57 protein-coding genes (2 of these 57 cut by a window edge) are annotated in these 57,671 nt (G+C 46.3%); 25 read left to right on the forward strand and 32 right to left on the reverse strand.

All coding sequences use genetic code 11. From position 1 onward, the window contains the following. Window positions 1-462: the start of a MalM family protein gene (locus ABT56_RS07335; RefSeq protein WP_047878229.1), read on the reverse strand. Its footprint begins 462 nt before the window's first position; only the first 462 of its 924 coding nucleotides appear in the window; its start codon is at window positions 460-462; its stop codon lies off the left edge, out of view. A 128-nt stretch (window positions 463-590) separates the two neighbouring features. Beyond that, window positions 591-1,916, reverse strand: coding sequence for a carbohydrate porin (locus ABT56_RS07340; RefSeq protein ID WP_047878230.1), 1,326 nt, complete (start codon window positions 1,914-1,916; stop codon window positions 591-593). A gap of 371 nt (window positions 1,917-2,287) precedes the next feature. On the opposite strand from ABT56_RS07340, the gene glgX reads away from it, so the two are divergent. Continuing rightward, the gene (gene glgX, locus ABT56_RS07345; RefSeq protein ID WP_047878231.1) at window positions 2,288-4,258 is read left to right on the forward strand and encodes a glycogen debranching protein GlgX; all 1,971 of its coding nucleotides are present in this window, start codon (window positions 2,288-2,290) and stop codon (window positions 4,256-4,258) included. Between the two features lie 36 nt (window positions 4,259-4,294). Here the strand turns inward: glgX and ABT56_RS07350 are convergent, their stop codons facing one another. The 3 genes from ABT56_RS07350 to ABT56_RS07360 all read right to left on the reverse strand — a co-directional run bounded on the left by ABT56_RS07350 (window position 4,295) and on the right by ABT56_RS07360 (window position 6,292). After that, the gene (locus ABT56_RS07350; protein WP_047878232.1) at window positions 4,295-5,071 is read right to left on the reverse strand and encodes a helix-turn-helix transcriptional regulator; all 777 of its coding nucleotides are present in this window, start codon (window positions 5,069-5,071) and stop codon (window positions 4,295-4,297) included. Window positions 5,072-5,087: 16 nt separating this feature from the next. Further along, complete coding sequence (locus tag ABT56_RS07355; RefSeq protein ID WP_047878233.1) at window positions 5,088-5,618, reverse strand: YbhB/YbcL family Raf kinase inhibitor-like protein; 531 nt, start codon at window positions 5,616-5,618, stop codon at window positions 5,088-5,090. A gap of 140 nt (window positions 5,619-5,758) precedes the next feature. Continuing rightward, on the reverse strand, window positions 5,759-6,292 hold the full coding sequence (locus ABT56_RS07360; protein WP_047878234.1) for a dihydrofolate reductase family protein: 534 nt from the start codon (window positions 6,290-6,292) through the stop codon (window positions 5,759-5,761). 121 nt (window positions 6,293-6,413) lie between these two features. Between ABT56_RS07360 and ABT56_RS07365 the strand changes: the two genes are divergently transcribed. Then, a complete protein-coding gene (locus tag ABT56_RS07365; protein ID WP_053062408.1) occupies window positions 6,414-7,037 on the forward strand; it encodes a TetR/AcrR family transcriptional regulator in 624 nt (207 codons plus the stop codon). Between the two features lie 66 nt (window positions 7,038-7,103). Here the strand turns inward: ABT56_RS07365 and ABT56_RS07370 are convergent, their stop codons facing one another. Continuing rightward, on the reverse strand, window positions 7,104-8,741 hold the full coding sequence (locus ABT56_RS07370) for a glycoside hydrolase family 13 protein (protein WP_047878291.1): 1,638 nt from the start codon (window positions 8,739-8,741) through the stop codon (window positions 7,104-7,106). A 206-nt stretch (window positions 8,742-8,947) separates the two neighbouring features. Here ABT56_RS07370 and ABT56_RS07375 point away from each other — a divergent pair, with 206 nt between their 5' ends. After that, window positions 8,948-9,853, forward strand: coding sequence for a LysR family transcriptional regulator (locus ABT56_RS07375; protein ID WP_047878235.1), 906 nt, complete (start codon window positions 8,948-8,950; stop codon window positions 9,851-9,853). Here the strand turns inward: ABT56_RS07375 and hppD are convergent. After that, entirely contained in the window at window positions 9,850-10,917 is a 1,068-nt protein-coding gene (hppD, locus tag ABT56_RS07380) for a 4-hydroxyphenylpyruvate dioxygenase (protein ID WP_047878236.1), read from the reverse strand. The genes ABT56_RS07375 and hppD overlap by 4 nt on opposite strands. Window positions 10,918-11,234: 317 nt before the next feature. Here hppD and ABT56_RS07385 point away from each other — a divergent pair, with 317 nt between their 5' ends. After that, window positions 11,235-12,218, forward strand: coding sequence for a CHAD domain-containing protein (locus tag ABT56_RS07385; protein WP_047878237.1), 984 nt, complete (start codon window positions 11,235-11,237; stop codon window positions 12,216-12,218). A 19-nt stretch (window positions 12,219-12,237) separates the two neighbouring features. Here ABT56_RS07385 and ABT56_RS07390 read toward each other — a convergent pair whose 3' ends face one another. Both ABT56_RS07390 and ABT56_RS07395 read right to left on the reverse strand, forming a co-directional pair. Continuing rightward, window positions 12,238-12,717, reverse strand: coding sequence for a glutathione peroxidase (locus ABT56_RS07390; protein ID WP_047878238.1), 480 nt, complete (start codon window positions 12,715-12,717; stop codon window positions 12,238-12,240). A 280-nt stretch (window positions 12,718-12,997) separates the two neighbouring features. Further along, window positions 12,998-13,495: a hypothetical protein gene (locus ABT56_RS07395; RefSeq protein ID WP_047878239.1), complete on the reverse strand. Its 498-nt coding sequence runs from the start codon at window positions 13,493-13,495 to the stop codon at window positions 12,998-13,000. Window positions 13,496-13,885: 390 nt separating this feature from the next. Between ABT56_RS07395 and ABT56_RS07400 the strand changes: the two genes are divergently transcribed. Then, window positions 13,886-14,440, forward strand: a complete 555-nt coding sequence (locus ABT56_RS07400) for a hypothetical protein (RefSeq protein ID WP_157037796.1) — start codon at window positions 13,886-13,888, stop codon at window positions 14,438-14,440. Window positions 14,441-14,727: 287 nt separating this feature from the next. Here the strand turns inward: ABT56_RS07400 and ABT56_RS07405 are convergent, their stop codons facing one another. The 4 genes from ABT56_RS07405 to ABT56_RS07420 form a co-directional block, all read right to left on the reverse strand. Beyond that, the gene (locus ABT56_RS07405; protein WP_047878241.1) at window positions 14,728-15,000 is read right to left on the reverse strand and encodes a hypothetical protein; all 273 of its coding nucleotides are present in this window, start codon (window positions 14,998-15,000) and stop codon (window positions 14,728-14,730) included. A gap of 281 nt (window positions 15,001-15,281) precedes the next feature. Further along, a complete protein-coding gene (befA, locus tag ABT56_RS07410) occupies window positions 15,282-16,046 on the reverse strand; it encodes a beta cell expansion factor BefA (RefSeq protein ID WP_047878242.1) in 765 nt (254 codons plus the stop codon). Window positions 16,047-16,230: 184 nt separating this feature from the next. Further along, window positions 16,231-16,761, reverse strand: coding sequence for a molybdopterin adenylyltransferase (gene mog, locus ABT56_RS07415; protein WP_047878243.1), 531 nt, complete (start codon window positions 16,759-16,761; stop codon window positions 16,231-16,233). Between the two features lie 94 nt (window positions 16,762-16,855). After that, complete coding sequence (locus ABT56_RS07420) at window positions 16,856-18,307, reverse strand: NAD-dependent succinate-semialdehyde dehydrogenase (protein WP_047878244.1); 1,452 nt, start codon at window positions 18,305-18,307, stop codon at window positions 16,856-16,858. Between the two features lie 293 nt (window positions 18,308-18,600). On the opposite strand from ABT56_RS07420, the gene ABT56_RS07425 reads away from it, so the two are divergent. The 6 genes from ABT56_RS07425 to ABT56_RS07445 all read left to right on the forward strand — a co-directional run bounded on the left by ABT56_RS07425 (window position 18,601) and on the right by ABT56_RS07445 (window position 26,168). Continuing rightward, window positions 18,601-19,521 (forward strand): M14 family metallopeptidase, encoded by a 921-nt coding sequence (locus ABT56_RS07425; RefSeq protein WP_047878245.1) that lies wholly within the window; start codon window positions 18,601-18,603, stop codon window positions 19,519-19,521. A 201-nt stretch (window positions 19,522-19,722) separates the two neighbouring features. After that, window positions 19,723-21,225 carry a hypothetical protein gene (locus ABT56_RS07430; RefSeq protein ID WP_053062409.1) on the forward strand — a complete coding sequence of 501 codons (1,503 nt, stop codon included), beginning with the start codon at window positions 19,723-19,725 and terminating at the stop codon, window positions 21,223-21,225. A gap of 78 nt (window positions 21,226-21,303) precedes the next feature. After that, on the forward strand, window positions 21,304-22,596 hold the full coding sequence (locus ABT56_RS07435) for an alpha/beta fold hydrolase (protein ID WP_047878246.1): 1,293 nt from the start codon (window positions 21,304-21,306) through the stop codon (window positions 22,594-22,596). A gap of 259 nt (window positions 22,597-22,855) precedes the next feature. Continuing rightward, window positions 22,856-24,724, forward strand: a complete 1,869-nt coding sequence (locus tag ABT56_RS07440) for an ATP-dependent zinc protease family protein (RefSeq protein WP_047878247.1) — start codon at window positions 22,856-22,858, stop codon at window positions 24,722-24,724. 223 nt (window positions 24,725-24,947) lie between these two features. Then, window positions 24,948-25,121 carry a hypothetical protein gene (locus ABT56_RS24175; RefSeq protein WP_169753891.1) on the forward strand — a complete coding sequence of 58 codons (174 nt, stop codon included), beginning with the start codon at window positions 24,948-24,950 and terminating at the stop codon, window positions 25,119-25,121. Window positions 25,122-25,409: 288 nt separating this feature from the next. Next, window positions 25,410-26,168 carry a TerC family protein gene (locus ABT56_RS07445; protein ID WP_047878248.1) on the forward strand — a complete coding sequence of 253 codons (759 nt, stop codon included), beginning with the start codon at window positions 25,410-25,412 and terminating at the stop codon, window positions 26,166-26,168. Between the two features lie 81 nt (window positions 26,169-26,249). Here the strand turns inward: ABT56_RS07445 and ABT56_RS07450 are convergent, their stop codons facing one another. From ABT56_RS07450 to ABT56_RS07460, 3 genes are all read right to left on the reverse strand, one after another. After that, entirely contained in the window at window positions 26,250-26,768 is a 519-nt protein-coding gene (locus ABT56_RS07450; protein WP_047878249.1) for an Hcp family type VI secretion system effector, read from the reverse strand. A gap of 203 nt (window positions 26,769-26,971) precedes the next feature. Then, entirely contained in the window at window positions 26,972-27,235 is a 264-nt protein-coding gene (locus ABT56_RS07455) for a hypothetical protein (protein WP_053062410.1), read from the reverse strand. Between the two features lie 172 nt (window positions 27,236-27,407). Next, complete coding sequence (locus ABT56_RS07460; RefSeq protein WP_053062411.1) at window positions 27,408-29,030, reverse strand: DUF4145 domain-containing protein; 1,623 nt, start codon at window positions 29,028-29,030, stop codon at window positions 27,408-27,410. A 206-nt stretch (window positions 29,031-29,236) separates the two neighbouring features. On the opposite strand from ABT56_RS07460, the gene ABT56_RS07465 reads away from it, so the two are divergent. Continuing rightward, the gene (locus tag ABT56_RS07465) at window positions 29,237-29,869 is read left to right on the forward strand and encodes a winged helix-turn-helix domain-containing protein (RefSeq protein WP_047878250.1); all 633 of its coding nucleotides are present in this window, start codon (window positions 29,237-29,239) and stop codon (window positions 29,867-29,869) included. 421 nt (window positions 29,870-30,290) lie between these two features. Here the strand turns inward: ABT56_RS07465 and ABT56_RS23880 are convergent, their stop codons facing one another. Together ABT56_RS23880 and csm6 are read right to left on the reverse strand one after the other, a co-directional pair. Next, on the reverse strand, window positions 30,291-30,461 hold the full coding sequence (locus ABT56_RS23880) for a hypothetical protein (protein ID WP_157037798.1): 171 nt from the start codon (window positions 30,459-30,461) through the stop codon (window positions 30,291-30,293). Window positions 30,462-30,532: 71 nt separating this feature from the next. After that, on the reverse strand, window positions 30,533-31,648 hold the full coding sequence (gene csm6, locus ABT56_RS07470) for a CRISPR-associated ring nuclease Csm6 (RefSeq protein WP_047878251.1): 1,116 nt from the start codon (window positions 31,646-31,648) through the stop codon (window positions 30,533-30,535). 626 nt (window positions 31,649-32,274) lie between these two features. Between csm6 and ABT56_RS07475 the strand changes: the two genes are divergently transcribed. Genes ABT56_RS07475 through ABT56_RS07490 form a run of 4 tightly spaced genes read left to right on the forward strand, consistent with a single transcriptional unit; the run spans window position 32,275 to window position 36,791 of the window. Then, on the forward strand, window positions 32,275-32,601 hold the full coding sequence (locus ABT56_RS07475; RefSeq protein ID WP_047878295.1) for a c-type cytochrome: 327 nt from the start codon (window positions 32,275-32,277) through the stop codon (window positions 32,599-32,601). Between the two features lie 11 nt (window positions 32,602-32,612). Further along, window positions 32,613-34,022 (forward strand): cytochrome-c oxidase, cbb3-type subunit I, encoded by a 1,410-nt coding sequence (ccoN, locus tag ABT56_RS07480; protein WP_047878252.1) that lies wholly within the window; start codon window positions 32,613-32,615, stop codon window positions 34,020-34,022. Window positions 34,023-34,026: 4 nt separating this feature from the next. Next, entirely contained in the window at window positions 34,027-34,635 is a 609-nt protein-coding gene (ccoO, locus tag ABT56_RS07485) for a cytochrome-c oxidase, cbb3-type subunit II (RefSeq protein ID WP_047878253.1), read from the forward strand. Then, on the forward strand, window positions 34,635-36,791 hold the full coding sequence (locus tag ABT56_RS07490) for a cytochrome c (protein WP_047878254.1): 2,157 nt from the start codon (window positions 34,635-34,637) through the stop codon (window positions 36,789-36,791). The genes ccoO and ABT56_RS07490 overlap by 1 nt, the downstream gene beginning before the upstream one ends. Window positions 36,792-36,872: 81 nt before the next feature. Here the strand turns inward: ABT56_RS07490 and ABT56_RS07495 are convergent, their stop codons facing one another. The 3 genes from ABT56_RS07495 to ABT56_RS07505 are packed head-to-tail and all read right to left on the reverse strand — an operon-like array spanning window position 36,873 to window position 38,915. Continuing rightward, window positions 36,873-37,373 carry an opioid growth factor receptor-related protein gene (locus ABT56_RS07495; RefSeq protein WP_047878255.1) on the reverse strand — a complete coding sequence of 167 codons (501 nt, stop codon included), beginning with the start codon at window positions 37,371-37,373 and terminating at the stop codon, window positions 36,873-36,875. A 28-nt stretch (window positions 37,374-37,401) separates the two neighbouring features. Further along, window positions 37,402-37,617, reverse strand: coding sequence for a hypothetical protein (locus tag ABT56_RS07500; RefSeq protein WP_047878256.1), 216 nt, complete (start codon window positions 37,615-37,617; stop codon window positions 37,402-37,404). A 35-nt stretch (window positions 37,618-37,652) separates the two neighbouring features. Continuing rightward, window positions 37,653-38,915, reverse strand: coding sequence for an ADP-ribosylglycohydrolase family protein (locus ABT56_RS07505; RefSeq protein ID WP_157037799.1), 1,263 nt, complete (start codon window positions 38,913-38,915; stop codon window positions 37,653-37,655). A gap of 370 nt (window positions 38,916-39,285) precedes the next feature. Between ABT56_RS07505 and ylqF the strand changes: the two genes are divergently transcribed. The 4 genes from ylqF to ABT56_RS07525 all read left to right on the forward strand — a co-directional run bounded on the left by ylqF (window position 39,286) and on the right by ABT56_RS07525 (window position 43,621). Continuing rightward, complete coding sequence (gene ylqF / locus ABT56_RS07510) at window positions 39,286-40,233, forward strand: ribosome biogenesis GTPase YlqF (protein ID WP_047878257.1); 948 nt, start codon at window positions 39,286-39,288, stop codon at window positions 40,231-40,233. A 263-nt stretch (window positions 40,234-40,496) separates the two neighbouring features. After that, window positions 40,497-40,919 (forward strand): hypothetical protein, encoded by a 423-nt coding sequence (locus ABT56_RS07515; protein WP_047878258.1) that lies wholly within the window; start codon window positions 40,497-40,499, stop codon window positions 40,917-40,919. A gap of 117 nt (window positions 40,920-41,036) precedes the next feature. Then, on the forward strand, window positions 41,037-43,100 hold the full coding sequence (locus tag ABT56_RS07520) for a protein-disulfide reductase DsbD family protein (protein ID WP_047878259.1): 2,064 nt from the start codon (window positions 41,037-41,039) through the stop codon (window positions 43,098-43,100). Next, window positions 43,100-43,621 carry a protein disulfide oxidoreductase gene (locus ABT56_RS07525; protein WP_047878260.1) on the forward strand — a complete coding sequence of 174 codons (522 nt, stop codon included), beginning with the start codon at window positions 43,100-43,102 and terminating at the stop codon, window positions 43,619-43,621. Before ABT56_RS07520 ends, ABT56_RS07525 begins: the two co-directional genes overlap by 1 nt. A gap of 84 nt (window positions 43,622-43,705) precedes the next feature. On the opposite strand, the gene ABT56_RS07530 is transcribed toward ABT56_RS07525, so the two are convergent. The 3 genes from ABT56_RS07530 to ABT56_RS07535 all read right to left on the reverse strand — a co-directional run bounded on the left by ABT56_RS07530 (window position 43,706) and on the right by ABT56_RS07535 (window position 46,906). Then, window positions 43,706-44,218, reverse strand: a complete 513-nt coding sequence (locus tag ABT56_RS07530) for an aminoacyl-tRNA deacylase (protein WP_240478275.1) — start codon at window positions 44,216-44,218, stop codon at window positions 43,706-43,708. 123 nt (window positions 44,219-44,341) lie between these two features. Next, window positions 44,342-44,860, reverse strand: a complete 519-nt coding sequence (locus ABT56_RS23535; RefSeq protein ID WP_084722187.1) for an NlpC/P60 family protein — start codon at window positions 44,858-44,860, stop codon at window positions 44,342-44,344. A 384-nt stretch (window positions 44,861-45,244) separates the two neighbouring features. Continuing rightward, on the reverse strand, window positions 45,245-46,906 hold the full coding sequence (locus ABT56_RS07535) for an amidohydrolase (protein ID WP_084722188.1): 1,662 nt from the start codon (window positions 46,904-46,906) through the stop codon (window positions 45,245-45,247). Between the two features lie 368 nt (window positions 46,907-47,274). On the opposite strand from ABT56_RS07535, the gene ABT56_RS07540 reads away from it, so the two are divergent. Continuing rightward, window positions 47,275-48,033, forward strand: coding sequence for a 1-acylglycerol-3-phosphate O-acyltransferase (locus ABT56_RS07540; RefSeq protein WP_047878263.1), 759 nt, complete (start codon window positions 47,275-47,277; stop codon window positions 48,031-48,033). Between the two features lie 52 nt (window positions 48,034-48,085). Here ABT56_RS07540 and ABT56_RS07545 read toward each other — a convergent pair whose 3' ends face one another. The 4 genes from ABT56_RS07545 to ABT56_RS07560 form a co-directional block, all read right to left on the reverse strand. Next, window positions 48,086-48,958, reverse strand: a complete 873-nt coding sequence (locus ABT56_RS07545) for an alpha/beta hydrolase (RefSeq protein WP_047878264.1) — start codon at window positions 48,956-48,958, stop codon at window positions 48,086-48,088. Between the two features lie 77 nt (window positions 48,959-49,035). After that, window positions 49,036-49,626, reverse strand: a complete 591-nt coding sequence (locus ABT56_RS07550) for a TetR/AcrR family transcriptional regulator (RefSeq protein ID WP_047878265.1) — start codon at window positions 49,624-49,626, stop codon at window positions 49,036-49,038. Window positions 49,627-49,730: 104 nt separating this feature from the next. Then, window positions 49,731-49,952 (reverse strand): hypothetical protein, encoded by a 222-nt coding sequence (locus ABT56_RS07555; RefSeq protein WP_240478276.1) that lies wholly within the window; start codon window positions 49,950-49,952, stop codon window positions 49,731-49,733. Between the two features lie 226 nt (window positions 49,953-50,178). After that, window positions 50,179-50,532 (reverse strand): DUF2750 domain-containing protein, encoded by a 354-nt coding sequence (locus tag ABT56_RS07560; RefSeq protein WP_047878267.1) that lies wholly within the window; start codon window positions 50,530-50,532, stop codon window positions 50,179-50,181. Between the two features lie 157 nt (window positions 50,533-50,689). Between ABT56_RS07560 and ABT56_RS07565 the strand changes: the two genes are divergently transcribed. The 4 genes from ABT56_RS07565 (at window position 50,690) to ABT56_RS07580 (ending at window position 53,742) form a co-directional block, all read left to right on the forward strand. Beyond that, entirely contained in the window at window positions 50,690-51,286 is a 597-nt protein-coding gene (locus tag ABT56_RS07565; RefSeq protein WP_047878268.1) for a class I SAM-dependent methyltransferase, read from the forward strand. Window positions 51,287-51,442: 156 nt separating this feature from the next. Continuing rightward, the gene (rarD, locus tag ABT56_RS07570; RefSeq protein WP_047878269.1) at window positions 51,443-52,339 is read left to right on the forward strand and encodes an EamA family transporter RarD; all 897 of its coding nucleotides are present in this window, start codon (window positions 51,443-51,445) and stop codon (window positions 52,337-52,339) included. A gap of 189 nt (window positions 52,340-52,528) precedes the next feature. Further along, window positions 52,529-52,960 (forward strand): globin, encoded by a 432-nt coding sequence (locus ABT56_RS07575; RefSeq protein ID WP_047878270.1) that lies wholly within the window; start codon window positions 52,529-52,531, stop codon window positions 52,958-52,960. Window positions 52,961-52,983: 23 nt separating this feature from the next. Then, the gene (locus ABT56_RS07580; protein WP_047878271.1) at window positions 52,984-53,742 is read left to right on the forward strand and encodes a ceramidase domain-containing protein; all 759 of its coding nucleotides are present in this window, start codon (window positions 52,984-52,986) and stop codon (window positions 53,740-53,742) included. A 52-nt stretch (window positions 53,743-53,794) separates the two neighbouring features. On the opposite strand, the gene ABT56_RS07585 is transcribed toward ABT56_RS07580, so the two are convergent. From ABT56_RS07585 to nrdD, 4 genes are all read right to left on the reverse strand, one after another. Continuing rightward, window positions 53,795-54,064 carry a DUF2960 domain-containing protein gene (locus ABT56_RS07585; protein WP_047878272.1) on the reverse strand — a complete coding sequence of 90 codons (270 nt, stop codon included), beginning with the start codon at window positions 54,062-54,064 and terminating at the stop codon, window positions 53,795-53,797. Window positions 54,065-54,102: 38 nt separating this feature from the next. Beyond that, window positions 54,103-56,097 (reverse strand): EAL domain-containing protein, encoded by a 1,995-nt coding sequence (locus ABT56_RS07590; protein ID WP_084722189.1) that lies wholly within the window; start codon window positions 56,095-56,097, stop codon window positions 54,103-54,105. A gap of 436 nt (window positions 56,098-56,533) precedes the next feature. Beyond that, a complete protein-coding gene (gene nrdG, locus ABT56_RS07595; RefSeq protein WP_047878274.1) occupies window positions 56,534-57,001 on the reverse strand; it encodes an anaerobic ribonucleoside-triphosphate reductase-activating protein in 468 nt (155 codons plus the stop codon). Window positions 57,002-57,069: 68 nt separating this feature from the next. Then, window positions 57,070-57,671, reverse strand: partial view of an anaerobic ribonucleoside-triphosphate reductase gene (nrdD, locus tag ABT56_RS07600; protein WP_047878275.1) — the 3' end only. 1,525 nt of this gene lie beyond the right edge of the window; only the last 602 of its 2,127 coding nucleotides appear in the window; the start codon falls outside the window, past its right edge; its stop codon occupies window positions 57,070-57,072.

A 57,671-nucleotide genomic window follows, 5' to 3' on the forward strand; every position in this document is an offset into this window, starting at 1 on the left:
CGAGTATACAACTAAATAAGGCGTCGTCGCTTGGTTCATATCAAAACTCTTCCGATAGCTAGACAGACGCAGCATATCCGAAGGCTTCACCTCAAAATCACTCAACTCATAACTATCAACAACTTGGAATGTCGGGCTAAGGAGTAGCACTTTCGGTGCAAATACCCCCGTGCTCCGCATCCAACTTTTAAGTTCAACCCGCATCCGCTCAACGTTTTCAGGCAGAACAAACCCGGTAAAATAGCTCTTACCCTCGGCAAAGTTCCCTACTTGTGAATATTCATCAACAGCAAAATCAATACTGTCACCATTCATCGGAATCCATGCAAATTCACTGAATGTCTCGCAGCACGCTGGCTGGGTGATTGTGACATTTTTAACTGCCTGTTCAGCTGGGGAGGCTGCGCATCCGGCAAGAGATGCGATAAGCAGTGCTGCTAGCGTAGTTTTAATTATTTTCATATTCTCTCCGTTCCCTATTGTGGGCTTATTCGAGCTATCGCTATACCCATATTCCCTCATTATTTATCGCTATGGAAACATGGGTATAGCCAAAAGGCAGCCCGAAGGCTGCCTTGAGATAGAGCGATTTAGAACCAAATTTCAGCATGAACACCGAATACGAACTGGTCTTTCTCCCCCGCTTCCGTGATACCGATGGCACCGGCTGCGGCTTCATCGCTAGTACCAACCCAAGTCACGTAAGGCTTAAGCTGTGGACGGCCGAAGTAATCAGCATTAACAGTAAAAACTGACGCTGCTTCAAGGGTATAGAAGTCAGTTGCGCTATCCTTACGGCCCCATTGGTTGCCGTTTAGATCTTCAACAGCCCAAGAGCCTGTAAATTCCCAGCGGAAGTTATCGTTTACCTTGTATGTTGGGCGAGCTGCGAAAATATAGCGAGTCACTTCATCGGTACCATTGCCAGTTAGACCCCAATCCATATCTTTTGGTGCCCAGTAGGTCAATTCAGTACCCATCTGCCAGTTATCGCTAATATTCAACACACCGTAAGTAGTGAAGAACAAAGACTTAGAATCTTCTAGCCAAGCACCGCTCCAGCCACCGAAGTTCACACCACGGTTAGTACCTAGACCTTCGCCGTAAGCAATCGCTGTTTGTGACCAACCATCAAGGCCGTAGTAGTCGCGGTTGTAAGTAACTGACACACCGAAACCGCTATCTGCATCATTGGGTGCCAGCGCTTCATCGGCACGGGTCATTAGCTTAGCATCGAAATCAAAGCTGCCGCCCAGAGCTTTCACGCCGTAGTAGTAAAGGTCTAGAGAAGAAACTGTGGTACGCTCACCATCTACTGGACGATCTTCAGATGCAAATCCAGCTTCAGGATCCGCAGCGACAATCGCGATACCCGTCTTATGGCCAGAGTCTAGGTTCATCTCGAAACCCGCACCCATACCGGAAGATTGCTTCCAGAATTCACCCGTTAGAATACCCGCCGCACGGTTCAAGAAGCGACGACCAGCCCAGATTTCAGTACCTTCGCCAAGGTAAGGTAGATTGCCAAGAGCAACGTATGCCTCTTTTATTTCAAGCTGTGCTTTCGTGTTTGCCTTCTCTGCACCGGAAGAGGTGTAGTAGAAAGAGTCGCCATTGCCATATTCGGTACGCGTTACGAAATCACTGTACACACCGTTTGCAAACTCCGTGTGCTTCTTCAGTACAAATTCAATCTGGTTGGCGCTCTTACCTGAAGTACCTGCGGTACGGTAGTCAGGCTTGCCCAGCTCAGAGTCAAATGACTGTAAGTCTTCGTTGAAACGGAAGTTCATAGAGCCGTAGCCGTGGACTTCCCAACCATCGGTCAGGATATCAGTGGCAGATTCAGCAGCTACGTTGTATGAAGTTAGCGCGGTAAGTAGAGCCGCTGCTACAGGTACTAACTTGTGTTTCATAGGAATGTCCCTTTTTATATTTTTATGCCGACTGCTCTCTAGCAATCTTTCGGAACTCATATTCAGGGCAGATACAGTTTCACACATCCTCCCGACTGAGGGATGAGACAGGAGGATGATTGGGGCGTAGGAAATAGGGATGAGAAAACTTTCGTGATACGCCTCACGGACTATAGGCGTAATAGTGTAAGAAAATTACAAAATACAGCATAAAAACACGAGTGCTATCACCTATTTCTCCCCATAGTGAAATAATATAATTTTTTGGTGATATTTAATTTTTACCAAAAAAAATCATTCCTTGACTCGCTGAAAAATAGCGTTTTAATAACAGTTCGAAATGAATAAAATTCATCAATGAGACGTACAGAATGTTCGCTAAATTAGCCCGCCCCTTTCCGCTTGGGGCTACATTATGTGATCAGGGTTGTAATTTTTCTATTTACCACCCAGAAAACAAGCCATTAAAACTTGTTTTATTCAAAAAAAATAATAAACCTCATATTATTGAACTACAGAACAACTATCAAAATATCTATTACACTTTTGTCCCAGATATTAAAGCAGGGCAAGTTTACGGCTATTATATTAAAGACAAAGGCGAAGAACGCCTTATTCTTGATCCCTACGCTCAAGCACTGGACACCATCGCCCACTACACACCGCCGTTCACCGCTGAGCAAAGCTGGAAATTTGCCAAATCGGTCGTCGTCGATCACAGCTTTGACTGGCAAGGCATCCCCGCCCCGCGTATTCGCCACGAAGAAACCATTGTATTTGAGACCCATGTAAAAGGTTTCAGCAAGCAGCACCCTGAACAACCACACCATTTATCCGGAAGTTACCTCGGACTGTGTCAGCCATCAATGGTGGCGTTTTTCAAAAAACATGGGATAAACTGCCTGCAATTATTGCCTATCACCTCATGCATGTCGGAGCCACATCTGCTCAAGATGAATAAGGTGAACTTCTGGGGCTATAACAGCCTGTGCTTTATGGCACCGGAACCTCGCTATGCAAGCCAAGATGCCGTAACCGAGTTAAAAACCATGGTACGCGAACTCCACCGCCACGGTATAGAGGTCATCATGGATATCGTCTTCAACCATACCGCCGAGGGCGGAGAAGGCGGCCCCCATTTCCATTTCAAGTCTCTGGATAAAAACTATTACCAACTGGATTCCAACAAGAATTTCAAGAACTATACCGGCTGTGGCAACACGGTTAATCTCGTCCACCAGCCAAGCCTAAATATTGTCTTGGACACCCTGCGCAATTGGGTTACTCATTATCATATCGACGGTTTCCGGTTTGACTTAGCATCAACGCTAGGCAGGTATGGTGACCGCTTTAATACTGAGGCGGCCTTCTTCAAGGCTATTGCCCAAGACCCCGTACTACGCGAGGTGAAACTCATCGCAGAACCATGGGATATTGGCCCTGATGGTTATCAGCTTGGCAGCTTCCCTCGGGGTTGGAATGAGTGCAATGACAAATATCGCGATACCGTAAAGAGTTACTGGCTCTGCAAGGAAAACAACATTAAGGAGTTCGCAACCCGGATTATGGGCTCGCGAGATTTGTTCAGTGCCGGAAAGTGGCCAGACAAACTCCCGGTCAACTTCATTAGCTATCATGATGGTTTTACCCTGCAGGACTTAGTCTCCTATAATCGCAAGCACAACTATGCCAACGGCGAGAACAACCGTGACGGTCATGGTGACAACCGATCCAATAACCACGGAGCAGAAGGCAGGACTGAAAACTATGCTGTACTTTGCCGCCGTGAACGGATGAAACGTAACTTAATGGCAACCCTGCTGTTTAGTTTCGGTATCCCCCATGTACTTGCAGTAGATCTGCTCTCCCATAGCCAAGGGGGCAATAACAATGCTTACTGTCAAGACAACGAAATCAGCTGGGCCAACTGGGCGTTAACCAAAGAGGGGGATGAATTCCTAACTTGGATCAGTATGATGATCCACAAACGCCAAACCATTATGCCCGAATTTATCAAGGCCTTTAGCGGCCACGACAGAGGGCGTCACCGAGTGATCTGGAAACGCTCTGACGGCCATAATATGACCGGTGAGGATTGGCAGGGTATAGAAGCCTTCGCCTTGATGCTAGGGCTCGATAAGGATGGCGATGAATTATTGTTCCTGTTCAACAATTCAACCATTCCCACACGCTACCGCCTGCCGGTAGGAAATAAATGGGATATTGTCTGTGATACATCAGAGTCTCAGCACAATTGCCGCCAAGCACAAACAAGTTACATGCAAAGCGCACTGTCGATGACCATTCTGCATCGCCGCTGTACGGCCTTGAACCAACCTTAGCCATCCAAGGATAGCCGTCGGTGTAAAATCCGACGGTTACAGCGTTTTCCTGTACTGAGTTGGAGTAAGACCAAATTGCTGTTTAAAACGGGCAGAAAAGCGCGCTTCTGATTGGTAACCACAGGCCATCGCAACATCCAACTGGTTTGGGGATTGTTGGAGCAATGTCAGGGCATACCCCATCCTCACTTCCGCCAATACTTTTCGAAAACTGGTTCCTTCGGCCGATAGTTTTCGGATCAACGTTGCACGGCTCATGGACAAGTGCTCGGCGACCAACTCAACTTTATGTTCATCTCCTGGGTTTGCACTTAGATAACGCGACACCCGCTCCCACAATGTCTGCGGCTCACCAGGAAACAGTAAATGAAGTATACCGGCATGCCTTAGCTCGGCATAAAATGCATATAAGAACTGTCGCTGGGTCTCGAGCGAAAAGTGCTTCTCTTGCATCGCAAACAAAATATCAAAACAATATGCCAGTTGCTCGGTAACGGTTGCCCGAGGTTCTTGGGCCTGCGATGCCGCACCTGCCATACTTTCCCGTACCCATTCTTGAGGTGGCGCCTCAAAAAAAGTCAGGGTTTTAGAGTGAAATGCGGCCTGTTCCGGAACGTTAACGAAAGTAAGGTACTGACAGGCAGGGATCATTAGCCACTCAGCGGAGGTATACTTCAATGCACTCTCGCGCCACCAGAGTTGTTTCATCCCATTCTGAACCCAGATAACCGTTGGCGAATGCATCAGTACATTTCGCAAAGATTGCTTACTGAGCCCCCGAAACTGACCTGACTGTACCAATACTTTCGCCATCGTTATCACTGTTACCTTATTCGTTAACGTAGGTCGCTGTCAGCGTTGCTTTATCCAATGCTTTACTGTTCAGCATAAAACCGACGAGCGCATTTGAAGCCCCTTTAGGCAAATCCAATTTAGCCATAGGCAATGCCCACACCGTAAACTGATAACGGTGCATGCCATCGCCCTTCGGTGGGCATACGCCACCAAAACCTTTTACGCCATAGTCATTATGAAGCTCCGTAGCGCCGGGAATCTTCGGTGACTCGCCACGCTTTAGGCTCTGCTGCGAAGCAGGAATATCAATCGCCATCCAGTGCCACCAACCGCTTCCTGTAGGCGCATCAGGATCATAGGCCGTAATTGCGAAGCTCTTAGTGCCTTCGGGAGCACCGCTCCAACTCAGTTGTGGCGATTGGTTATCCCCAGAGCAACCAAAACCATTGTACGTATAGGTATCCGCCATGCGGGAACCTTCTTGAATATCTTTGCTGGTCAAGGTCATCGCCGAGCTGGTAAATGAAACAACGGCAAGTAGAGGTAACAAATATTTTGCTTTCATCAGGATTCTCCTTAGTTAGTCGAACCAAGTTTAATTTGAAATAACGCCATGTTATTACCTCAATAGCTCATATTGACTTAATTTGAACTTAATTTGAGACTTTCTGCAACGCACACAATAAATGCACTGAATAATGTCTCCTAACGCTGACGTATGTAGTGACTCTGTACAATGGCATCAAGGAAAATATCGCTTCCTGCCAATTTGAAATTCTGTGATTTTGCCAACTCCCCGAACAACGGCGCTCCGCCCCCGAGCAGTACGGGGATCGTAGTCAGGATCATCTCATCTATCAAATCATCGTGGAGAAACTGCTGAATAGTTATCCCACCATCAATATACAGTTCAGCAAACCCTCTTTGGTTAAGAGTTGTCACAACCTGTTGCAAAGGCCCTCTTACCAACTCAATTTTATCTTCATAACCCGCAGGCACTTGAGTTAAGGTATTACTGAGGACAAAGACAGGCTTGGTATACGGCCACTCACAATCAAAACCCGCAACGGTCTCAAAAGTATTTCGCCCCATAACCAGAGCATCAACCCGCTCCATCAACGGGCCAAACCCCATATCCACGTGTTCAGGGTTCGGTATGGCATGCAACCAGTCCAAACCACCATTCTTATCGGCAATATAACCGTCCAGACTCGTTGCGATAAATACGATATTCGCCATCTTCCTCTCCAATTAGACCAAATGCAGTACCGCTATACTGGCGCCTTGCATCCCGCCGCTTGTTTGTCATAAAATAAATTCTACACCGTAGAATTTATTTGAAGTCTAATGAGAGATCAGGATGAGTGTCAAGGATAAAAAACGCGGTCGGCCAAGCCGCAAAACATCAGCCCTGAGTGAAGCACGAATCATCGATACAGCCAAATCATTGCTATTGGCCGATGGGAAAATACCCAGCATCCGAAAGCTCGCCACAGCCTTGGATGTCGATGCAATGGCGATCTACCACTATTTCAGCAGCAAAAATGCCCTACTTGTGGCGATAACCAGTTCATTGGTAGATAGCATTTACCAACCAGGCAGCACCTCCCCAATAACCATTGAAAATTGGCAACAGGAACTACATACCCTCTCTGCCAGCTATCTATCCCTGCTAACCCGCTATCCGGGCTTGCTGCATACTTTCCTTTCTATGGATGCCAGCAGTCCAGCGGCCATCTTTGCCGACAGATATGGGTTAACGATTGCCCCCCTAGCGCTTTCCGCAGAACAAACCAAGTATGGTCTGGACTTGCTGGCCGATTATTTACACGGCTTTGCGTTTGCCATGGAATGCGCGGCAACAGTGCCCTCAAATTCTTCCACCCCTACCCAATTAATACCGATGCCAGATATGATCACCGGGCCATTACAGCTCTATTGTGCGGGCTTGCTTCATATCGCAGCCGATAACCAGCAGCCATAAAAAAACCGACCTAGATGGTCGGTTTTATAGAGATAATGGAGAGCTCAGTACTAAACGGGCTCGTATTTATGCTGGCAACAACACCGCAAACGACTCATAGGGCTTCAGCGTTACCTGTGTCGGCAGGTAAGTATGAGCCTCATAGTTATGAATAACAGGCTCAACCTCAACACCGCACAAATGTGCAGGCATATCAATGTCTACAGCCTCGCCACTGAAATTACTCAACACCAGCAGACGTTGGGCATCATCGCAGCGCAGGTAACCAAATACTTTTTCATGCTCTTCAAACACAGGCTGGAAGTCACCGTACACAATCACGGGCATTGATTTGCGCAATGCGATCAGTTTTTGATAATGGTAGAAAACCGAATCCTTATCTTCTAGAGCCTGAGCAACGTTGATCTGCGGGTAATTCGGGTTGGTACTGATCCATGGCTGCACCGCAGAGAAGCCGCCGTTATCTGAGCTATCCCACGGCATTGGCGTACGGCCGTTATCACGGCTGTTTTCATGCACTGCTGCCAACATCGCATCAGGAGAAACACCGTTTGCAGTACGTTCTTTGTAGAAGTTCAGCGTTTCAATATCACGGTAATCTTCAATGCTATCAAAGGCCACATTGGTCATCCCAATCTCTTCCCCTTGATAGACGTAAGGCGTACCTTTCATCATATGCAGGGTCGTTGCCAGCATTTTGGCAGACTCAACCCGGTACTGCCCCTCACAACCATACTTAGAGACAATTCGCGGCAAGTCATGGTTATTCCAGAACAGGGAGTTCCAACCTTCATCTGCCAGTTCAACCTGCCACTTAGTCAACACTCGCTTCAGTGCAGGCAAATCAAGCGGAATAGGCGTCCATTTGTCACCATTCTTCCATGTCAGGCTAATGTGCTCAAACTGGAACACCATCGAGAATTCTTCGCGCTCAGGATTACTGTAGAGCTTGGCTATTTCCGGGGTCGCATCCCATGTCTCACCAACCGTCAGCACATCTTTGTTGCCGAACGTCGCCCTGTTCATCTGCTGAATCAGCGGATGCAAGCGCGGTCCGTTCCCCGTAATCTTGTTATCGATCTCCTTACCGATCAAATCAATAACATCCAAACGGAAACCACCTATCCCCTTGTCAATCCACCAGTTCATCATCTTATGAACTTCTTCCTGAACTTTCGGGTTTTCCCAGTTCAAATCTGGCTGACGCTTCGAGAAAATATGGAAGTAGTACTCGCCGGTTTGCTCATCAAACTCCCATGCGCTTCCACCAAATACCGAGCCCATTTCATCGGGCACGCTGCCGTCCGCGTTGGGTTTTCGCCAAATGTAGTAATCACGGTATGGGTTGTCCTTAGATTTGCGGGCTTCTTTGAACCAAGGATGCTCATCAGACGTATGGTTGACAACCAGATCCATAATGATACGGATATCACGCTGCTTAGCCTTCTCCAGCAGTTCGTCCATATCTGCCATTGTGCCGAATTCAGGCGCAATGTCTTGGTAATCAGAAATATCGTAACCGTTATCATCCATCGGCGATTTGTATACAGGTGATAGCCACACAACGTTTACGCCAAGCGTCTTGAGGTAATCAAGTTTGCTAATGATCCCTCGAAGATCACCCATCCCATCATTATTGCTATCGCAAAAACTACGGGGATAAACCTGATATACAACGGCGTCATGCCACCACTTCGGAGCCATCTTCATGCTATTACCTTCGGCATTTGATATTTAGATTACCGATATCTTATTGCGCCAACCTACCATTTAAAAATACAGAGCCCGTCAACAACCATAGATAAAACCTATATCAAACGAAAATTAGACGATCGAAATCACATCTTTCAACCTATTACTTTTGCTATGATTTTCACAATTTGTGATTCAACGCATATTCCGTGATTACGATGGACAAACACTACCGTCAATTTTTGACCATTGCCGATACCGGCAACATCAGCCTTGCCGCCGAGCAAATGGGGCTCAGCCAGCCGACACTCACCAACAACATGAAAAAACTAGAATCAACACTCGGAGTACCGCTGTTTATTCGCAAATCAAAAGGGGTAACGCTAACCGAATATGGCCTCGTGGTGCAGGAGCAGATGCAGGCCATGATGCGCCGTCATGACACCATGCTAGATACGCTATCTGATCTCAAAGCACGCAAGACCAGAAAAATAAAAATGGGTACCGGTGATGCCTGGTGGGAGATCTTTGTCCGCCACGTTGTGCAGCAGTACAGCTGCGATCATGGTGGGATATCGTTGCAGATTGAATTTGGTAATCACCTGAAATTAATGGATATGCTGCTTCACGGCCATATCGATCTGTTTGTTGGCCATGAAATCGATGGACTATCACGCCGCTGTCAGGTGAGTTTTACTCCCCTGCTTCAGGATGAAGAAGCCCTCTTTGTCCATCGGACTCACCCTTTGCTCCTAAGTACGCAGTCACACCAAGATACATCGCTATACCCTTTGCTGTTGGTTACACCGGATCAAGATACCCACCAACATCTGCTGGAAAACCCCCTGCCCAAACAACAGGAAAAAGAGCGCAAACAGATATCTGAACGGATTGTATTCGAAATTCACTCACTGAGTGCCAGCCTTGATCTTCTAGCAACCAGCAAGGCCATCATGCCGTACAGCAGCACCATGACATCTTACTTCAAACAATTTGATATTGTACCGCTGCCACTTTCTGCCCCGGCACAAAGAGGTAATGTCGGGATCTATCACTTGACCGACCCACTGCCTGCACACGTACAGGCATTTAAAACACTGATGTCGGAATATATGACGGGTTAATCAACCTTGATCACACCTCGGCGAATTTGATCCAGCTCGATCGACTCAAACAGCGCTTGGAAATTACCTTCCCCAAAACCCTGGTTGCCCTTGCGCTGGATAATCTCGAAAAAAACCGGACCAATCACAGTATCGGTAAATATCTGGAGCAAAATGCCGGACTCATCACCATCGATAAGGATCTTATGACTTTGCATTGAAGCGATATCTTCGTTATGCCCGGGAATTCTCTGGTTAATCGCTTCATAGTAAGTATCTGGCGTATCCATAAAGGTGACCCCCGACGACTTCAAGGCCGCGACCGTTGCAAAAATATCATCGGTGCTCAAAGCGATATGCTGAATACCCTCACCGTTATATTGCCTGAGAAACTCAGCAATTTGAGACTGATCATCACAAGACTCATTAATCGGAATTCGGATCTTCCCACACGGCGCCGTCATAGCTCGCGAAACTAAACCTGTCGCCTTACCTTTAATGTCGAAATAGCGAATCTCTCGGAAATTGGCAATACGCTCATAAAACCTCGCCCACAAATCCATATTCCCTTGCTTAACATTATGGGTCAGGTGGTCTATCTCTTTCAGACCGGCGTCGGCTTGTGCCAGTTCATTGATAGCATCGGGATAATAAGCAAAGTCAACCTCGTAAATATCATGATCCCCATAGCGATCAACTAGATAAATCAGGGATTCTCCTATCCCGTATATTGCCGGTATATTAAGTTCCATCGGCCCAGCTTGTGGCGCACAGGCTGTCGCCCCCTGTTCTACGGCATACGCCAGAGCTCGGGTAGAGTCCTGCACCCGAAAAGCCATCGCATTGACACTGGCACCGTGTATTCCGGCAAATCCTTCGGCTTGCGAGTGTGACTCGCCATTTACAATAAAATTGATATCCCCCTGCCGATACAACCACACCGCCTTGTGCTTATGCTTGGCTATTTCGGCAAAACCCATCTGTTTGAAGAGCGTTTTCAGCGCATCGAGCCCCTCATTGGTCGGTGCGGTATACTCGACGAACTCGAAACCATCTGTACCTAGTGGATTTCCAACCATACCCATATCCGCCGTTATGTTTGTACCCAAACTATTTTTAGCCTAAGCAGATTCCAGCCAGCTTGAGAAACGGTCCTCAGCAAAAACGACGCGCTAATGTAAAGCATGATCGTAACATCAACTTGCCAGCCATATAAATTCGCGGCTAATCACAGGATATGTCTACGCATTTTCAATGAATTAAGTCTAAACTTTTTAAAGTGCGATTTGGCAAGATTCAGAGCGAGTTCGGCACGTTTAATACCGGTTTGCAGGCAAAGAAGTCCTTTGCTCGAACATCAGACTCGGCCCATTCCCGTTATTTATGTCACCAGAGGTACCGAATGTCTGTAACAAAACGCGACCAACTTAAACTGCCCCAACGAAAAAAAACAAAAATCGCATTAACACCGTCTTCCGAAATCTACCTTCCCACCTTTGATTACCTAACAAATGAGTTTCAACATGCCCGCAACCATGAACGAGGCATAATCCGCAACGATGACGACGAATTTATCCATCAATATCGAGTCGCGCTAAGAAAATGCAGAGCATTAATCAGCCTGCTCAAACCACTGCTATTCGAACAGCAACAAGAGATGCTGAAAAATGAACTAAAGACGCTAATGCAATACACCAATACCATCCGGGATCTTGATGTTTTTCTGGCGAAAATGGACGAATACTTTTTTATACTCGACCACCAGCACCACAACGGCCTAACCCGATTTTTCGACCAACTTCAAGTGAAGCGAAATGCCGAGCACAAACAACTTAAAGAGTGGCTAAAATCAGATAATTACAAGCAACAATGTCAATTGGTAAGCGGCCTACTCAATGAAATGGAGCTCCGTCAAACGGATTCAGGACGACAGCATTCAGAGATCATCGGATACAATACGCTATGGACGCACTACAAACGGCTCGAACGCCAATGCAATAAAATAAACAACCATGCAGACGATGCTACGCTCCATGAACTGCGCATCCAATGTAAAAAATTTCGCTATCTTCTCGAGTTTTTCAGCCCCATTCTGCCCAATCGAACTAGCAAACACCAAATTGAGCAATTAAAACAACTACAAGATGAACTCGGAAACTTCAATGACAGTGCAGTGCAACTTGCTTTTTTTAAACTGTTTCTCAAACACCATGACTGCAGCCGCCATCAAAAACGGGCTATTGGTGAATTAATAAGGCTTACAGAAATTATCCATTGCAATGCAAAAAAAGCGACCCTGAAGAAACTATTTGATTTTCGACACCCCGACAAACTGGCGTTGTATGGGACACTCAACCAAGATATAAAGTTATCGCCAAGTCAATAACTTGGCGATAGTTGGCTCATTAGCGTAGCGCTCGAACCACATCGTTTTCCAATGCCTCGGGAGATTTAGTCGGTGCAAACCGTTTAAGAGGCTTACCGTCCCGACCAATCATAAACTTGGTAAAATTCCACTTCACTTTGCTACCCAGCATACCGGGCAACGCCTTTGTCAAATACGCGAAAATAGGGTGGCTGTTTGGCCCATTCACATCAATTTTTTCGAACATCGGGAAATCAACCCCATAATTAAGCTGGCAAACCTGCTCAATTTGTTCATTATTCCCGGGCTCCTGCCCACCAAACTGGTTGCAAGGAAAACCAAGTACCACCAAACCTTGATCTTGGTACTTCTCATACAATGCCTGCAACCCTTTATACTGTGGGGTGAACCCACATTCACTGGCTGTATTGACGACCAATACCACCTTTCCTGCGAAGTCTTCCATCGTAATCTCTTCGCCGTTGATTTTCCTTGCACTGAAGTGATAAAAATCTGACATAGCTTTCTCCGTTATTTGCTTTTCATCAGGGATACAGATTCACCATCATCCAGTGTAAAGAATTTTTTTAGAATCAGCTCACCAATTTTCTCGTGCCAGTTATCATTCAATACCCCATAACACTGATATTGCCCCTCAAACCACAAGAATTGATCATCTTGTAAAAGCTACCCTCTACCGTCTCAAGAACATAACACAGCACTAAAAAAGGCTAAGCATGCCTTGTACACGCTTAGCCCAAACAACTTATCTGTTGTATTACATCAAACAGAAAAATGATTTACTTTGATTCTTTAGAGTAATAAATATCGTACATTAGCTCTTTGTTATCAGGGGTACCTAAAACCATTTCACCAGATGAAATATTGAAAATATATTGTTGCTTTACCCCTGGGACCTCACCAGTCCAATCTGGCCAACTCTCCGGCGAAACATTGAGAGTAAGATGGTAAGCCTCTTTGCCATCTGATGTTTTAACTTTATCTCCGATGGTATAATCACCAAACCATTTATCGCTTTTTTCCAGCGCAACAGTACAAGCCTGATCATCATAGGATGACATAACTTGCGTATATTCACGGCCTGAAAAATCAAAGCTATCTTGTACATAACTGATGAAGTTGCCGTTCTCATCAGTTAACGAATGACAATTGCTAACCCATAATCCTTGAAGATCTTTATGAATTACATTGCCACTTCCATTATTACCAGAATCATCGCTATTACATGCAGATAACAACAACACTAAGGCTACACTGCATATTTTCTTAATTTTCATCTTATTCCTTATTACGAAAATCACAACAACTCAACTCATATCATTTCGATTTTAATAAACAATAGATTAACCTCGAATCTAAACTTACAAAATTCCAGATAACGAATTCAAGAAAATCCAAAGTTCTTCCTCTGTCCATCAAAATGAAACTCAAGTAAAATCTGATAAACTTACTTCTTAAATAAAGCATTCATAAAATTAAGTAGTAAAATGAATGCATCATATAAAAATAAATTAAAAAATCCGTTACTTTTAAATCAAATTTCACCTTATATAAAATAACACGCTGTTTTTATTTTTCCGTGATATAAAATCAACATATTCTCGCTGAAACAAAATTTTTGAGTTAACTTGGGTATACTAGCGATTGACAAAAAATCAGAGTTAGAGATGAAAACACTACAGCAGGTACTTGAAGACAGCGGCCTTGCCGAACTGCCATTAACCGAAAAATCCAATGACTACATCGCTCAATTCATTACGCAGCGAGAAGACTTTTTCCAACGAGTCTGCCGCGAAAAAGCCGATAAATACCCATATGGACTCAGCCTCGGATTAATGACGCAAATGATACATGCCGCCCTCGAAAACTATCAGGTAACGCACGCGAAAACCGCAGAGCTTCGCACTCTCATTACCGATCATATCGGAGATGTGCATGCTGCGAAATTTACGACAATGAATGATATAGAGATTCAAACCCTTGCTACAGTATGGCTTATGGTACAAGGGGCCAATGGGATTGACTTTAGCTACGCCAACGAACAGGCTGAGATGCTATGTTCCGTACTGGACAAGCAGTCTCCAACGATCGGAGATAACCCAATACGCAGTCAACTCATGCAAGCATATTATATTGGTGTTGAACATTTACGACCGGAATATCAGCCGACATCATTATTAGCTAGCTTATCCAACAAAGTAAAAGCATTATTCAACACCTGATGCTGCATTCCCAGTGCGATCTAAGAGGCAAGACTATACATAATGAAGACAGGTCTCATCGCGAGTAGTTCAGCATATTCAGAAGCATATACATTGAAATAACGTGGCGATAAGTGCTTACCACTAGACCTATTTCACATTATGACTACATGTTTTACAAAATCGATCATTGATCATATTTTAACCAAGAAGTATGATTCACATACTTCAAATATGTTGTTCCTTATTGATCGATTGCAACGCCTGTCACGGATCTGATAGGCGCTTTTTTTCCGAACCACACCCACCTACTGCCACTTACCCCGCATCATAATCGCGCCTAACGACGTGAAAAAAATTCCGACAATAGTGATATGCTGGTATTTTTTTTTGAAATCATCAAGATGCTGGTCGACATGGAAATTCGGTAGAACTTCATGCCTCGCGGCATCAAAAAAACCACCCACATCCATGGCTATTTGGCTATGGCCAACCAAGCTTCCTAAAGCCACTGCGCCCACCAGCAGTGAAGCACATCCCAAAATTAAAGTGACAAACCCCCACGTCCTTTTGGCATCCATTGCCCCGCCTCACCCTCAGATTAACAAAACATTATTCACCATAGCCGTGAAACAACATCTGTTTACAAGAGTTGCCTTTACCCGCGACGATGAACTGCCTGAATAATATTTTATAAAATAAGGATTTTCCCAGCGGAAACCATTAATGAGAGAAGTATGAACAAGCGCGGTGAATAGAAACGCTATTCTTGATAGGTATCTAATTTTTCAGAGTTTTATTGAGGTACGCCTCAAAACTACCGAAACTGCTGGTAGCAGTCCCGGTAAGCCTATTACCGAATTCAGTGGGTAAGCTCTTCATCTACCCAATATTTCGAACCCGATATATTCATATCTAGCAATAACCCTTTTTCGTCCAACTGGTAAATAGCCATTCCACCGTTGTATTTTGCGCTCAATTCAGCACTTTCTGTTCCAGCAACAACCCCTACCTCCGAGGTGGCCTCCCAGCCCTGGGTAACGAAACCATCGAATGCGGCCTTGTCTTCAAACAAGATCACTTGCTGATAAAACTTGCCGCCGAACCCGGCAGCCAATCCAGCGCCGAACATCTTCATATATGTATGCTTGCTTGTCTGGCGATTGACCGCCACACCCGCACCTTGGTTTGTATGAAGCAACAAAGAAAACTTCCGTGAATCAAACACGGCGTAACCATAAGCCTGATCGAAAAGTAATTTCGCTGAAGGTTGATCATTAAACAAACGGATCAATGCCGTATCCGCCATTGTATCAAGCGCCATCCTGGCTTCTGCCGGGGTTTCAGGCTCCAGCATTTCATTGAGTTTTTTGTCTGCCACGGCAAGCCACTCTTTTCCTTTCTCGGCAGATTTATCCGTCCATTCTCCGGCTGTATTGAGGGCATCATCGCCCCACTTCGCGACACTCTCCCAAGTTTCCTTTGAAAAATCAGAAACCTGATCCCACACTTCCTTGGAACTGTCACTCACCGCCTTTCCAAGATCAGACGCACTCTTCTTGATCTCATCCCAACCTGCTTGAGCTGGGGCAACCGCGAGCATAAGCATTACGGCAATGGTTTTCATTTTCACAACACTATCCTCAAGCTATATATCCATGTTTCCTTAGATATTAGGGTATATTCTTCGCTGATCTCAAGATTAAGGGTTCAAGGATCTTTAAGATAACGTGGGAAACCGGACAAAAAAACCGGTCTTCGACCGGCTTTTTATGTATAACATCATCAAGAATAACGCAGTGACTAGCGCATTACTTCTTAGGGCGGAAAGGCTTGATAACTTCTTCGTTGCATTCCAAGTATGGCCCTTCCATCAGGTCAATACAGTAAGGAATCGCAGGGAATACCGCATCAAGACACTCACGGATCGACTTCGGCTTACCCGGAAGGTTTACAATCAGGCTGTCGCCACGCAAACCTGCTGTTTGGCGAGACAAAATCGCCGTCGGCACAAACTTCAGTGACTCTGCACGCATTAGCTCGCCAAAACCCGGCATCATACGGTCACAAACCGCTTCAGTCGCTTCAGGTGTTACATCACGTTTTGCAGGACCTGTGCCGCCAGTTGTAACAATCAAGCTACAATCTAATTCATCGGCCATCTTGATCAACGTTGCTTCAATTACATCCTGCTCATCAGGGATCACTTCATAAACCGGCTCCCACTCAGAAACAAGGTAATCATTCAGGGTCTCGATAATCGCCTTGCCTGAAATATCTTCGTAAACACCTGCACTGGCGCGGTCGCTTACTGTGACAATACCGATTTTTGCTTTAGTCATTGATGGTTCCTTACTGAGCCATGTTTATTTATCAACGCAAGTTTAAGAAATTATGCTCGTTATTTAAAGTTCTATACCAATAGTTAGCTCCGATTCAGAACAGGCCGCCCATCAAGGTATATTTGGTTTCCAGGTAGTCATCCAAGCCCTGTCGAGCCCCTTCCCGACCCAGCCCCGAACTCTTCACACCACCAAATGGCGCAACTTCGGTAGAAATCAGTCCTTCGTTGATACCGACCATACCGTACTCTAGCGATTCGCTAAAGCGAAATGCCCGAGCCAGATCCCGTGTATAAGCATAAGCAGCCAACCCTGATTCCGTATGATTGGCACGTCCGATAACATCTTCGTCATCATCAAACCGGAACAAAGCTGCAACGGGGCCAAATGTCTCTTCTGTTGCAATCAACATATCGTCATTCGCTTCAAGCAAAACATGCGGCGCAACAAACAGGCTTCCTTCATTCCGAGGCTCACCATGCGCAATGACAGCGCCTTTCGCCACCGCATCATCAACATGATTCTGAACTTTGCTTGCGGCAGCCTCATTGATCAACGGGCCTATCGTCACATCAGGCGCAAACCCATCGCCCACTTTTAGCTGGCTTACCCGCTCTACCAATAACTGGCTGAACGCGTCATAGACACTGTTTTGTACATAGATTCTGTTTGCACAAACGCAGGTCTGGCCGGCATTACGGAACTTGGCAATCATCACGCCATTAACGGCGGCTTCCAAGTCAGCATCGTCACACACGATAAATGGCGCGTTGCCGCCAAGCTCCAGTGCAAGTTTCTTAACGGTATCGGCCGATTGCGCCATCAACAACTTGCCGACGGCCGTTGAACCGGTGAAGGATATTTTACGCACCACCGCACTTTCTGTAAGGGCAGAGCCAATAGCAGCAGCATCGCCCGTCAGAACACTGAATAGCCCTTGGGGAATACCGGCTCTCTCAGCCAATTCGGCTAACGCCAATGCCGTCAGAGGTGTTTCAGGCGCAGGTTTGAGGACAACTGCGCACCCAGCAGCGAAGGCCGGGCCGCATTTGCGGGTGATCATAGCCGCCGGAAAATTCCATGGAGTAATCGCCCCCACAACACCAACTGGCACTTTTGATACCAAGATCCGCGCATCCTCCTTATGACTCGGGATCATCTCGCCGTATGCACGTTTGGCCTCTTCGGCAAACCATTCGATAAAGCTAGCCGCATAAGCAATCTCGCCTTTGGCTTCGGCAAATGGCTTACCCTGCTCGCTGGTCAATAGTGTTGCCAGATCATCACTATGCTCGGTAACCAACTCAAACCAGCGCCGTAAGACCTGCGAACGGTGTTTGGCCGTTTTCTTTTGCCATTGCTTTTGTACCAATTCCGCCGTATGAATCGCAGAGAGCGCCTCATCCCGGCCGAGTACAGGCACACTGGCAATCACTTTACCCGTAGACGGGTTAACCACCGGACTAGTCTGCCCATTCAGGGCCTCGCTCCACTTACTACCAACGTAGCATGCCTGTTTCAATAATTTCGGATCTTTTAATTTCATGATGACACTACTCCTAACCACTCTGACAGGACATACCCTCGAGGCATGCAAAATGAATCAGATCAGAGGATATACCCTCAACTTGATGAATAACAGGTATTGATAAACAAGTGCCTATCTCATAACCAACCTCTTCATCCTGAACGTATTTGTGAGAGTGAATACTTATGGTTATTTCACACTGGCACGGAACGGCAATGCGCTGAGAACACCCTGCATCATAAGGCAACTTGGGTATATAATGCTGCAATCTCAAGCTACCTCAGCTTGACAGTACACAGAGAAGGAATCCCATGAAGAGCTCACACCACTACTCTATCGGCACACCGGGCCAACCTTGGGGGGACGAAGAACGTGCCCAATGGCTAGCACAAACTACCATCAAACGCTCTTACCGTGATGATGTGATCAGCAAGATTGAAAAACTGGCTGTACGCTTCGACGTCAGCCAATATGGCCAGCTCAGCTACGATGAGAAGCGCTATCCGCTATTTGTCATCAAATCTCGCCAATGGGATGCCAGCAAGCCCACGGTACTGATCACCGGTGGCGTACATGGTTATGAAACCAGCGGTGTGCACGGCGCTCTCCAATTTATGGACACCGAAGCAGAAAACTACCAGACACATTTCAATATTGTCACTGCGCCGTGTGTGAGTCCTTGGGGTTATGAAACTATCAATCGCTGGAATCCCAATGCCATTGACCCTAACCGCTCATTCTACGAAGACAGCCCAAGTGAAGAAGCCGCCCAAGTGATAGCAATGGTGGCTGGGCTAGGTACTGACATTCTTGTCCATATCGACCTGCACGAAACAACAGATACCGATGAAGAGGAGTTCCGCCCAGCTCTTGCAGCACGAGACGGCGAACCTTACATTGAGGACAGCGTACCAGATGGTTTCTACACTGTCGGGGACACGGAAAACCCTCAGCCAGCATTCCAAAAGGCAATCATCGATTCGGTACGCCGCGTAACTCATATTGCCCCACCGGATCAGGATGGCAATATCATTGGTAGCCCTGTCACCCAAGAAGGTGTCATCAACTACCCACTGGTAGAGCTGAGTCTGTGCAACGGCCTATCTGCTTGCGTATACGGGACAACCACAGAAGTCTACCCAGACAGTGAGCGAGTCACGCCGCAAGAATGCAATGATGCCCAAGTTGCTGCTATTACCGGTGCATTGAACTATGTGATCGCACAGCGCTGATCGTTGCTTTCCCTCAAAACCGCATGGTGACTCCGTGCGGTTTATTTTCCTCCTCTCACAACCGCTCTACACGCCGCCCTTGCCACATCTTTATTACAAACCCACAAAAAGACTCACAATGAAACAACAAGTTGGTTATAGTGTGCCTATCAAATTCGTATTTCGTTCAGGATAGTTTCCGCTCACAGATAGGATATCTCTATGGCATGGGCTATTTCGCCTACGACTCTCCGCTTAATGATCTGCTTAGCTACCCGCTCAGCCTTCATTTTCGCTTTGTCCCTGCTAATAACAGCATGTGCTTCCCATCCCCCAGCGGCTCTTCATGGCAATACGGTATTAGAACAATGCCACCAGCAGCTATCCCGTTTTAAACAGGAGGTAAAGCGCCAAGGCGTTAACGATGTTCAATATACCGAACACCCCCACTTTCCCTACTTGTCATTCGACCGGTTTAGCCAATCGATTCTCAATCATGTAAGCACGACACGTGACCGCCACCAGTGGCTGGCATATACATCCCGCCTTGCCGCACTCCAACGAAAAAGCGAATTTCAAAACCTGAAGGTCAATCCTGGCTTTCGACTTGCACAGTTAGATCAGTGCGCCGCAAAACTCACTAAGGAAACAAGCGACAACCCACAGTTATGGCTCAAACTCACCGCACATGCCCCACACATTGCATCCAATTACCAACCATGGATGAAAGCCTTTGGCTTCTACCCTGTAGCAAGCCACTTGGCACTGCCAGCAATAAACCAAGAGCGAAACCGAATTCTAGGCCATTTCGACCAGCCACCCGCATTCCCCACCACGCACTATCTGCTCGGCGACAACATGCAACCGCAGCTGCCACAACAAACTATACGCCGCTGGTTTGAAAACGCGCGCCATGAAAGCAGCCTATTCTGGCCGCAACTCTCTGCGGATCAGATACGCAGTCTTCATGCCCATTACGCCCCTTTGGTAAGCATCGCCACCCAGTCCCGCGATGACCGCCCCGGCCGAGTCACAATGGACGTTCGCTCAACACCAACCGTTGATACCGCCAAACCCTCCGTCTATTGGGATCACAGCTACACCGAATTTTACGGACAAACCTATCTCCAGCTACATTACAGCCTTTGGTTTCCACGCCGAACACCTACCCGCCAGCTCGATCCTTACGCGGGCCCATTCGATGCTCTGCTGCTTCGGCTGACCCTTGATCATCAAGGCAACCCCATGATCTTCGATAGCATCCACCACTGTGGCTGCTACCACATGGTGTTTGCCCTCAACAACACTCTTTCCCCCAAGCCCCCCTTGAAAAACATCGAACCGCCTATCCAAAAAATACGTGTCAGGCCCGATAACAAGCAGAGGCTCCATATCAATCTCACCGAAGGGGAGCACATGATAGCCGGCGTCGAGTGGGGCAACACCGAATTGCAACAGGCTCGTCCCCTTTCGCCGCTGTCATACCATGAATTAAGAAGTATACCAACCACCGACAACCGGCATCACAGCCTATTCAATTCTCAAGGTTTGGTTGGCAATAGCGAACGGTTGGAACGACTCTACCTCTGGCCGTTTGGCGTTCTCTCTGCAGGTGCTATGCGTCAGAAGGGACACCATGCCATCACATTTATCGGCGAGCGGCACTTTGATGAACCCAATATGTTCGAGTCCTTTTTCCTGCCTCCGCAGACGGGAAAACCGTGACGTAAAGCCTGAAATTTCAACATGCTAAAAACAGGCCAGCAATATAATATGCATGTTTTGCCAAAATGGAGACGCACTATGGATACCCGCTTTACTGATGGGAATACGGTGTATTGCCAGCACCGTTTCGAACTTCCTCTCGATCACAACCACCCTGACAGTGGCAGCATCACCCTGTTTGCCCGAGAAGTTGTGGATATCAAACGCCAAGACGAAGACCTGCCTTGGTTGGTTTACCTTCAGGGCGGCCCGGGCTTCCCCTCGCCACGACCAGAAGGTCAAAGCGGATGGCTAAAACGCGCACTGCAACAATACCGAGTGCTGTTACTCGACCAACGCGGTACCGGAAACAGCTCCCCAATCACCCACCAGACCCTTGCCCATATGGACGGGAAACTACAGGCTGACTACCTGAAGCACTTCCGTGCCGACAATATCGTGCGCGATGCAGAAGCCATACGCCAACAACTCGGAGTGACGTCATGGGCATTGTTGGGCCAAAGCTTCGGGGGATTCTGTGCCCTGACATACTTGTCTTTCTACCCTCAGAGCCTGAGCCGGGTTTACATGACCGGCGGCGTACCACCTATTCACGGCCACCCCGATAAGGTTTACCAAGCAACTTACCAACGTGTCTGGGACAAAAACCAAGCCTTCTTTGCACATTTCCCGCAAGCACAGATGCACTGCCGAAAAATCGCCGACTATCTGATCGATAATGACGTAAGACTCCCTAACGGCCAGCGCTTTACCGTAGAACAATTCCAACTTATCGGCATCAACCTGGGCCGCAGCCACGCCCACTTACCGATGTACTATTTGCTTGAAAGTGCCTTTGTCACCTGCAACGGCAAAGAGACTCTCAGCTACGGCTTTCTCAACGCCATGCTGGCAGAACAGGCGTATCAAACTAATCCTATCTATGCCATCTTGCACGAATCGATCTACTGCCAGCAGGAAGCATCCCTATGGTCAGCCCAACGGGTACGAGAACAATACCCTGTCTTCAACTACCAAAAAGGAGCACCATTCTACTTCACCGGGGAAATGGTCTACCCGTGGATGTTTGAGCAACTTGATTGCCTAAAACCGCTCAAACACGCCGCCGAACAACTTGCCGAAGAAACAGACTGGCCGGCCCTGTACGATGCAGATACCCTGTCACGCAATCAGGTACCCGTTAGCTGTGCCGTCTATGCCGAAGACATGTATGTAGAAATGAACTACTCATTAGAAACATTGCAAGGGATCCCGAACAGCAAAGCCTGGCTCACCAACGAATATGAGCACAACGGCCTGCGCGAAGACGGCGAGCGGATCCTCGACAAACTCATTGCCCAAGCAGACTATATTGCCAATACCACACGATAGCACTCTATAACATCACGACAAAACGCCGTCAGTTGTACGTCGCCAGTTAATCATATCGCTGGCGACCATTCTGGCGACCATTCCTCCTACAGCGTTATCTCATTTTCAAGCAAACCGCACACATTGCCGCTGCGAGACGGTCTCTGTTGCAATAATTAACTTAATCACTACTGAATAGTGAGCAACTAACCCACCACGCGATACATCAAGCGAGTACACTTGAATAACAGCAAAACACTTAGGATGGTTGGCTATCATTATGTCTTCACGTTTATTTTTCGCCGCCTTGCTGGCCCTTATCAGCACATCACTTCCGGTTCATGCCGCCAATACACAGTTCGAACAAGTCTTTGCCAGTCGTCAAACCGTTGAGAAAAAGATCGTTCTAGGCCGAATCGAGTTCGTTACACTACCCGGAATCACTGAACTTAGCGGCATTGCATTACCCGCTAAAATTGATACAGGGGCAGATTCCACCTCTATTCACGCCACGAATATTAAAATCACGGCAACAGATCCTGAATTCGATGGTTTATCTGGCGAGGCATTACTGAATGCCATTGCTAGCCACTATGATGCCCTCAACACTACCGCTCTTCGAGATCGTGACGACAAAACCAATATTATGGTGACTTTTGATCTGACCAATCCCATTGACGGAGACACAATCACGCTGACCAAACCACTGTTTCGCCTGGCGATGATAAAAAGCCGTGGGGATGGCCACCTTGCCCGCCCCGTAATCAAACTCAAGTTGGATATTGCCGGCACCACTGTCGACACCGAGGTCAACTTGGCCAACCGCAGCCGCTTTTCCTATCCCATCTTGGTAGGAAAAACCTTTCTAAAGCAAACCGCTTGGGTGGATGCCGGATTTAACTATCTTCAGGCGCAGCACAATGCCAAACTGATCGGCAGCAAAGAGCAAGCGAAAATCAACGATATCCCAGTCAATGTCAGCATCTCGTTCAAAAATCGCTACAGCATCCTTCATGCTAAAAAGGTTAAAATCGATAAGCACAAGCAGACGGTGACCTTTCAACTGACTGGTCGCAATAAACAGTCCCAATCCTTAACCTTGCCTATAGACAGGATGCTAACATTCAAAGACGGCCAACGACCGCTTGTATATGTTCCCGTAACAATGGGCAACCACACTTATCCTATTCAGGCTTACCTACGCGATCGAAGCAAATACAGCAGCCAGCTAAGACTGGGGACGGAAGCTCTCAGCCAACATTTCATGGTCCATTTAGGCAAGCAAAATCTCTCCGAGAAACCTTTAGAACTAGCTATTTCAGCAGCCAAGGAAAAATCGACCTTACAGATCAGTGCTCAAGAAAACCTAACTATAGATGGTAGTCAGTATCAAGCCATCCCCTCTACGACTATCAAGACACCGCTATTGAATGTTAACCGCATCGACGAAAAGCGTAATGAATTCGGTGAACAGGTCAGCTACCGAACTACAGATATTCACGGTCGGGTAAAGAACATAGAAAAACCCCTAAAGCACAAGCTACGTATTGGTAAAGAGATCCGTCCAGTCGTCGGTGCTGAAATAAAGCTGCCAGATAATCTGCTTCTGAAAGATATCGCCTTGTCAGCGGAACACGAGCACACGGGCTATAGTGAATTTGAAATTAGTCCCGAATTGATCCCGGGAAAAATTATTATCAACACCCGCACAACATACCTGCTCGAAAAAACAAAGCCGGTCAAAGCAGGTTACATTGAGCAAGTGAAACTAGCAGGAATGAGCTTCCCAGCCAAATTGGATACCGGGGCCGATATCAGCTCCATTCATGCCACCGACATCAAACCTTTCGATAAAGATGGTGAAAAATGGGTGACATTTACCTACCGAAATACCCAAGGTGACACGCACACGTTCACGAAAAAGGTGCTCAAGGAAATGCGGATCAAGGCGCGAGAAGGTGAAGCCTCAAAAGTAAGGTTAGTCGTGCCGTTAACCGTGCAGCTCGGCAAACTAAAGTACGAGGTGGCCGTCAACCTACGGGATCGCAGCCGTTTCAAATACAGTATGATTCTGGGACAGAACTTCCTCCAACACAACATCATCGTCAGCAGCGACAAACAATACATCCTCACCCAGTCAGGCCGTTAATGCTCTCCTAGGAAAGAGGGGCGATTACTCTCCTCTTTCCCCTCGAATCGCTTAATTTCATGCTCGGATAGCTTATTTAGCGATCCAAACGATCAACAACCAAAGATCAAGGAATAACCTCGCAGCATCCTTTCCAGATCAAACTTTTGATGATTAAACCAACACCCTCGCAACATTTGGCTAGGCTTAAAGTGAAGATCAGTAGATAGACCGGAGGCAAGCTATGGACTTCTATGACAAAATGCATCTTCGCGGCAAAGCCGAAGAGGATCTCTTTTTCGCACGCCTCGACAAAATCCTGATTGATGCAATGCACGAAAAACAGGCCAAAGAGCAAGCCCATCAAGATCATGGGCACTTGCCTGAACAACCATTTGAGAGTACTGACAACAACTAACCCACACTTTCCCTTTGTGCTCTGACAATGTGTTGCAAAATACGCCGATTGAATCATCCATCGGCGATGGTTGTTCTTTACAGTTTGTTACACTTCCCCCTATTGCTGAAATACGTGTCTGATGGTCTACTCAAGCCATCTAAGCAATAGAAGGCAATATACATTAATGGACGACCCCTTCAGTCGAACGACTATTTTTACTCCCTTTACTCATGGCTCTGTTTCAGACCATTCTTCTCATGATTTACCCACTGTTATTGCGGCAGCCTCATTCTCAGAGGTGACCCAATGATAGAGTTATTTCTCCAGCCTGAAACATGGTTTATTTTTGCAACACTGTTCACCCTTGAGATTGTCCTTGGGGTAGACAATGTCGTATTTATCTCCGTGCTGTGTGAACGCCTACCCGAGCACCAACGTAAATTTGCCCGCAATTTAGGTATCGCCCTTGCGGTCATTGCCCGAATCGGCTTGGTATTTTCAATTAGCTGGGTTATGTCGCTAACTCAACCACTGTTGAGTCTGGGTGAGTTCGCCTTTACAGGCAGGGAATTGATCATGATTGCCGGGGGTGCATTCCTCTTGGCCAAAAGCCTCAAGGAACTATGGATTTGGCTGACCGCTTCCGACACTGCGCATGCCAGCAAAGTGAGAGCAAGCATTACCTTAATTTTGCTTCAAATTGTTGCTGTCGATGCGGTTTTCTCTATGGACTCTGTCATCACTGCGGTTGGACTGACGGATGATGTTCCGGTAATGGTTGCGGCGATTCTTTCCTCTGCCGTAGTCATGGTATTGTGCGCCGAGAAAATCAACGATGCGGTCATGCGTTATCCCGGGCTCAAAACGCTCGCCCTGCTGTTCTTGGTACTGCTAGGAGTTATGTTGATGGCTGAAGGTTTCGCCATCCACTTCAACAAAGGTTATGTCTATTTCGCCATGGCTTTCGGTTTAGTAATGGAATGTTGTCACATTAAGCTCAACAGCAAAATCAACACACCAGCCATCAAACCGATACAGCCTCGCCCTGCACCTGCGCAATACTAAGCCGAAAAAGCAACCTCCCAGCATTCGCTGGGAGGTAAAGCATCAATCACGATTAGGCAGCACCCGACAAGATAAATAAAATCAAGCCTCAAGCGGCGCTCGCCAGTCATCAGCGCCCGATGTGCCAGACACAGTATGTTCCCAATCAATCTTACGATAAGCCATAGATACCTCTATAAGCTGAGTAAAATCAGATTTCATAGGATCCTGACAATGAGGCATTTGACAGTCGATATCAACGATAGTGGCATCTGTCAGCGTCGTGGTAAAGAAGTGTTCTTGCTTACCTTCTACGGATGTACGGTACCAGCGCAATTGTACGTTCGGTAACATTTCACCCGATGCAAGCGCGTTATACATCAACGGGATAGATTTATTCAGCGCCACCGTAAACTTAAATGGCTTATGAACACGCTGACCTGCAGGCTGCCCTGATTGCGGATCCGTCGGCACGGTAACAATATGATCAAACGCCTGCACCAGCATCTCGTCTTCATGGCCTTCCACATAAATGTTACCGACAGAATCAGCAGTGAATGAACCCGCAGTGATATTGCCCTGAGTGCGGCCCTGAATAGATATATAGCAAGGAGTTGGCATTGTAATATCCTTTTTCAATGGAATAGTTGCGAAATTGCACCATCAATAACGCGAAAACCATGCCAACCACCAATAACGATACAAGCAATTGATTTTATTAAACTTACTTGAAATAGACACTGAGTAACACAACCATAAGAAGCAACTTATTGCCCGCCTCAAGCAATAAGTTGCCCAATAAGCAATATCTTGCCCAGTAACACTTAATCCCCGTAAGGGGCAAAGTTAATGCCATAACCATAGGCATCATTTTGAGCTGCTTGCTTTGGCTCGGTTTTATATACTCTTAAGTCACCACGCACATCGCAACCAGCATCTCGTCCAATTTCAGAAACCATATCGAAAATCTGCTCTTCGGTTTCTACCCAAAGGTTCACCGACATAAACACACGCCCGTTACGGCAATCAAAATGCCGATCCAAATTATGCGCAACACCTTCTGTAATCACGGTGAAATGCGAAAACATCGATACCTCCCTGTCAAAATGTATGCCTAAGTACTCTCATACTTTAATCGACCAAGGTATTCACTTTCCACATCGATATATTAAATTGAGGCAGAACCCTCTGTTTAATGCAAAAAAAACGAGCCAGCTTTAACTGACCCGTTTTTCCTCAATCACATAATCAACTAAGGCTTTACTTTCGACGGCTTTTTTGGGCAAGTTTCCGCTTATTCTTTGCTTTTGCCTTTTCTTCCGCGGACTTCGTTCGCATGCGGCCACCGGTTACAAATCCAGTCTTTTTGAGCAGTGCTTTACCCTCACTGGAATTTATATATGCACGCGCTTCGCTGTGACCTGCATCAGCCGATTGTTGCAACAACAAGTGCAGCGGTTCAGGAATCGCAACATTACGGTTTTGTTTAAACGCCTCAATAGCTTTCATCGCCATTGAAAACTGAACCTGTGCAAGATCATCCCCTGAAGCAACTGTCGAAGCGACATAACGGTAAATTTTGCGTAACTCGTCATAGTGACCTTGGGCGGCACAAACTGCATCGAAAAGCTCACGCTGATAAAAAATGCAATCAGGTAAGTCTGAATAGCTCGCCACCATTTGCTTAACCATCTCATCAGGCGACAACTCCTTGTTACCCCAGCCATTTCCCTGCTGAATAGCAACAATAAACTCAATGCCTGGGGCACGTTTAGCGACAGCAGTAATCACCGCACTGCGCAAGGCCTTGACTGCCCCCTCACACTCTGGCGTTTGCCGTAGGCTCTGCAATTTCTCAAACGCATCAAGAGTAAACGCAGCCACTTGATTGACTTCAAGCCCTTTAGCAAGCCACGTTAAGTAACGAGACTTATCACGCTGGCTATCACGTTTTTGCAAACAGCACAGCGCCTCATGAAGGCCTTTATCCGCAGCCTGCTCAATCAATTGCCAACCACGAGTCTGCTCACTATTCTGCTGAAGGTAGAGACCAAAAGCCAAGGCAGCCTGCCCGTCATCATCATGCTCAAGAGCTTTTTTAAAACACATTTTCGCATCTCGGGCTGATGTTTCAGGCAACTTACCGGAAGCGTAACTCTTGGCCAATAGCAACCAAGACTGAGGTTGACCTTGACTGTGTGCCTTTTCCAACCAGTAGGCAAGATCGCGTTGCCAATCAGCATAAATAGTTTTAGACCACCATTTATCCGCCCCTGTCTCTACCTTGCTAGCTAACTGCTCGTAAAAATACTCAGCCAAGGCATAGCTCGCATCACGCTGGCCAGACAGAGCTTGCTCGACCAGTTCAGACAATGCAGACTCCGCAGGTTTTATCCACTCAGATGTAGAAGCAACCTCAGAGCCCCCTAGTTTGCTGGCAAGGTATTTCGCCACATCATGCAAATCACGCATCAAATTTTCCATGCGCGACGCTGAAACACTCAACTTTGCAACAAAGTGGCCATTAATTTCCGTTAAGTGTACTGACCGGTTGCCCGCATCACGCAGTGTGTGCATAACGTCAATCACCCAAGGCTCAACCTTTCCGGATGTCTCCAGCATATTGATTTTGTTACGTAACTCTCCATGAACAGGCGGACGTAGCCGCAAATATTTCCCCAATTCATGGCAAGCTAACTCAACAAACAATCGCATTTTGGCCAAACTTGCCTGACTATCGCTATACAGGTACTTTTCTGCCTGTACCGCTTGCTGATAGAGCTCTATAAACTCATAGCGCAAAAAGTCAAAGTTGCCCGTTGCCATTTTTTCATGCGAATAATCATTAGCCATCATATTGAAGTTACACACCATACGAACCATCACATACTCTTATCTTTCAATATTGTCGTAATCATAATGATTATAATATTAGCCATGCACTTTATAAGCTTGCGAACATCAACTTATATTGAGTAGATCGTGGCAATCTAAATCCTCACAAGCGATAGTATTTTACCTTGCCTAGAATATCTTCACCGTTTACAATATCAGCCCAATTTTATACCTAGTAAGAATTTAAATGTCTGATGAAAACAGATTCTAAAACACTTATCATTGGTAATTACTGCTGGAGTGTTGGTTCTCGCGCTTTATACCATAAGAAAGATTTAGATAATGGGGTTACAAAAGAATCTTTGACGTTAACTCAAAAGCAATATGATTTACTTCTTTGTTTGTATAATGCTCACCCTGTAACAATGGATAAAGAGTCTATTGTTAATGCTATTTGGGGTTCAAGACCTATCTCGGCTGAAAGTTTACCGCAAATTATTACTCGCACACGCCAACTACTCGAAGATAATGATAAATCTATTATTGTTAACAAACCAGGTGTAGGCTATATGCTTAATTTTTCAACTTATGAAAATGTTGAAAAATGTATTATAGATGAGGCGAGTAAAGCAGAAACACACGAAAACGAGACTAAGACAAAAAATCCCTTGTGGCGCATTGTTTTCACTGTACTTATCATAATGACGATTTTTCAATCATGGCGATTAGGTTCGGCAATTCATTATAAAAACCTCTACATGGATATGATATTTCACACGCCATACCCATACATTGAGAAAAAACCAAACAGCAAAGACATAATAGTAACATTAGATAAACATGAATGTATTTATACCCAAGGAAAGCAATTACTTTCCTGTAAATAAAATATTTTTATTAATAATATTGATCGCTGTTAACATTTGTATTTATATTGCAACCCAATCTCAGTCATCACGATGGATTGGTACTGTTGAAATACCGTCTCATCATTGGTTTGTTAACACAAATCAATTTATGAACACACTAGATTCAAATGCTACTTATTTTTCATTAAAAGATCGGCTCTCTGAAGGTAAGAGTATTCATTTTCATTATGATTTTGAAAGAATAGGTGACAATAAAATTTTAGTCATCAATGAAAAAATGCAAACCAAAATACGTAGAAATCGTAGTTACTATTTAGATGACCAATGCAGCTTAATGTTTAGCGGTCGTGATAAGATGACCGTATATAATGTTGCTCTTAAATGTAAATATTAACATATGGGAATTGGATGGCCGTACTATTCCGGCCTACCATGTTGTTCAACCTAAATAAATATTATTTACATAATTTACAGAAGATGTATTTTCATTTCTTTTATGCTTACGTTCCACTGATAGCATTTCTGTTAAAAATCGTTTTTTAACAGAATACAAATGCAAATCGTGTTGTTTTTTTATCTCAATCCGTAATTTAATTTTATTATCAGCCACAGCTGATTCTCCTAACACTTTGAATGCTGTTTACTATGCTTGATGACAAATTCACATTAACAACGATGTAATTACAAGTCAGTCACAGTGATATCCTGCGAGATCCAGTACTCATTTCCCCCCTTCACCCGCTTTGACTGAATTTGTACTTTTTCATAAACCTCTACGGGCAGTGCTTTTCTTAATTTACCATTAATTACACTACGAATAGGTTGAATGAACTCTTTTTCCATCGGCTTCAGTCCAGACAAGTTCTTATCTCGCCAATCCATCTCATCACATAGACCAAAGGTTTTATAAACTCGCTGGTCACCTTTCATTAAGCTATATGCAGATAAAAATGCCATACTTGGTTCAATACTGTCGATAAAACATCGGTCTACGAGAACCTTTTTCTGATTCTCTCGAGAAATATACTGGTACAACGCTAACTCTTTCGCAGTCAGTTTGATATCAATCCCCAACACTGAAAGGGTTAGTGCATTGTTAGATAACTGCACAGAGGCAACCTGATCAGCAGCATTCATCCGCGCAACTGTTTTGGTAAACGATGCTTCTTCTATCTGACTAATCAGATCATCTTCGAACTTCTTACGCATACGAACAAAAGGAATTTCCGCCAATGTAACCACTGCATCCTTGGTGTTTAACAGGCTATAGTCCGTTTTACCGACAATAAAATTGTCTGTTTTCGTCGGGTAATAAAAATCGGGGACAAATTCAAATTGATCATTAACAAAGACGTGGCTCAGCGAATCTTGTTCACGGCCAAGCAAAGACATCGCATAGCCCATATAGAACGCCATCGTTTTGCGGCCCCCCGCAATTGATGCATGGATAGCGGTATTCGCATCCGCCGTCAACTCTGCCACCTTACGGGTGATAAAATTCGCCATGTAAGACTGGTCTTCTTCCCCCTTGGCATCAAAAACAGGTTTGCCCTGCTCGTCTTCAATCAGCCAAATATGGCTTTCATCAAACTTAACAGCAGGCATGCCGTACTCATCATATAGCGCCTGTAGATGCCCACGCGTGAACAAGCCATCGACAAGCATATGTTTAGCATTTTCAGTTGTGATTACGTAGAGTTCGTCTGGATACGTTTTACCCTGAGTGTATAGCGCATATAAGGTCTCTGTGATGACCTGAGGCGTTGCACCTGTTGTACAGAGAAGAATATTTTTCATTATTGTTAGTACCTTGATATAAACCAGTTGTCAGGGATTTACTGTCAATCTGGTATCCCATACCACATCAACGTAATCATTTTGATTTTAACACCAAACCAAATCAATGACGCAATCATACTACTCAAAAGCAGTAGATGCTAGTTCATAAGCTTGTGAAATTTCAATTTACTGCTCACCCTGATATAAGTTGTGCCGAAGCCGAAACTCATTTTGAAAAAGCGAGGATAATGTCAAATAAGTCCGGCAAAAGAGTACTAACAGGCATAGAGAAACTAAACTTACAAACAGCTGATATTAAATCTCACTCATAATATGAAATTGACATTCTCTCAAAACAGCCATTCTTAAATACTTTAAACATCAAAGCTTTACTAATTCACAATTACTAAACGCTATCTTTCACCAAAGACATTTCCCATGAAAAAACAAATGCTTAATTGATTATATTTTTTGTAATTGACCTATAATCAAAATTTTCGCTGCCCCATAACAGCTCCAAACACCTCCCGCCCCCTATGGCAATCTCCACCCACCGCAAACTCCCAAACCAACGCTATACTTTCTTTTCATCTGCACTCTTTATCATCCAATGGAGGTATCGCGTGAGCAAACATTTGGCAAAGGTGGTTCCTCTCGTTGCTGTATTTGTCTGTGGCGGTGCTATTTCCCCGTTCGCCACCGCCGACGACCAGTTTGAAATAGGCAAAGAAAAAGCCAAAGTGTGTATGACTTGCCATGGCGAGAACGGTATTTCCAGCATCGAGTCCTACCCTAACCTCCGCGGCCAAAAGATGACCTACCTCATCACTTCTTTAAAGAGCTATCAATCCCGTGAACGTTCCGGCGGATTGGCCGTTCTGATGCATCAGCAGGCAGATGCTCTGTCTGAGCAAGATATGGAAGATATTTCCTATTACTACTCAACACTGGGTTCAGACAATTCAAACTAAGTGGTGGCTTCATGACTGAGATATCGGCGCAGTACAACGTGAAAATAGTGAAATATTTCGTTGTTGCCGCTATGGCATGGGCTGTCATCGGAATGACCATCGGGGTGATTCTTGCCGCACAGCTTTATTGGCCGGTTTTGAATTTCGACTCCCAATATATCCAGTTCGGTAGACTAAGGCCGCTGCACACATCAGGGGTAATTTACGGCTTTGTCGTCAATATGCTGATGGGCACATCACTCTACATTGCTCAGCGAACCGGTAAATGCGAGCTGTTCAACCAAAGCCTTGCATGGATGGTATTCTGGGGCTGGCAACTGATCCTGCTACTGGCAGTTATCAGCCTGCCGCTGGGTTATACCACCTCAAAAGAATACGCCGAGCTAGAATGGCCCATCGATCTGCTTATTGTACTGGTATGGGTTCTTTATGCCGTTTTGTTTTTTGGTACTCTGGCTAAACGCACGACCAAGCATATTTTTGTTGCCAACTGGTTTTTCGCCGCCTTCATCATCGTGATCGCGATGATCTTCGTCGTCAACAACCTTGCCCTTCCCGCCTATTTCATGAAGTCCTACTCTGTTTTCGCGGGAGCGCAAGATGCCATCGTACAATGGTGGTGGGGACATAATGCCGTCGGTTTTTTGCTGACCGCCGGTCTTATTGGCATGAACTACTATTTTATTCCCAAAGCTGCCGACCGACCGATTTACTCCTACCGCCTTTCTATCATTCATTTCTGGGGGCTCGTCGGCTTTTATACCTGGGCGGGGACTCACCACCTCATTTACTCTTCCGTGCCAGTCTGGGTGCAGAATATTGGGATAGTCATGTCTCTGATCCTCTGGCTACCGTCTTGGGGAGGCGCATTCAATAGCGCAATGACCTTGCTACAAAACAAGCAGAAGCTCAAAACAGACTACATCATGCTGTTTTTCTTCTCGGCAATTATCTACTACTGCTTGGCAACGTTCGAGGGCCCACTTTTAGCTATCCGCTGGTTCAATATGATTGCCCACAACTCCGAATGGGTCATTGGCCATGTCCACTCCGGCGCGCTTGGCTGGGTAGGTATGTCAGGCATTGCAATGTTCTACTATTTTATCCCCCGCCTGTGGGGCAAAGAACAGCTATGGTCTAGCAGGCTCATAAAATGGCATTTTTGGTTGGCCCATGCTGGCGTGTTGCTCTACGCCGTTGCATTGTGGATCGCAGGGATCGGCGAAGGCTACATGTGGCTGGCGCAAAGCGATAACGGTGAGCTGATATACAGTTTTGTCGAGGCCATGAACTTCAAAGCCCCTTGGCTGTTCCTTCGCTTTGTTGCCGGTGTCCTGTTTGTTCTCGGACTAGTACTGATGGTTGTCAATCTTGTCAAAACCGTGCGAAGCCCAGCGGTTTTAATGGCTAAGGAGGCATAAGTCTATGAGTGCCGATTTTACCAAATCCGTCTTCATTCTGATCATCACCACCATTGCCGTCGCCGCGTTTTCACTGTTGGTATGGGTTGTCCCTAACCTGATGGAGAGCGATAAATTACGCGCCCAAAGCCAAGCCAAGCCGCTAACGGCCATCGAAGTAGCCGGACGGGATATTTACATCAGTGAAGGTTGCCATGTTTGCCATACCCAAATGGTACGACCGCTTGATCCGGAGGTTAAGCGCAACGGACGTCCAAACCAAGAATCTGATGATATTTATGAATTCCCCAACCTATGGGGTTCAAAACGTACCGGCCCGGATCTCACCAATCTAGGCCGTAAATACTCCGACCAATGGCATGCCATTCACCTGATCAACCCTCGACAAGTCGTTCCTACCTCAATCATGCCTGCTTATCCGTGGTTGTTTGAACAAGCACTAACCGGCGATGAAATTGAAGACAAAATGGAAGCACTTCGCACTCTCGGCGTCCCCTACAGTGACGAAGATATTGCCAATGCCCGATTGCAAGTCAGAGGGAAATCCAAAGGCGAGGCTTTGATCCGTTATTTGCAAAGCTTAGGTGTTGATACATCAGAGGGGGCATACTAATGAGCATGTTCTGGAACCTGTGGGCAATAATCCTCACCCTCATCTTCCTCGCTTTGATGCTATACGTCATCGTGAAATACTGGCGTTCGAATCACACCGCGAGTGAAAAGACCGTCATCGGCACTTTTGATGATATTAAAGAGACAGATGCTCCACCACCCAGATTACTTTTCACGGCATTCTTTATCGCCTTCGTTCTGTCTGCGGGTTATTTGCTCCTGTATCCGGGCCTTGGTAATTGGAAAGGCTTAATTGATTGGCAGCAAAGTGATGACAAACTCAGTAGACCAACCACCAGCTTGGACGATCAATTTGAAAGCATCAACGATACTGGACTACTCAATCTGGCCAAGCACCCGGATATTGTCGCATCAGGACAAATTCTGTTTCAGACCCATTGTGCAGCTTGCCACCGTAGCAACGCCCAGGGTGCCAAGCATTTCCCAAATCTCATCGATAATGTCTGGCTCTACGGCAGCTCGGACGAAGCCATCATCCACTCTATAGAACTGGGGCGAAACGGGGCAATGCCGGGCTGGGTTGATGTCCTCAATCCGGATCAAATCGCAAAAATGTCCTACTATCTGGCCTCGCTCAACCAGCGTCATACCGATGTCCCTCCAGTCAAGGTGGAACTGGGCAAAAACTTATTTATGCAATACTGCGCCTCTTGTCACGGTGACGGTACCATCGCTAATCAAGCAACAGGAGTGCCCATACTCTCTGATGCCGTTTGGCTTCATGGCGGCAGCATCAAAGAGATCCAACATACTATCCGCAATGGGATCAACAATGTGATGCCCGCCTTCGGCAAACAGCTAACCTATAACGAAATTCTGGCGCTAGGTGCATTTATCACCAAAGCGCGTCTGGATGAAGACGCCAAACTTGCCAAACTCGATAAGGACGCTGTTAAACGCGGTGAGTACCTTGCCCATGCCGGTGACTGTGTGGCCTGCCACAGTGCGGAAGGGGGACAACCTTTTGCTGGCGGACTTCCCTTTGTCACCCCCTTTGGCACGGTATACTCAACCAATATAACCCCCCATGTCAGCGAAGGGATCGGCAACTACAGCTACGATGATTTCAAGGCGGCTTTGGTGGACGGCAAAGGCCAGCACGGTTATTTGTATCCTGCCATGCCCTATACCTCCTACCAGTATGTCACCGAGCAAGACATGAAAGATCTGTGGGAGTATATGCAATCCATCACTGCGGTATCACGCCGCAATGATCAAAACCAAATGATGTTTCCCTCTAATATCCGGCTAGGGCTGCTTGGCTGGAATTTGGTCTTTATGGATACCGCACCATTAGATTTAACCTTGCCTTCCCAGCTAAATGGCAAAGTTAATGATGTCGAAAAATGGCAACGGGGGAAGTATCTGGTGGCGGGGTTCGGGCATTGCTCTGAGTGCCACAGCCCACGAAATATCGCACAGTCAATAATCAGTGAGCGAATTTTCCAAGGTAACATTATCGATGGCTGGAATGCGCCTGATATCACTGTCACTGAACTCTATACCGACGGTTGGGATCTCTCCTCCCTCACCGATTTCCTGCATACCGGCCACTCTAGCAAAGGGTCCGCGTTTGCTGGCATGGCCGATGTTATCAAAAACAGCCTGAGCCTAATGGACCGCAGCGATATCGAAGCGATGTCCTATTACTTGCTTGCTGGTGACACCCATAATTTTTTGGCCGATGGCGCAATACGCCTCAAACCATCAGGCTTTACTGAGGATGCCTACCAAAAGGCTATCTATACCACTTACAACCAAACCTGTGGTGCTTGCCACGGTGAAGACGGCAAAGGCCGACCACCGATCGCCCCAACCCTTTACAACAACGGTATCATCATGCACCGCGATCCATTTAATACTATCGCTGTTACCATCCGAGGCCTACAACCAACCTATCTCGATAAAGACCGAAACTTTATGCCAATGGCCAGCTTCGAGGATATCCTATCAGATCAAACGCTTGCAGATTTAATCACTTTCGTACGCCTCTACCTTGGTGCACGAGAAGAACCGGTAACAGCCGAGCAGGTCAAAACCGTCCGTGAGAAACTGGAGAAAGCTGGCTACACCGGAGGCCTGCATACCACACCGTACATGTACGAACAGCGCGATCCTGGGGTTGATGTGGAATAACGGGTATTCTGTTAGATCCCAATCAGAGTACAACACACTAAAAACGCCTGTAGTAACAGGCGTTTTTGTAAGCCAATTGCTCTATTGTCGTAATGCGTGATACCAAAAATCCATCGTTTTACTTGATACTGTGCCATGCTTTTCAGCTTCAGTAACACAAGCCCTACAGAACGACGCTGCAATATTGTGATTGCCCAATAAAGACAAACTTCGGATTATCCGGCTAATACGTAATTGATTATGATTGTTCGGCTTAAGCCATTCATGACTTTGAGGCGCTAACTCACCAGTAACATAAACCATCTCGCCATTGCGCGCCATGCCATAGTATTCCAACATCATATCCAGTGCTTGCAAATGGCGATTACGCAAATCGATATGATCTGAAAATGCCATACGATCTTCGTCTGTCACCAACGGCGCATGACGATTAAATTTATCCCCCTCGTCCATCGGAAACAACATCTGAATATACTTATGATCATGCTCTAACCAAAAATGGTTATGAGCTAATAATTCATTAATGTACCGACCAAATACATCGGGCACTTCGTTGCGAAAAAAACAGGTGATAACACTCATAAACGAATAAAACCAATGATGAATAAGTCTAGCAATCCTTTATTTTCCACACGCCATTTTTCACAACTAGGGCTGAATGATATACCTTATGTTGGCATTTTGGGCATACCGATGAAGAACACTTGTCAATATACTCTTCATCGAAATCATCCAGGTCTAAATTCACCGAACCACGCATCCAATCTTGGTATATTGTTCCGCACTTTTCACACACAACTTCAATATCTTCAATTGGCATACTCATGCTTATTTTCCTTTTCTTTTATTTAATAGCCCAATTTAGGCAACTAATTCTTCTAATCTATCAAGGCAGGCACTTACGGCACCGTTGGCAACCGAGTCTTCTATCAAACCATCCATAAATCGCTCCCGTCGAACCAAGCTAATGAGCCAGCACAGTGACTGCCGCATTGTTGCGTCGGCAAACCATACTGAAGGAGGGAGATCGTCATACCAAGGCTTACTTGCAAAAATCTCATCGTAATTAATTTGGTCTATCATCAAATCATAGTGATACACCAGCCCATAAATATTAACCCGACCAACGTCACCCAAGTCGATTTGACGCTTCACCTCACTAATAAACCCCTTGATATGCGCACGTTTGGGGCGACGCATTAGCCACAACGCGATATCTTCAATATGATGTCGCCATGCTAATTTCTGCCGCCAATGCACGGGGATGGCCGCTCCGCCATAATAGGCGCCCGCCAACTGCCCATAAATGGCAGCCGTAGTATCGGCATCCTCACCCAAATTAGCGGCAAGCAAGGCGCCTTGCTCAAAACTCGTGCTGTGGGCAAAACACCATAGCGCCGCTTCCAAAGAGGCAACCACAAAACCAGAGCCATGAATGCCATCACGCGTTTTATCGATATAGCTCCCTTGCGCGATATAACAGATATCTGAATGACAGTCCGGCCTCAATGCAAAATAATCCGCCAATGCATGTGCTAAAAACATCTGCGGGCTTTGTTCATCCGTGGTATTAAGCAATCGGTGAATAAGCATTGTCATTAACTCACACGCTTGAACACAACGACTTTCACCATGTGTTGTACGGCTACTTTCCGCCGCCGCTTCCATCGCCACCGATACGCACTGATCCCGATAAAACAAGGCCAAAGGTGCGATGCGCATCAAACTACCATTTCCGGCACTGTACTCATCCGTGACGCCACTGTATGCCTTACCGGTCACTTGATGCCTTACAAGCGCATTACGTACTGTATTACCAATATCAAAACAGCGCCCCGTACATGAGTTCTCGCCGTGCTGGTACCAGCGGGTATAACGCTCTAGCTGATCCTTGAGGTCATTCCCCCCCTTCTCGATCAAACTATCCGCAAGGCATAGCATCATCGCCGTGTCATCTGTCCATTCGCCGGGGTTTAATCCAAAAGGGCCACCACCGACAATATCGGTCAAAGGGCTATAGCTATCCTTAGGTTTAAACTCCAACGTCGTCCCCAAAGCATCACCACATGCCAGCCCAAGAAGCGCACCTCGTCCCGCCAATAACATCTTTTCTTCTTTTAGCATCTTGCCATTCCAAGCCAAAATCTCTCATCAATGCTGGCGACAAATGACACAGCACTATACTCACTACTGAATAGTCCAGCTCAGACAATTGTACTACTCATTTTGAGTACATTGGATTTAATAAGCTTACGATTTATGGATTCCACCAATAATTTTATCCCCCTCCGCTGAATACATAATCATCATCAGAGCCCTGTAAAAAAGCCGATCACCGCCAAAACATTTTATGTATCACACCCAGTAGGTTACACTTCACAACAAGTCTGCAAGTTACGGCAAAGCCACGGCTATCGTTTTCTTGCCCTATTTGAATTCCGCCAGCTACGCATTGGTTAACCCCATGTGGGCGAGCAAGCATAGAGTTTTACCCATGAGTAACACAATCCAGTGGTTTCCGGGCCACATGCACAAAGCCCGTAAAGAGATCGAAGAAGTCCTGCCGAAAATCGATGTGATCATCGAGGTACTGGATGCCCGCATTCCGTTCAGCAGTGAAAACCCGCTGATCAAAACCTTCCGTGAAAAGAACAACAAGCCCGTTGTGAAGGTATTGAATAAACGTGATCTGGCTGATCCTGAAATGACCCAACTGTGGATCGAGCACCTTGAGAAAGAGCAAGGTGTAAAAGCGATGGCGATCACCACGGAAAACATCAACGAAGTCCACAAGATCACCGAGCTTTGTCGTAAACTGGCCCCTAACCGCGAAGAAATGGGCAAAAACATTCGCACCATGATCATGGGGATCCCTAACGTCGGTAAATCCACCATCATCAATACCCTAGCTGGCCGTGCAGTTGCTGTAACCGGTAACCAGCCAGCGGTAACACGTCAGCAGCAGCGCATTAACCTGCAAAACGGTATCGTGCTGTCGGATACCCCGGGAATTTTGTGGCCGAAAGTGGAAAACCCACACAGTGGTTTCCGCCTTGCCGCTACCGGTGCCGTCAAAGACACGGCAATGGACTACATCGATGTCGCATTCTTTACTGTTGAATATCTGGCACAGGCATACCCTGAACTGCTGAAAGCACGTTACGATATCGACGAAATGCCAGAATCCGAAATCGAAATGATGGAAGAAATTGGCCGTAAGCGCGGCTGTCTGAAATCTGGCGGCCGCGTGGATCTGCACAAAGCGTCCGAGATCCTAATCAACGAACTGCGTAACGGCACTCTTGGCAATATCACGATGGAACGCCCAGAAATGATCACCCAAGAACTTATCGATGTAGCTATTGAAGCCGAGCGCAAGGCCGAGGAAAAAGCCAAAGTAAAAGAAGAACGCCGCAAGCGTTACCTTCGCAACAAACGTTAATTGGTTGTCTATCCATTGCCTATCAAGCCACACTATCCAGTGTGGCTTTTCTTTAGCTAATAACGTACAGCCTGAGTGTGAAATTTTTATTTATAACAATCGCTTCTCATAAAATAACACTTTTCTTTCAAGCTTTTTTCGGCTCTATCTCTGATCACCAATTTACAGTGGTCGACATAAAAAGATAAGATTCAAGAAACTTATCAGCACACTGCTGGTCTGTATATAGCCTGTAACCATTACTCCTCCGCCAAGAGCCATAAATGCAACTGAACAGACAACATATCAACAATACCAAAATCACCCTATGTCTGGTGCTGTTTGTGGTATTGCTCTGTTCAGGACAACATGCCGGTATACTGCAAAGCTGTAGTGATATGATGGCCCAAAACAGCGCCGAGCCCCCTGTTTTCAATTCTGCTCTGCCATCAGGAAGCGCAGCAACCCCACTTGCTGACATTACCTCGAAAGCACATGAAAACACCGAGGATGGCTCAGGCTGTTCACTGGCGGAAAAACTGCTTCAGCATCATCAGCAGCAAGTTTCCCAAGCTATTGTCTGCTCAATGCTCCTGCTGCTGGTTATTGCGATCATAGCAAGCCCTGCCCTGTCGTTTCCAATCACCACCGAGCCCATAGCCCCCTCACGACGGCGACACTTAACCTTGTGTGTCTTCAGAGAATAAAAAGCAACGCCCCTCGACTCAGTACCATATGCTTTCTCAGTGAGAAGGCCCGCTATTGCTTTTTTCGGAGATACTCCATTGAACACATCGAACCACTGGCGATTAACGCTTTCCGCCATGATCATTATTTTGGTCGGCCTGCTGCTACCACTGGCCACCCAAGCCGCGACATATTCTACTGGTTGGTTGCAAAACCCGGATCATCCGCCCATCCAGCTAAGGTACATGCTTACCGGTCAACACGATACTAAGACAAAAACAGTAGAAGCCCTGCTCGAAGTCAAGCTAGAGGGTGACTGGAAAACCTACTGGCGCAGCCCCGGCGAAGGCGGTGTCGCCCCTTCTATCAATTGGGACCTATCCACCAACTTGAACCATGCTGACTGGTTCTGGCCAATGCCAGAACGCCATCATTTCCTTGGTGTGGAAACCCTTGGCTACAAGCACCGTATTATATTCCCAATGACACTGCACATTGATGATATGGCAAAGCCTGTTTTTCTATCGGGCAAACTCACCATGTCATCGTGTACCAATATTTGCGTCCTGACCCACTACGACATCTCGCTCGGTTTCCAACCCAGCCAACTCACGCTGGATGAGCCGGCCATGCACCTCTACAACCAGGGCATGGGGCAAGTGCCCAAGGCACAACCTAGTGTCAACGTTGAGGCCCTGTCATGGGACGCCAACGCGCAAGAGCTCACTATCGTCGCCAACAACCAACTTGGTTGGCATGCTCCTGATCTATTCGTCGACGCCAACGACAAAGAAATGGGATCCGTCTCATTCCAAACCCCAAGCATCACGGTTGATGGTCAGCAACTGCTGGCAACAATGAAAGCCAGTAGTTGGTTCGGTATTCCGGACTTACTCGGCAAATCGTTAAATATCACTTTCAGCGACAACGGATTTAGCGCAGAGGAAACCGCCGTTGCCAATGATCTACCCATCACACAGAAACACTCAAGCACTCTGGCAGAAACCATCGCTCTGGCACTGTTGGGCGGCCTCATCCTCAATATTATGCCGTGTGTACTGCCGGTTCTTGGTATGAAACTAAGCAGTGTTATCGCCGTTCAAGGATTGGCAAAGCGCCAGATACGCCTGCAATTTATCGCTTCAGCAGCCGGTATCCTGTTTTCGTTTTGGCTTCTCGCTGCATTTCTCGCCCTGCTAAAAATATCCGGGCAGGCACTTGGCTGGGGCATCCAGTTTCAAAGCCCATATTTTATCGGGGCAATGGTCATGGTGACTGCGGTATTTGCAGCCAACATGTTAGGGTTATTCGAAATAAGCCTGCCTAGCCGCTCTACGACTTGGCTGGCAAGCAAAGGCGATAATTCCTATCTTGGGCACTTCATCCAAGGCATGTTCGCCACCCTACTGGCAACCCCTTGCAGCGCACCATTTCTCGGCACGGCAGTTGCCGCTGCCCTGGGGGCAAATATCCTCACCCTGTTTACGATCTTCACCGCACTGGCCATCGGCATGGCGTCCCCTTGGCTGATCATCGCCCTATTTCCGAGCCTAGCCAAGCAACTTCCCAAGCCCGGCAAGTGGATGGACTATGTCAAAACCCTGTTCGGACTGATGATGTTAGCCTCTAGCGTATGGCTGCTCAGTCTGTTGGGTAACTTTATCGGGACTTCATCTGTCGTGCTTTTGTCTATCACCCTTGCTACGACCCTGCTATGGCAGCTAGGCAGGAAGAGAGGAAGACAATCGGCAGTTCTGGCCTTGAGCGGATTGATTCTTGTTTCTGGCAGCGGCCTTATCGCAAGTAGTTTGATTACCGACCAATGGGCAAAGCCCCTACCTCAGGATCATGCATGGCAACCGCTCGATATCGATTCGATACACCAAGCGGTCAATGCCGGTAAAACCGTCTTTGTCGATGTCACTGCCGACTGGTGCATCACCTGCAAGGTCAATAAAGTCAGTGTATTACTTCAAGATCCCGTCTTTTCGGCACTGGCGGACGACAATATCATCCGCATGCGAGGGGACTGGACCAAACCGTCCCCTTATGTCACCCAATATTTACGCGCCAATGGCCGGTACGGTGTGCCGTTCAATATCGTCTACGGGCCATCCGCCCCACAAGGGATCGCCCTGCCGGAACTTCTTACCAAGGAATCGGTAACCGACGCACTCAAACAGGCACAAGGAAAGCAATAATGGCCACTAAGACTCGCAGCGCAAGAAAGATACGGAATTGGCTGGGCGAAGCCATAAAAATACTGGGGTTCATCATGGTACTCACCACCGGACTCGACTATTGGCGGGATAAAGATATCGCCACAGGCATCCCCCCGCAAATGGAAGGCAAAACGACCACCGGTGAATTCATTGACGTTACCGCCCTCAGCCAACAGCAGCCTGTTGTGTTGTATTTCTGGGCAACATGGTGCCCAATATGCAAATTTGTCAGCCCTGGGGTCAATTGGCTGAGCGAGGACGTTACTACGGTTTCTGTGGCATCGACATCGGGCTATGACCGTACGCTCAATGCCTACCGTCACCACCATGACTTTCAATTTCCCGTCATCAACGACCAAGCAGGGCATCTCACCCAGCAATGGGGGATCAATGTGTTTCCTACCGTTGTTATTCTTTACCAAGGTGAAATAAAAAGCCTTACAACGGGCTTTACCACCCCTATGGGGATTTGGCTAAGAACCCAGTTAGCATACCTCTAAAAAAATAAGCCCGCCCCTGAAACCAAGGGCGGGCTATTCGTATTCTCACTCACTTGTCGGAAGGTCGCGACCGGTCAATTCTCGTCACTCCCACTCCCAATGGCGTCCATCATGGGCTTGGGTAAACAACATCCGAAATCCGCTAATTTCCTTGTGATCAATATCATTCATCAACTTGTTAAATTGCGTCTTATCGATATGGATCAGGTTTTCATGGTCACCCGACTCAATATAGAGATCGTCTTGAGCGAACAGCATCTCATCCACCAGCATATTCACCCCATACGCCTGACCTAATGGCGGCACGGCGCCGGGCTCACAATCTTGGAATACCTTACTCAATTCATGCTCACCAATAAGATAAAACGGCCGTCCCATCATTCGACTGACCTTGTCAATCAATACCCGTCGATTTGACGGAACAACGGCCATCAACAACTCGCCCTTCTGATCCTTAAGCATAACGGCTTTGGCTACCTGCGCAGTAGGTACATGTGCCGATACCGCTGAGCTAAACGATGTATCCGTGTGCCGATGGTGTGTCACATCAAAATCGATATTGTGGCTATTGAGAAACTGCCCAACTGTCAATGCCATACCCATAGATCACCTCCTAGTTAGCTCGGCAGATACAATACCGCCGACTAAATGGGTATACCTAGTATGAGCAAAGATGGGCGATCTCGCGAATACTCAAAACCACGACAAAATTTGAATATATTAAAGCCGGCGTGCCTGCCAATAAACACTCCGCCAGTAAGGATTTTTCAAGCTTGAAATAATGACTCCCTGAGAAGTAGAGGCATGAAGAAATTGTGCATCCCCCAGATAAATACCCACATGACGCAACGATCGCCCTGTTTTGAAAAAGACCAAATCACCATGCTTTAGCTTATCAATCGCGACCCATTGCCCTTGTTTGGACTGATCCTCAGTCGTTCGCGGCAAATCATGCTTGAAAAGTTCAAGTACACCTTTTTGAACAAATGCAGAGCAATCAATCCCTGCTCTGGTCGTTCCCCCCAAACGATAAGGAGCTCCACGCCAATAACGATAGAAATTATCTAAATTTGAACGTCCCTCCAAAGGTACGCTCAAGGGAATAAAATCATAGCGTTTCGCAGTGACACCTTGTGAAGAGAGATCCGTGGCATTCTGAGATGAGTTATCGGGCGTCGATGAACAACCGGCTAGCAACACGATGACTACAATGGGGGAAAATCTTCTTATCACTGTCAATTCCTGCTCCAGTACTCACCTGCCGGCCTCAATGCTCAGACATTTTTGTGGTACTTTTATTCCTAAAAGGGATAGTAGCAACCATTCAAAACCACAGCCAGTACTGAGAAGAATTTTGACATTCACTGGTGGAAAATCATTCAAAAAAATGGCTGACCATCGCACCGGTCAGCCATGAAACTCCACACAACAGAAGAGATAGAAACTCGTATTCACAAAAAAGGGCAAACAAACGAGTTTATCTATCGGGTCTATTTATCGCCTTATTGCGTTATTATATCCAGTTGTTTTTATTACCAATAATAACATGTGCGAACCACTTCACGCATTTTTTGAAAGCCCCAAATAGAAGTGGTTAATTCAGCCCAAACCTAAACTGAACGCCTAGCCTCGATTCTCATCACGATAAGTAATTTCACCTTGCAACATAGTCATCAACACCTTTACCGATGCAATATCTTCAACTGCCAGCTTACTCAAATCTTGCTCTAGCAAAATCAAATCTGCTGACTTACCCAATACGATACTGCCGGTAATAGCATCAATCCCTAATGCCTTGGCCGGTTCAATGGTATAACTGTCTATCGCTTTATTTACTGAAGCAATACCAAGTTGGTTATCAAGCATTGCTTCACTGATCCGGCGCAATGGCATAACCTGTTCATTACCATAGCTTTCACTACTGAGTGAAACACTCACTCCTGCCGCATGCAAACGTCGCAATGATACCGGTCTTAGCCCCTGTTCGATCAAATTATCCCTAATCACCGGAATTTCATGGTGCTCTGCTTCGTAAAAAGTCGTCGCAACATCCAAACGTGCCAGCATACGTTCGGAATCGGGATGAATAAACTTCATATTGCTAAGGGTATACCGGCTGTCGTTATTCATATTCCTGACATTCTCCAGCGAATATAAAACCGCTTTTATCGCCTCATCTCCTTCTGCATGGAAAAATGCACCATAGCCAATTTCACTCAAACGCAGCAACCAGGCATTAAGCTCGGTAGGGGAGAAATAAAACAGCCCACTCGCCTCGCCATTCAAATAAGGAGGCTGATAACGCCCAGACACCCTCGCCGTTTTAAGGCCATAATTTCCATCAACCTGAACACTTACCTGATTGATGATAAGTCTGGATGTGAGTTCATTACGGAAAATCAACCTCAATCCTTCTAACTGCTCGTTAATAGCTTTATATGGCGATAGGCGTGGCCGAACCGATACCCTTATTTTCAGTACGCCCTCATCATCGAGATGCTTCCAAAAGTTAATTCCCCCATAAAGCCAGAAATTTCCCGCATCACCAAGAGTTGTTACCCCATTGCTTTCCAGCGGCACTACCGACATTACATATTCTTCACTTAGACCACACAACCGAACCCTGTGCGACCGCCACGCCTGCTCCATTGTCAACTCAGCCATCGCTCCAAGCATAACCCCTGTTGGCTCGTTGTTGTGATCTCGCAGTACCTTTCCGCCAACAGGATCGATGCTGTAGTTATTAATCATCATCAACTCAAAAGCTTTCGTGTTCGCCCAGACCAACGATGAATGCGGCTCTGCAATCACGACTGGAACATCCGGAAAATACCGATCAAGCCACTGCCGCGGCGAATACGGCGAGAGATCCTTAAACAACAAGCCGGCACCATGCCCAATAAGCCACTGCCCCTCCTCGAGTTTATCGACGACTTCACGGCAGACTTCTCGACCAAGCTCTCCTTTTTCAGGTTCTAACAAACAGGCAAAGCGAGAAAACACCACATTATCAAGCAGGTGTCCGTGCAACTCGATAAATCCCGGATAGAGTGCTCGGCCATGCGCCCGGATATGTTGCGTGTCTTCTCCAATCAGTGACTGGGCATTATCCATTGACCCCAAATAGGCAATTTTCCCTTGTTTTATCCCTACCACAGTTCCTGCAGGATGCTTATAAACCGAGCCTCCCGATATCAGTATATCGAGCGCTTGAGCTGAGGCCGCCAAAGGGGCAGATGTGGTTAACATCACCAATAGTACCCACATCATTAATCGTTTATTCATATCTTCTCGTCGAATAGTCCATAACTATACCCAAGCAACCTCAAGCAACTCGTTGCAGCGAAAATGCAGTGCTTACTCAACAAAGCGAAGCTTATCGACTTGATACCTCTTTCTTGCCAAAACAATGCAGAAATAACCAAGAAAACTCACCTAATAAAACCTCCCCGCAGGAAAGGAAGCGCTATTTAGCCCTTACTTTTGAGTATTTTATAATAGACAAAGCGCATACTGAACAAATGCCGCATTTTTTATAGTATTCCGTGCGCACTGTTAACAAAACGCAACAAAGCGGCATATTTCAACTGGTCATACAACTTAATTAATCCCATAATGGTCATAGTTTTGACTTAGCAAGCAAAGGAGTTAGCGTGCTTTCCATTATTCGTGTCGTTATGGCAGCAATCTTCATCATCTTCACAACACTCTTTGCATCCCTATATTGCTGCCTATTCAAACCCCGAAACCCCAGCCATGTTTATGTATTTTGCCGCTGGTTCAATCAACTCCATAAACTTGTCGGCCTTGAGCTTATCCACCGCGGAAAAGAGCGAGTCAAAGGCGTTCCCAAAGCCGTCTATATATCCAACCACCAAAATATTTTTGATTTCGTCACCTCACCAGGCATGCTGATGCCCCGCACCGTCTCGATTGGCAAAAAGAGTCTGTTATGGATACCGTTCTTTGGCCAACTCTACTGGATAACCGGCAACATTTTAATTGACCGAGAAAACAAGTCCAAAGCACGCAACACGATTCAGCAAGTCGTAGAAGCTATCCACAAGCGCGATCTGTCAGTATGGATGTACCCAGAAGGCACTCGCAGCAAAGGCAGGGGTTTGCTCCCGTTCAAGACTGGGGCATTTCGAATGGCCATTGAGGCAGGCGTGCCTATTGTTCCCGTCTGCGTTAGTTCTATCCACCAAAAAATCGACCTCTCACGCCGCAACAATGGAATCGTTATCGCTGAAATGATGGATCCTATTGATGTATCTGGCTATAAAATAAACGAGGCGCGCGAACTTGCCGATAAATGCCATGAACTCATGGCGGCTAAAATTGCAGAACTCGATAGGGAAGTTGCAGAACGCGAACAACAACTGTCCTCTCCCCAAGCGGACGTTGCGTAATTTACTCGCCATGAACACAATAAAGGCTTGCAGATGCAAGCCTTTATTGTTGTTAACCCACCAATGGCAAAGGGGTTATCTGCTCGGCTAACCCGTCAAATGCCTGCATCAATGGCTCACTTTGCATAATCCTCCCATGCCCCAATCCCTCCGTTGCCACCAAGGTAACATGAGGCAACGCGGCCGCCTCTTCTGACAAGGAAAATGAAGCAAAGCGATCACCACGATCATGCACAATAACGACAGGCGCACGATGCCTTTTCAACTGCTGCTGCGGATCAATATCCGCTAGCGGGTAACCATACTCATCGGCAACTTCGCTGACGACCTCATCAAACAGGCGCATTGAATAACCAGACTTCTCAACCGAAATAAGCAAATTCTCGGTATAGTTCAGCACAGGTGCCACCAACAGAATGGGCTTACCGGCAAGTTGAGGGTGACGACTTTCCAAGACCATAGCAGATCCCATACTATGGGCAACCACACCGGTGATATCAGGTTCCTGATCCAACACACAATTTAGCGCCGCAATAAAACCGGGCAAATGGGCATGGCTGCCGGCGCTTTCACCATGAGCTATGTTGTCGAAAGCCAATGCGGTATAACCGAGCTTTGCGATATGGGCCATCAGGGTAAAAAACTGGCTAGATGCCCCTGACCAACCATGACACAACAGCCAAACCGGCCCTCGCCCCAAGCGATAGGTCATTAATTTTCCTTCGGCGGTCTCGATACTTGCTTTAACCAATCCCTCTGGTTCAACCACACCACGATCAAAACGATCAGGCGTCAAAAACAGATTTCGAGCCACTTTGCGGGCATGTGATGGCGCAAGGCGGTGATGCAGCCTTGTCACCCAATTAATGACCTTTCGTTGGTATTTCTGGCCCTGCCCCTGTTTAAAATAAATCTTGCTGCTCATTACTTTACCTTTTTGCCAACAAAATAGAACGAGCGTGCTTTTTTGTTGTATTAAACATTCTTTAACGACGCATACAATTATTTGCGCCAACTTGCCAATAACTCGTCAATCCCCAGCCAAAAGCGCCGATGTTCTCCACACTCTAAGTCCAGGGAGCGGAATAAATGACTGCTCAAGTAGACCCCGTACAAACGATAGACACATTGCCAACTATCCAAATCTGGCGAAAACTCACCTCGCACTATCGCTTTTTCAATCTGCCGTTGTAAATAATCCAACCAGCGTCGAGTCAAGCCGATCAACCCTTGCTGAATCACATCATGCGTCTCTTGTTTGTCCTTCCAAGCATCAAGAAACATACAGCTACCTTGAAATGAGTTATTCCAAGCCAACCAATACTGACACAGTAGGCGGATTTTCTGCTCAATACTCTCAGGGGTGGCTTGCCGTGCGGGTTGAATCACTCTGGCCACAAACTGCTCCCCCGCATATTCCAGCACCGCTAATTGGAGGTTTTCTTTGGCATTAAAGTGGGAAAATAAACCACTTTTCGACATCCCAGATGCTTTGGCCAACTGGCCTATTGTCAGGCTATCAAATCCGTCTACACTCGCTATATCAAAAGCAGTCTTTAAAATATGCTCGCGGGTAAGTTCTCTTTTGCCCATGACGTCAACCGAGGTAAATAATCTTGGCTCTATTTTTAGCACGATCGTACTTTTTCATCCAGTAGCAATTTATTAATTGATGAATCAACTATGCTGCTAAGCCGCTAACGCTCAGAAAAACGGAACAGGCTATCAACTCGATGCGGGCAACGGCCGACTTGCTCAACCATCTCTTCTGCTTGCTTAAGCGAGTCATAACTACATGGCACACCATAGGTATCTGTTAATGGGTACTCATTACCTTCTGCATCTATAAAATTAATAGCCCAACCTGCACTTAGAAAGTCATGGACTAAACGCGCTTCGACTATTGTATTGTTTGCCATCAGTTGGCGACATTCCGATAACACCATAGCTTACCTCACATTGCAGCCCTGCATATCAATACCTCGGCATACCTGTACTGGCCATCGACTTATTCAGGTTGCCGTTTCTGATAATGATCATTATAGCAAGCCGCCACGATGCTCACGAACTCTCGTAAAGTCAGAATACCTGTACAAAAAAAGCTGCCAATATGGCAGCTTTTTCTACAGGGTACGCTGTGGCTAATTACAGGTACATTTTTGCCACATCAGCAGGCTCTTTTTCTACGCCTTCAAGTTGGTTGTTCCAGTTAAGGCCAACCAGTACACCGTCCTCAGAAAGCGTGATCATCCAATCTTCAACAAATACATCAAGAGGGATCTCAACCGCACTAAACTCTGCCCACTCATCAGCACAATGCTCGCTAGCATCTTCTTGAGCTGACCAAAATGGCATCACTTCTGAGTTTTCAAATTCACTAGAGTCAACAGAAAGCCAATCACCTTCCTCGTTGCAAAGGCCCCATACAGTCAGAGTCTCTTTGGTTTCGGTTACAAACAATTCACAGTTTGCATTAATGTCAGCAGTTAACTTAGTCATGAATATCTCTCTTACATCGTCAGAATGACGCATTCAATAGGTCTATCATGATATCAACATTTTCAAACAGACTGTATCAATTTATCCACTCTGCTTGGGGTTCTCCGCATCTTGTATATACTTGAAAAAGCAACACACCCACAGAGAGGCCTTTGCTATGGCAACAGTTGACTGGCTGTCACACCTTAACAACCATACCCTACTTGCCCCTCGTTCCCACCTCATTGAAGCCCATGAGTTCCTCGGAGGCTCCGGTGAGGGAAAAGTTGCTGTCGATTGTGCCTGTGGCTCCGGGCGAGACACCTTATACCTGCTTGAAAAAGGCTACCATGTCTATGCCTTTGACAATGATGTCACTCGCCTTGAGAGCCTTTGTGAACATCCGCTTTCCGGCGCAAACTCACGCCTTGTACTATCTGTCAGCGCTTTTGCTGATTTTGTTTTCCCAAGAGCACATCTGATCAACGCCAGCGCTTGTCTATTTTTCACAACCCCAACAGACTTCGCTGTTTTGTGGCAGAATGTTTATAAAAGCCTTTACAAAGACAGTATTTTTTGCGGACATTTCCTTGGTAGCGAAACTCTCGAACCCGGAGAAAAACTCCCGATCCTCACTCACAGCCAACAACAACTGGAGCAGTTATTCAGCCAGTACTACATTATCTCGTGGAAGAAAAAACAGGAATTCTCAGCCAATTTAACAGGCAAAAAACGGCTCTGGCTTGTGCACACCATCATTGCTATCAAGAAGTAATATCAAGGCTGATTCCATTCCCCTACCAATCTTTGTTTTGCCGTACAATTCTCTTTTGCTCTGCATGAAATCCGTGTCAAAATAACACCAACCTGCACATTTCTCTCGCAGGCATCCCTTTTATATCATTTACATTTAACTTGGTCTTAGTTGTCGATGCAAAGTCACCGTGCTGGCAATGCCCTAGCTGCGTTTTCATTCGTGCTATGGGGCATTTTGCCTTTGTATTACCAGTTCCTGCCACAGGCGAACGTCAACGATTTGCTGGCGTTACGGATTTTGTTTTCTGTCCCCTTCATGCTATTGGCCATGATGATACTCCGCCGGCCATTGCCTGCTCTGTCAGTTATTTGGCAAGACAAGCGCTCTTTGAGCATGTCAGCTGTGGCTGGCTTACTCATGTGCGTATCATGGTATGCCTTTACCTGGGCGATGACCCACGGACAAGTACTGGCCGCCAGCCTTGGTTTTTTCATCAACCCTATCTTCGCTATTGCTCTGGGGGTCTTTTTCCTAAAAGAACGTCTTAGCCAAGCTCAGAAAATTGCGGTTATTTTGGCTATCGCCGGTATTGCCTACCAAGTTTGGCACTACGGCACGCTACCTTGGCTTGCCTTAATCATGGGAAGCTTCTTTGCACTCTACGGACTCGCCAAAAAACATATCCGCTATGATGCATTGACATCCGTTACCCTAGAAGCGGCAATACTGTCTCCTTTTGCGCTGCTATTTATGGCCTATGGCGGTCTGTCCGGTACCAGTACCGCACTCAACAGCGACTGGCAAACATTACTGCTTTACATCGGATCCGCCCCTGTCACTCTGGCTCCGCTTATTTTCTTCGCTTTGGCAATCCAACGTACCAGCCTAACTATGGTGGGCCTGATGCAGTATATCGAACCTTCAATACAATTTTTGTTGGCCGTATTCTTATTTGGCGAAGTCTTCGATCAAACTAAAGCAATCAGCTTCAGTTTCATTTGGCTGGGGCTTTTACTATGCAGCCTCGAGGCGATCAGCCATAGCTTCAAGCGCCCTCGGCTCAGCGTTTAGTTCCTAATGCGACCTGCTCCTCAATCAGCAGGTCGCACTGCCTTCTTCCGCTTTACTCCTTATCTCTTTTACGTCTCTTGATATAACCGAACTGGTGTTGTGCGCACTATCACTCTCTTCGCACAGGAAATTGCATCTATTCCATAAAATTCCATACTTATTTTTATAAGTTGCTAATGGAGAATGAAAATGGATTTTCATCAGATATTCAATGACAGCTATCAGCGCTGTCAGCGCCACCCCCAATTTTTCCAGATCTTTTACCGCAACTTCTGGCAACAAGAAGAGCGGTTCCAGAAGATGTTCGAAAATGTAGACATGACACGCCAGATAAAAATGCTCAAACTATCAATACTGATGATTATGCTGGCATCTACTTCCGAAGAGGCGAAGGACAATATCCGCCGATATGCACGCCGTCATGGTCCAGACGGTATTGGAGCGCAACCTGAAGACTTTGATATTTGGATTGACAGCCTACTTAAAGCAGTCAAGGAATGTGATACCCATTACAACAGCGACATCGACAAAGCCTGGCGAACGTGTTTCAAAACCGGCATGGAAATAATGAAACAAGAAACCCAACTGGCTCACACGGGTAAAATAACCCAACAGCACTAGATCTATACACCGGGGGGGAGAGGGTGAATCCACATGCTCATTGGCGACAATGGCTCTTAATAACCAGCGCCATTTCTCTAGCAGTACTGGCATTGATTTTTTCGCCGATTCATCAGAGCGGCAATTTCTATGCCTATGCAGATCAGCGCGCCTATCTTTCCATCCCAAATTTCTGGAATGTCATCACCAACCTCCCCTTCTTGTGGGTCGGGTGGCTCGGTATCATGACCGCAAGCCGACGCAATGCCTCCAATACGCCTGAACGCTATAAGGGTTACACACTCTTTTACTGGGGGCTTATCGGCACCTTTGTCGGTTCAAGTCTCTACCATTTAGTACCGGGGCCCTTCACCCTGATGCTGGATCGCATTCCCATCACGATCAGTTTTATCAGCCTCTACTGCGTGGTACTTACTGAATATATCTCACCAACCATAGGCAAAAAGCTACTGCTCCCCTTACTTGCCTATGGCGTGATATCAGTAGGATACTGGTACATCACCGATCTGGGTCCAGAGAAAGGCAATATGGCGGCTTATGTGCTGGTTCAGGTTATCCCTATCGTTCATCTCCCATTGATATTATGGTGCTATTCGGATCGGTATGGCCACAGCAGACTGTATGCCCTCGCACTAATATTGTATCTCCTCGCAAAATGGGCCGAATCCAGCGACGAGATACTTTATGACCTTCTCGGCTTCAGCGGGCATAGCCTCAAGCACCTATTTGCAGCGTTGGGTGGGTACTGTATTTATTTAAACTGGCGGCCTAAATTGCAATAAGCACTATAAAAACAACAAAGCCCTGCAATGCAGGGCTTTGTTAATACCGCGATCAGTCGTATTTCTTACCGACACCACGATTTTCTTTCTTGGCAAGGGTGATTTTACCGAAGCCTAATTTCTTGAAATGATTATCACGGTAATCACGAACCGCTTTGCTACCACTAGAAACCGCTTCAACTTGCTGTTCCATCTTAAGGAAAGCAGTCAGGTCAATACCCTCAGCCGCAGCAACGGCCTCATGAATCGTACGATACTGTGAATAGGAAAACGTTATGGTTTTCTCTTCTTGCTTGTAGGTATAGATAATAGTGCGGGACATAACGCCTCCATCATTGAAAACCGGAGAATGTACCCTGTTTATGCTTGAGAGGGAAGCCTATCGCCATTATCGAAGACAATTCCGTTCTGCAGCAACTCGGCAAGCGGCATTGGCTTATGATAATAAAAGCCCTGAACCACCTGGATCCCGCGTTCCCGGATAAAAATCAATTCCTCTTCCGTTTCTATCCCCTCGACCACTATGTCTGCATTAGTGATATTGCCAAGCTGCACCACAACCTCAAACAGACCTTTCCCTCGCTCCGTGTTCAAGTTTGTCACCAAGCTCCTGTCAATTTTAATCTTGTCAAAATCAAAACGGGATAAATACGCCAACGACGAATAGCCTGTACCGAAATCATCCAATACCACTAATATTCCCAATTCCTTAATCTCATTGATGATCTCGGCAATTCTCTTCTCATCACGAATCAACAGCTCTTCCGTGACCTCGATTTCCACTTGATGGTAGTTCAACCCGCTGCTTTTAACTGCGGCTTTCAACGACTTAACAAAACCCTTCTTGAGCATGGTGTCAGCCGAAATATTAATAGACAAATTAATATGCTGAGAATCAGGCAGCTTCGCAATGTCTGATACGGCACGCTCTACCACCCATGAATCAAGCTCGGGCATCAGCCCCAACTGACCAAACGCATGCAAAAAAGAAGGAGACCGCAACTTACCATCATCACTAATATGACGAATCAGTGCTTCAACTGCGACCACCTGACCCGTGTGAATATCAACCTGTGGCTGATAATAAAGAATAAAAGACCCACTTCGGTATAAACCTTCAACTTCTTTTTGTGCGCTTATATTAAGCTGCATCGACGGAATAAAGCTCGTTAGCTTGGAGCTGCCTTCTATGCTATCGCTAGAAAAGAAACGATTATTGATCACTGAGGATAAGTCTAACCCGACAGAATGCCGATCCATGATCTTAAAAAACGGATAATAAATAACCATCCCCAACACAATCAAAATAAATTGGAATACTGCAACCGACCATGATTCGCCCGATGCAAAATAACCATTCACTATCGGCGGCATCAACCAGCTATGCACCTCGCTTAAAGGGGCAATATACCCCATACTCGTTGCACCGTATGCCAGCACAAAGCTCAGCAGGGGCGTTAGCAAAAAAGGGATCATCATGACAGGGTTAAAAATAATAGGCACCCCGAACAGAATAGGTTCATTGATATTGAAGATACTCAAAATCAACACGGTTTTAGCTAAAAGCCTATACCCTTTACTCTTGGCAAAAAAGAGCATACAAAACACCAAACTAATCGTGTTGCCACTGCCCCCCATACCAGTAAAGAAATCATAAAAATTTGTACTGATAATATTGAGATCAGTCCCAAAATTCTTCCAGTCAGCCATGTTGGCCGTGCTGATCTCAAATAACTCGGTTTTGTACATATGAAGTACATTGTGGCCATTTACCCCAACGCTCCACAACAACCCGCGGAGAAACTCATAAATCAAACCATCAGTAAAGGATGTAGGGTCAAGTCTTGGCAACAAAATATACGGCTGAATGTAATAACTAAAACATGTAGCAACAATTTGGCAGACAACCAACAAGGTAGCGAGCGTAACGATACTGATGGTGATGATATTGACGGAGTGATCGACGACACTATGTTCCCCGCGGACCTTGAACAAAGGAAATTTATTCAACCGCGCAATAATAAAGCAAGTCGCATAGGCCGAAAACAGCGATAACGCGAAATTATCAGGCAAAGGGATGACCGGTGACAACAATCCCCACTGCTGGGAAACAATGAGAAATGCGACCAAAGAACAAGATATCGCTGCGGCTTTAGGTAACCTCTGAAGCGTTGAATAATAAGTAGCAAGATAGATATTAAGCAGAATTGGAAACATATGCCCAGTCATCTGACCGACATAACCAATTGTCAAACCCGTTGAGGTATAACCCAACTTTTCAGCAAGAAATGCAATAAGGTTGAAAAATGCAGCAATAAGCGCGACTGGCAACGCCATAATGAATACATTACTCATTGCCACAAGATACTGATTCGAAGATAGCCTAGAAAAAAGTGAACTCAAATCCTAATTCCATTGCTTGATGATGGCTCACTAAATACCCACATATTACTAATAATATTACTCAGTCGCGCAATCAATTAACCCGTGTTTATCATCACTTGAATATCATAAAAAGCAAGGAGAAAAATTAATCATTACAACATGCGTCATTAATTTGACTGTTTCTCTGAAAATTTCATCTTCGAGTTACTTATTCCAGTGATAACACATTAACCTATCACCAAAATATGGAGCTATTAGCATAAGCAAACCACTCACCCTCTGGGTATGAGATAGAGGTAAGTGAATACAACAGAAGAAAAGAAGAGATAAAGAAGAGAAAGGAAATAAGGCTCACTCGTCATTCAAGCAAGCCAGAAAGGAAATGCCGAACAGTTGCGACTGCAACTCACAGCTTAAAGGTATGGATAATCTGGTTTGAGCTCCCTCGCCACAGTAGCTCCGGATCATACAGATCTTGCTCGAACTTACCGTCAATCAAGGTATCAACGTACGCCACCACTGCTTTTTGGGCGTCCGTTAAATTAGCCAACTCGTACCCTGTCCACATCCAAATGTCTTTGCCCTCGCACTCTTCGCGCACTCGCTTTACCAACTTGAGTATCGCCTCTACGTTGGCGGGATGTAACGGGTCACCACCAGACAGCGACAGCCCACGACGCTTAATCCGGGTATCGTTCAGATCCGCAATAATCTGGTCTTCCAGTTCCTGGGTAAAAGGATGCCCAGAGGTAGGATTGAGGGTCGATTTGTTATAGCAGCCACGGCAATTATGTTCGCAGCCTGATACAAACAGGGTACAACGCGTACCGGGACCGTTCACTACATCTACTTGGTGGTATTTGTGATAATGCATGCCTTTACTCCAAAACAAAAAGTGCCGAACAAAATCGGCACTTTGCAGTCGTCTAACCCGTGGTGTGATTACATGTGTTTCACACGACGTTTAACTTCTTCTTGCTTACCGAAGTTAAACGGACGCGCATCTGGGCTGCCTAGGTAGCCACATACGCGACGTGTCACTGAGACTTTCTTTGAGTCATGGTTGCCGCATTTAGGACAGGTGAAGCCTTTGCTGGTACAGTCAAATTCACCGGTAAAACCACAGTCGTAGCATTCATCAATCGGTGTATTGGTGCCGTAGTAAGGAACGCGGCTATAGCTGTAATCCCAGACGTTCTCTAGCGCTTCTACGTTGCGCTGCATGTTCGGGAACTCGCCGTAACAGATGAAACCGCCACTTGCCAATTCAGGGTATGGCATTTCGAAATCAATCTTATCGTACGGGTTCACCTTCTTCTCCACATCAAGGTGGTAGCTGTTGGTGTAGTAACCCTTGTCAGTCACATGATCCAGCACACCGAACGCCTTGGTATCCAATGCACAGAAACGTGTGCATAGGTTTTCAGACGGCGTGCTGTACAGGCTATAGCCCCAACCGGTTTCTGATTTCCATTCCTCTACAGCATCTTTCAGGCGTTTAACAATGGCAATACCTTTCTGGCGCAGTTCTTCGCTGTCATAAA

Source organism: Photobacterium aquae, from assembly GCF_001029445.1.
GTDB lineage: Bacteria > Pseudomonadota > Gammaproteobacteria > Enterobacterales > Vibrionaceae > Photobacterium > Photobacterium aquae.

Bases quoted from the DNA above. Each gene is read 5' to 3' on its own strand.
- ABT56_RS07340 (WP_047878230.1), bottom strand. From the start codon at position 1,916: ATGAAACACAAGTTAGTACCTGTAGCAGCGGCTCTACTTACCGCGCTA.
- glgX (WP_047878231.1), top strand. From the start codon at position 2,288: ATGTTCGCTAAATTAGCCCGCCCCTTTCCGCTTGGGGCTACATTATGT.
- ABT56_RS07350 (WP_047878232.1), bottom strand. From the start codon at position 5,071: ATGGCGAAAGTATTGGTACAGTCAGGTCAGTTTCGGGGGCTCAGTAAG.
- ABT56_RS07355 (WP_047878233.1), bottom strand. From the start codon at position 5,618: ATGAAAGCAAAATATTTGTTACCTCTACTTGCCGTTGTTTCATTTACC.
- ABT56_RS07360 (WP_047878234.1), bottom strand. From the start codon at position 6,292: ATGGCGAATATCGTATTTATCGCAACGAGTCTGGACGGTTATATTGCC.
- ABT56_RS07365 (WP_053062408.1), top strand. From the start codon at position 6,414: ATGAGTGTCAAGGATAAAAAACGCGGTCGGCCAAGCCGCAAAACATCA.
- ABT56_RS07370 (WP_047878291.1), bottom strand. From the start codon at position 8,741: ATGGCTCCGAAGTGGTGGCATGACGCCGTTGTATATCAGGTTTATCCC.
- ABT56_RS07375 (WP_047878235.1), top strand. From the start codon at position 8,948: ATGGACAAACACTACCGTCAATTTTTGACCATTGCCGATACCGGCAAC.
- hppD (WP_047878236.1), bottom strand. From the start codon at position 10,917: ATGGGTATGGTTGGAAATCCACTAGGTACAGATGGTTTCGAGTTCGTC.
- ABT56_RS07385 (WP_047878237.1), top strand. From the start codon at position 11,235: ATGTCTGTAACAAAACGCGACCAACTTAAACTGCCCCAACGAAAAAAA.
- ABT56_RS07390 (WP_047878238.1), bottom strand. From the start codon at position 12,717: ATGTCAGATTTTTATCACTTCAGTGCAAGGAAAATCAACGGCGAAGAG.
- ABT56_RS07395 (WP_047878239.1), bottom strand. From the start codon at position 13,495: ATGAAAATTAAGAAAATATGCAGTGTAGCCTTAGTGTTGTTGTTATCT.
- ABT56_RS07400 (WP_157037796.1), top strand. From the start codon at position 13,886: ATGAAAACACTACAGCAGGTACTTGAAGACAGCGGCCTTGCCGAACTG.
- ABT56_RS07405 (WP_047878241.1), bottom strand. From the start codon at position 15,000: ATGGATGCCAAAAGGACGTGGGGGTTTGTCACTTTAATTTTGGGATGT.
- befA (WP_047878242.1), bottom strand. From the start codon at position 16,046: ATGAAAACCATTGCCGTAATGCTTATGCTCGCGGTTGCCCCAGCTCAA.
- mog (WP_047878243.1), bottom strand. From the start codon at position 16,761: ATGACTAAAGCAAAAATCGGTATTGTCACAGTAAGCGACCGCGCCAGT.
- ABT56_RS07420 (WP_047878244.1), bottom strand. From the start codon at position 18,307: ATGAAATTAAAAGATCCGAAATTATTGAAACAGGCATGCTACGTTGGT.
- ABT56_RS07425 (WP_047878245.1), top strand. From the start codon at position 18,601: ATGAAGAGCTCACACCACTACTCTATCGGCACACCGGGCCAACCTTGG.
- ABT56_RS07430 (WP_053062409.1), top strand. From the start codon at position 19,723: ATGGCATGGGCTATTTCGCCTACGACTCTCCGCTTAATGATCTGCTTA.
- ABT56_RS07435 (WP_047878246.1), top strand. From the start codon at position 21,304: ATGGATACCCGCTTTACTGATGGGAATACGGTGTATTGCCAGCACCGT.
- ABT56_RS07440 (WP_047878247.1), top strand. From the start codon at position 22,856: ATGTCTTCACGTTTATTTTTCGCCGCCTTGCTGGCCCTTATCAGCACA.
- ABT56_RS24175 (WP_169753891.1), top strand. From the start codon at position 24,948: ATGGACTTCTATGACAAAATGCATCTTCGCGGCAAAGCCGAAGAGGAT.
- ABT56_RS07445 (WP_047878248.1), top strand. From the start codon at position 25,410: ATGATAGAGTTATTTCTCCAGCCTGAAACATGGTTTATTTTTGCAACA.
- ABT56_RS07450 (WP_047878249.1), bottom strand. From the start codon at position 26,768: ATGCCAACTCCTTGCTATATATCTATTCAGGGCCGCACTCAGGGCAAT.
- ABT56_RS07455 (WP_053062410.1), bottom strand. From the start codon at position 27,235: ATGTTTTCGCATTTCACCGTGATTACAGAAGGTGTTGCGCATAATTTG.
- ABT56_RS07460 (WP_053062411.1), bottom strand. From the start codon at position 29,030: ATGGTTCGTATGGTGTGTAACTTCAATATGATGGCTAATGATTATTCG.
- ABT56_RS07465 (WP_047878250.1), top strand. From the start codon at position 29,237: ATGAAAACAGATTCTAAAACACTTATCATTGGTAATTACTGCTGGAGT.
- csm6 (WP_047878251.1), bottom strand. From the start codon at position 31,648: ATGAAAAATATTCTTCTCTGTACAACAGGTGCAACGCCTCAGGTCATC.
- ccoN (WP_047878252.1), top strand. From the start codon at position 32,613: ATGACTGAGATATCGGCGCAGTACAACGTGAAAATAGTGAAATATTTC.
- ccoO (WP_047878253.1), top strand. From the start codon at position 34,027: ATGAGTGCCGATTTTACCAAATCCGTCTTCATTCTGATCATCACCACC.
- ABT56_RS07490 (WP_047878254.1), top strand. From the start codon at position 34,635: ATGAGCATGTTCTGGAACCTGTGGGCAATAATCCTCACCCTCATCTTC.
- ABT56_RS07495 (WP_047878255.1), bottom strand. From the start codon at position 37,373: ATGAGTGTTATCACCTGTTTTTTTCGCAACGAAGTGCCCGATGTATTT.
- ABT56_RS07500 (WP_047878256.1), bottom strand. From the start codon at position 37,617: ATGAGTATGCCAATTGAAGATATTGAAGTTGTGTGTGAAAAGTGCGGA.
- ABT56_RS07505 (WP_157037799.1), bottom strand. From the start codon at position 38,915: ATGCTAAAAGAAGAAAAGATGTTATTGGCGGGACGAGGTGCGCTTCTT.
- ylqF (WP_047878257.1), top strand. From the start codon at position 39,286: ATGAGTAACACAATCCAGTGGTTTCCGGGCCACATGCACAAAGCCCGT.
- ABT56_RS07515 (WP_047878258.1), top strand. From the start codon at position 40,497: ATGCAACTGAACAGACAACATATCAACAATACCAAAATCACCCTATGT.
- ABT56_RS07520 (WP_047878259.1), top strand. From the start codon at position 41,037: ATGATCATTATTTTGGTCGGCCTGCTGCTACCACTGGCCACCCAAGCC.
- ABT56_RS07525 (WP_047878260.1), top strand. From the start codon at position 43,100: ATGGCCACTAAGACTCGCAGCGCAAGAAAGATACGGAATTGGCTGGGC.
- ABT56_RS07530 (WP_240478275.1), bottom strand. From the start codon at position 44,218: ATGGCATTGACAGTTGGGCAGTTTCTCAATAGCCACAATATCGATTTT.
- ABT56_RS07535 (WP_084722188.1), bottom strand. From the start codon at position 46,906: ATGAATAAACGATTAATGATGTGGGTACTATTGGTGATGTTAACCACA.
- ABT56_RS07545 (WP_047878264.1), bottom strand. From the start codon at position 48,958: ATGAGCAGCAAGATTTATTTTAAACAGGGGCAGGGCCAGAAATACCAA.
- ABT56_RS07550 (WP_047878265.1), bottom strand. From the start codon at position 49,626: ATGGGCAAAAGAGAACTTACCCGCGAGCATATTTTAAAGACTGCTTTT.
- ABT56_RS07555 (WP_240478276.1), bottom strand. From the start codon at position 49,952: ATGGCAAACAATACAATAGTCGAAGCGCGTTTAGTCCATGACTTTCTA.
- ABT56_RS07560 (WP_047878267.1), bottom strand. From the start codon at position 50,532: ATGACTAAGTTAACTGCTGACATTAATGCAAACTGTGAATTGTTTGTA.
- ABT56_RS07565 (WP_047878268.1), top strand. From the start codon at position 50,690: ATGGCAACAGTTGACTGGCTGTCACACCTTAACAACCATACCCTACTT.
- rarD (WP_047878269.1), top strand. From the start codon at position 51,443: ATGCAAAGTCACCGTGCTGGCAATGCCCTAGCTGCGTTTTCATTCGTG.
- ABT56_RS07575 (WP_047878270.1), top strand. From the start codon at position 52,529: ATGGATTTTCATCAGATATTCAATGACAGCTATCAGCGCTGTCAGCGC.
- ABT56_RS07585 (WP_047878272.1), bottom strand. From the start codon at position 54,064: ATGTCCCGCACTATTATCTATACCTACAAGCAAGAAGAGAAAACCATA.
- ABT56_RS07590 (WP_084722189.1), bottom strand. From the start codon at position 56,097: ATGAGTAATGTATTCATTATGGCGTTGCCAGTCGCGCTTATTGCTGCA.
- nrdG (WP_047878274.1), bottom strand. From the start codon at position 57,001: ATGCATTATCACAAATACCACCAAGTAGATGTAGTGAACGGTCCCGGT.